The 57,671-nt window shown below is 62.7% G+C and carries 52 protein-coding genes and 1 other RNA gene (1 of these 53 only partly in view); 6 read left to right on the plus strand and 47 right to left on the minus strand.

Going from position 1 to position 57,671, the window contains the following annotated elements; genetic code table 11:
* Window positions 1-532 precede the first annotated feature (532 nt).
* Together rnpB and rsmI are read right to left on the minus strand one after the other, a co-directional pair.
* An RNA gene (gene rnpB, locus ACNKU3_RS11030) (RNase P RNA component class A) lies at window positions 533-887 on the minus strand.
* 31 nt (window positions 888-918) lie between these two features.
* Window positions 919-1,755, minus strand: a complete 837-nt coding sequence (gene rsmI / locus ACNKU3_RS11035) for a 16S rRNA (cytidine(1402)-2'-O)-methyltransferase (RefSeq protein ID WP_418259520.1) — start codon at window positions 1,753-1,755, stop codon at window positions 919-921.
* Between the two features lie 126 nt (window positions 1,756-1,881).
* Between rsmI and ACNKU3_RS11040 the strand changes: the two genes are divergently transcribed.
* Genes ACNKU3_RS11040 through ACNKU3_RS11055 form a run of 4 tightly spaced genes read left to right on the plus strand, consistent with a single transcriptional unit; the run spans window position 1,882 to window position 5,280 of the window.
* On the plus strand, window positions 1,882-3,693 hold the full coding sequence (locus tag ACNKU3_RS11040; RefSeq protein WP_418259521.1) for a penicillin-binding protein activator: 1,812 nt from the start codon (window positions 1,882-1,884) through the stop codon (window positions 3,691-3,693).
* 36 nt (window positions 3,694-3,729) lie between these two features.
* Window positions 3,730-4,086, plus strand: a complete 357-nt coding sequence (locus tag ACNKU3_RS11045; protein ID WP_418259522.1) for a YraN family protein — start codon at window positions 3,730-3,732, stop codon at window positions 4,084-4,086.
* Between the two features lie 15 nt (window positions 4,087-4,101).
* The gene (locus tag ACNKU3_RS11050; protein WP_418259523.1) at window positions 4,102-4,701 is read left to right on the plus strand and encodes a D-sedoheptulose-7-phosphate isomerase; all 600 of its coding nucleotides are present in this window, start codon (window positions 4,102-4,104) and stop codon (window positions 4,699-4,701) included.
* A gap of 6 nt (window positions 4,702-4,707) precedes the next feature.
* On the plus strand, window positions 4,708-5,280 hold the full coding sequence (locus tag ACNKU3_RS11055; RefSeq protein ID WP_418259524.1) for a BON domain-containing protein: 573 nt from the start codon (window positions 4,708-4,710) through the stop codon (window positions 5,278-5,280).
* Between the two features lie 19 nt (window positions 5,281-5,299).
* Here the strand turns inward: ACNKU3_RS11055 and rnhB are convergent, their stop codons facing one another.
* From rnhB to ACNKU3_RS11125, 14 genes are all read right to left on the minus strand, one after another.
* The gene (rnhB, locus tag ACNKU3_RS11060; RefSeq protein ID WP_418259525.1) at window positions 5,300-5,902 is read right to left on the minus strand and encodes a ribonuclease HII; all 603 of its coding nucleotides are present in this window, start codon (window positions 5,900-5,902) and stop codon (window positions 5,300-5,302) included.
* Window positions 5,899-7,038 (minus strand): lipid-A-disaccharide synthase, encoded by a 1,140-nt coding sequence (gene lpxB, locus ACNKU3_RS11065; RefSeq protein WP_418259526.1) that lies wholly within the window; start codon window positions 7,036-7,038, stop codon window positions 5,899-5,901. Before lpxB ends, rnhB begins: the two co-directional genes overlap by 4 nt.
* A gap of 5 nt (window positions 7,039-7,043) precedes the next feature.
* Window positions 7,044-7,814 carry an acyl-ACP--UDP-N-acetylglucosamine O-acyltransferase gene (lpxA, locus tag ACNKU3_RS11070; protein ID WP_418259527.1) on the minus strand — a complete coding sequence of 257 codons (771 nt, stop codon included), beginning with the start codon at window positions 7,812-7,814 and terminating at the stop codon, window positions 7,044-7,046.
* Window positions 7,811-8,242 (minus strand): 3-hydroxyacyl-ACP dehydratase FabZ, encoded by a 432-nt coding sequence (fabZ, locus tag ACNKU3_RS11075; protein WP_418259528.1) that lies wholly within the window; start codon window positions 8,240-8,242, stop codon window positions 7,811-7,813. Before fabZ ends, lpxA begins: the two co-directional genes overlap by 4 nt.
* 30 nt (window positions 8,243-8,272) lie before the next feature.
* Complete coding sequence (lpxD, locus tag ACNKU3_RS11080; RefSeq protein ID WP_418259529.1) at window positions 8,273-9,292, minus strand: UDP-3-O-(3-hydroxymyristoyl)glucosamine N-acyltransferase; 1,020 nt, start codon at window positions 9,290-9,292, stop codon at window positions 8,273-8,275.
* A 7-nt stretch (window positions 9,293-9,299) separates the two neighbouring features.
* Window positions 9,300-9,821: an OmpH family outer membrane protein gene (locus ACNKU3_RS11085; RefSeq protein ID WP_418259530.1), complete on the minus strand. Its 522-nt coding sequence runs from the start codon at window positions 9,819-9,821 to the stop codon at window positions 9,300-9,302.
* Between the two features lie 28 nt (window positions 9,822-9,849).
* Window positions 9,850-12,369 carry an outer membrane protein assembly factor BamA gene (bamA, locus tag ACNKU3_RS11090; protein WP_418259531.1) on the minus strand — a complete coding sequence of 840 codons (2,520 nt, stop codon included), beginning with the start codon at window positions 12,367-12,369 and terminating at the stop codon, window positions 9,850-9,852.
* Between the two features lie 113 nt (window positions 12,370-12,482).
* Window positions 12,483-13,835: an RIP metalloprotease RseP gene (rseP, locus tag ACNKU3_RS11095; protein ID WP_418259532.1), complete on the minus strand. Its 1,353-nt coding sequence runs from the start codon at window positions 13,833-13,835 to the stop codon at window positions 12,483-12,485.
* Between the two features lie 21 nt (window positions 13,836-13,856).
* Window positions 13,857-15,038, minus strand: a complete 1,182-nt coding sequence (ispC, locus tag ACNKU3_RS11100) for a 1-deoxy-D-xylulose-5-phosphate reductoisomerase (protein ID WP_418259533.1) — start codon at window positions 15,036-15,038, stop codon at window positions 13,857-13,859.
* Window positions 15,039-15,040: 2 nt separating this feature from the next.
* Window positions 15,041-15,877 carry a phosphatidate cytidylyltransferase gene (locus ACNKU3_RS11105; protein WP_418259534.1) on the minus strand — a complete coding sequence of 279 codons (837 nt, stop codon included), beginning with the start codon at window positions 15,875-15,877 and terminating at the stop codon, window positions 15,041-15,043.
* Complete coding sequence (gene uppS / locus ACNKU3_RS11110) at window positions 15,870-16,652, minus strand: polyprenyl diphosphate synthase (protein WP_418259535.1); 783 nt, start codon at window positions 16,650-16,652, stop codon at window positions 15,870-15,872. The genes ACNKU3_RS11105 and uppS overlap by 8 nt, the downstream gene beginning before the upstream one ends.
* A 33-nt stretch (window positions 16,653-16,685) precedes the next feature.
* Window positions 16,686-17,243, minus strand: a complete 558-nt coding sequence (frr, locus tag ACNKU3_RS11115) for a ribosome recycling factor (RefSeq protein WP_418259536.1) — start codon at window positions 17,241-17,243, stop codon at window positions 16,686-16,688.
* 27 nt (window positions 17,244-17,270) lie between these two features.
* On the minus strand, window positions 17,271-17,996 hold the full coding sequence (gene pyrH, locus ACNKU3_RS11120; RefSeq protein WP_418259537.1) for a UMP kinase: 726 nt from the start codon (window positions 17,994-17,996) through the stop codon (window positions 17,271-17,273).
* 151 nt (window positions 17,997-18,147) lie between these two features.
* Window positions 18,148-18,768, minus strand: a complete 621-nt coding sequence (locus ACNKU3_RS11125) for a urate hydroxylase PuuD (protein ID WP_418259538.1) — start codon at window positions 18,766-18,768, stop codon at window positions 18,148-18,150.
* 141 nt (window positions 18,769-18,909) lie between these two features.
* Between ACNKU3_RS11125 and ACNKU3_RS11130 the strand changes: the two genes are divergently transcribed.
* A complete protein-coding gene (locus ACNKU3_RS11130; protein WP_418259539.1) occupies window positions 18,910-19,491 on the plus strand; it encodes a Fe-Mn family superoxide dismutase in 582 nt (193 codons plus the stop codon).
* An 880-nt stretch (window positions 19,492-20,371) separates the two neighbouring features.
* On the opposite strand, the gene groL is transcribed toward ACNKU3_RS11130, so the two are convergent.
* From groL to ACNKU3_RS11145, 3 genes are all read right to left on the minus strand, one after another.
* Window positions 20,372-22,012 carry a chaperonin GroEL gene (gene groL / locus ACNKU3_RS11135; RefSeq protein WP_418259540.1) on the minus strand — a complete coding sequence of 547 codons (1,641 nt, stop codon included), beginning with the start codon at window positions 22,010-22,012 and terminating at the stop codon, window positions 20,372-20,374.
* Between the two features lie 43 nt (window positions 22,013-22,055).
* Window positions 22,056-22,346, minus strand: coding sequence for a co-chaperone GroES (locus ACNKU3_RS11140; RefSeq protein ID WP_418259541.1), 291 nt, complete (start codon window positions 22,344-22,346; stop codon window positions 22,056-22,058).
* Window positions 22,347-22,566: 220 nt separating this feature from the next.
* Window positions 22,567-23,001, minus strand: a complete 435-nt coding sequence (locus tag ACNKU3_RS11145) for an FxsA family protein (protein WP_418259542.1) — start codon at window positions 22,999-23,001, stop codon at window positions 22,567-22,569.
* A gap of 102 nt (window positions 23,002-23,103) precedes the next feature.
* Between ACNKU3_RS11145 and ACNKU3_RS11150 the strand changes: the two genes are divergently transcribed.
* Window positions 23,104-23,421, plus strand: coding sequence for an MGMT family protein (locus ACNKU3_RS11150; protein ID WP_418259543.1), 318 nt, complete (start codon window positions 23,104-23,106; stop codon window positions 23,419-23,421).
* 34 nt (window positions 23,422-23,455) lie between these two features.
* Here the strand turns inward: ACNKU3_RS11150 and ACNKU3_RS11155 are convergent, their stop codons facing one another.
* The 28 genes from ACNKU3_RS11155 to aceE form a co-directional block, all read right to left on the minus strand.
* Window positions 23,456-24,514: a hypothetical protein gene (locus ACNKU3_RS11155; protein ID WP_418259544.1), complete on the minus strand. Its 1,059-nt coding sequence runs from the start codon at window positions 24,512-24,514 to the stop codon at window positions 23,456-23,458.
* 148 nt (window positions 24,515-24,662) lie between these two features.
* Window positions 24,663-25,700 carry a hypothetical protein gene (locus tag ACNKU3_RS11160; RefSeq protein ID WP_418259545.1) on the minus strand — a complete coding sequence of 346 codons (1,038 nt, stop codon included), beginning with the start codon at window positions 25,698-25,700 and terminating at the stop codon, window positions 24,663-24,665.
* Between the two features lie 84 nt (window positions 25,701-25,784).
* Window positions 25,785-27,086 carry an AmpG family muropeptide MFS transporter gene (locus ACNKU3_RS11165; RefSeq protein ID WP_418259546.1) on the minus strand — a complete coding sequence of 434 codons (1,302 nt, stop codon included), beginning with the start codon at window positions 27,084-27,086 and terminating at the stop codon, window positions 25,785-25,787.
* Between the two features lie 42 nt (window positions 27,087-27,128).
* Window positions 27,129-29,078 carry a sulfotransferase gene (locus ACNKU3_RS11170; protein ID WP_418259547.1) on the minus strand — a complete coding sequence of 650 codons (1,950 nt, stop codon included), beginning with the start codon at window positions 29,076-29,078 and terminating at the stop codon, window positions 27,129-27,131.
* A 32-nt stretch (window positions 29,079-29,110) separates the two neighbouring features.
* On the minus strand, window positions 29,111-32,623 hold the full coding sequence (locus ACNKU3_RS11175; protein ID WP_418259548.1) for a glycosyltransferase: 3,513 nt from the start codon (window positions 32,621-32,623) through the stop codon (window positions 29,111-29,113).
* Between the two features lie 61 nt (window positions 32,624-32,684).
* Window positions 32,685-33,614: a glycosyltransferase family 2 protein gene (locus ACNKU3_RS11180; protein ID WP_418259549.1), complete on the minus strand. Its 930-nt coding sequence runs from the start codon at window positions 33,612-33,614 to the stop codon at window positions 32,685-32,687.
* A gap of 8 nt (window positions 33,615-33,622) precedes the next feature.
* Window positions 33,623-34,558 (minus strand): peptidylprolyl isomerase, encoded by a 936-nt coding sequence (locus ACNKU3_RS11185; protein WP_418259550.1) that lies wholly within the window; start codon window positions 34,556-34,558, stop codon window positions 33,623-33,625.
* A 91-nt stretch (window positions 34,559-34,649) separates the two neighbouring features.
* Window positions 34,650-36,209 carry a hypothetical protein gene (locus ACNKU3_RS11190; RefSeq protein WP_418259551.1) on the minus strand — a complete coding sequence of 520 codons (1,560 nt, stop codon included), beginning with the start codon at window positions 36,207-36,209 and terminating at the stop codon, window positions 34,650-34,652.
* A 95-nt stretch (window positions 36,210-36,304) separates the two neighbouring features.
* A complete protein-coding gene (locus tag ACNKU3_RS11195) occupies window positions 36,305-36,733 on the minus strand; it encodes a hypothetical protein (protein ID WP_418259552.1) in 429 nt (142 codons plus the stop codon).
* Window positions 36,734-37,020: 287 nt separating this feature from the next.
* Window positions 37,021-39,183, minus strand: a complete 2,163-nt coding sequence (gene gspD / locus ACNKU3_RS11200) for a type II secretion system secretin GspD (protein ID WP_418259553.1) — start codon at window positions 39,181-39,183, stop codon at window positions 37,021-37,023.
* Window positions 39,184-39,268: 85 nt separating this feature from the next.
* A complete protein-coding gene (locus ACNKU3_RS11205; RefSeq protein ID WP_418259554.1) occupies window positions 39,269-39,922 on the minus strand; it encodes a hypothetical protein in 654 nt (217 codons plus the stop codon).
* Complete coding sequence (gene gspM / locus ACNKU3_RS11210) at window positions 39,919-40,488, minus strand: type II secretion system protein GspM (RefSeq protein ID WP_418259555.1); 570 nt, start codon at window positions 40,486-40,488, stop codon at window positions 39,919-39,921. The genes ACNKU3_RS11205 and gspM overlap by 4 nt, the downstream gene beginning before the upstream one ends.
* The gene (locus ACNKU3_RS11215) at window positions 40,481-41,494 is read right to left on the minus strand and encodes a PilN domain-containing protein (RefSeq protein WP_418259556.1); all 1,014 of its coding nucleotides are present in this window, start codon (window positions 41,492-41,494) and stop codon (window positions 40,481-40,483) included. Before ACNKU3_RS11215 ends, gspM begins: the two co-directional genes overlap by 8 nt.
* A gap of 14 nt (window positions 41,495-41,508) precedes the next feature.
* On the minus strand, window positions 41,509-42,345 hold the full coding sequence (locus ACNKU3_RS11220; RefSeq protein ID WP_418259557.1) for a hypothetical protein: 837 nt from the start codon (window positions 42,343-42,345) through the stop codon (window positions 41,509-41,511).
* Window positions 42,342-42,941, minus strand: a complete 600-nt coding sequence (locus ACNKU3_RS11225; RefSeq protein WP_418259558.1) for a prepilin-type N-terminal cleavage/methylation domain-containing protein — start codon at window positions 42,939-42,941, stop codon at window positions 42,342-42,344. The genes ACNKU3_RS11220 and ACNKU3_RS11225 overlap by 4 nt, the downstream gene beginning before the upstream one ends.
* Window positions 42,931-43,347, minus strand: coding sequence for a type II secretion system protein (locus ACNKU3_RS11230; RefSeq protein ID WP_418259559.1), 417 nt, complete (start codon window positions 43,345-43,347; stop codon window positions 42,931-42,933). Before ACNKU3_RS11230 ends, ACNKU3_RS11225 begins: the two co-directional genes overlap by 11 nt.
* The gene (locus ACNKU3_RS11235; RefSeq protein ID WP_418259560.1) at window positions 43,340-43,894 is read right to left on the minus strand and encodes a pilus assembly FimT family protein; all 555 of its coding nucleotides are present in this window, start codon (window positions 43,892-43,894) and stop codon (window positions 43,340-43,342) included. The genes ACNKU3_RS11230 and ACNKU3_RS11235 overlap by 8 nt, the downstream gene beginning before the upstream one ends.
* A complete protein-coding gene (gene gspG / locus ACNKU3_RS11240) occupies window positions 43,830-44,267 on the minus strand; it encodes a type II secretion system major pseudopilin GspG (RefSeq protein ID WP_418259561.1) in 438 nt (145 codons plus the stop codon). Before gspG ends, ACNKU3_RS11235 begins: the two co-directional genes overlap by 65 nt.
* A 62-nt stretch (window positions 44,268-44,329) precedes the next feature.
* Window positions 44,330-45,535: a type II secretion system F family protein gene (locus ACNKU3_RS11245; RefSeq protein ID WP_418259562.1), complete on the minus strand. Its 1,206-nt coding sequence runs from the start codon at window positions 45,533-45,535 to the stop codon at window positions 44,330-44,332.
* A 3-nt stretch (window positions 45,536-45,538) separates the two neighbouring features.
* On the minus strand, window positions 45,539-47,281 hold the full coding sequence (locus ACNKU3_RS11250) for a GspE/PulE family protein (protein ID WP_418259563.1): 1,743 nt from the start codon (window positions 47,279-47,281) through the stop codon (window positions 45,539-45,541).
* A gap of 88 nt (window positions 47,282-47,369) precedes the next feature.
* A complete protein-coding gene (locus tag ACNKU3_RS11255; RefSeq protein ID WP_418259564.1) occupies window positions 47,370-48,224 on the minus strand; it encodes an MBL fold metallo-hydrolase in 855 nt (284 codons plus the stop codon).
* Window positions 48,225-48,227: 3 nt separating this feature from the next.
* The gene (fabV, locus tag ACNKU3_RS11260; protein WP_418259565.1) at window positions 48,228-49,418 is read right to left on the minus strand and encodes an enoyl-ACP reductase FabV; all 1,191 of its coding nucleotides are present in this window, start codon (window positions 49,416-49,418) and stop codon (window positions 48,228-48,230) included.
* A 99-nt stretch (window positions 49,419-49,517) separates the two neighbouring features.
* A complete protein-coding gene (locus ACNKU3_RS11265) occupies window positions 49,518-51,299 on the minus strand; it encodes a sugar phosphorylase (RefSeq protein WP_418259566.1) in 1,782 nt (593 codons plus the stop codon).
* Window positions 51,283-52,536, minus strand: a complete 1,254-nt coding sequence (locus tag ACNKU3_RS11270; RefSeq protein WP_418259567.1) for a glycosyl transferase — start codon at window positions 52,534-52,536, stop codon at window positions 51,283-51,285. Before ACNKU3_RS11270 ends, ACNKU3_RS11265 begins: the two co-directional genes overlap by 17 nt.
* Window positions 52,537-52,548: 12 nt before the next feature.
* Window positions 52,549-53,397 (minus strand): HAD-IIB family hydrolase, encoded by an 849-nt coding sequence (locus tag ACNKU3_RS11275; protein WP_418259568.1) that lies wholly within the window; start codon window positions 53,395-53,397, stop codon window positions 52,549-52,551.
* Window positions 53,394-54,290 carry a hypothetical protein gene (locus ACNKU3_RS11280; protein ID WP_418259569.1) on the minus strand — a complete coding sequence of 299 codons (897 nt, stop codon included), beginning with the start codon at window positions 54,288-54,290 and terminating at the stop codon, window positions 53,394-53,396. Before ACNKU3_RS11280 ends, ACNKU3_RS11275 begins: the two co-directional genes overlap by 4 nt.
* A 79-nt stretch (window positions 54,291-54,369) precedes the next feature.
* Window positions 54,370-56,043 (minus strand): dihydrolipoyllysine-residue acetyltransferase, encoded by a 1,674-nt coding sequence (gene aceF / locus ACNKU3_RS11285; protein ID WP_418259570.1) that lies wholly within the window; start codon window positions 56,041-56,043, stop codon window positions 54,370-54,372.
* Window positions 56,044-56,059: 16 nt separating this feature from the next.
* A protein-coding gene (aceE, locus tag ACNKU3_RS11290) for a pyruvate dehydrogenase (acetyl-transferring), homodimeric type (RefSeq protein ID WP_418259571.1) crosses the window boundary here: on the minus strand, window positions 56,060-57,671 show its 3' portion. It continues 1,037 nt past the right edge of the window; only the last 1,612 of its 2,649 coding nucleotides appear in the window; its start codon lies off the right edge, out of view; it ends in the stop codon at window positions 56,060-56,062.

Consider the following 57,671-nt stretch of genomic DNA (forward strand, 5'->3'; position numbering starts at 1 on the left):
CGTTACGGGCATTTTTGGGGATATTTTTGAGGGTTTTTGCCAGTAAAAGACGCAGTAAAACAGCCCCCTATACTCGACACTTGAGGATTTACTTTAAGTTACAGGTTATTTTTTCATGTAGCGGTGGGGGGGTAAGTGCTTTTCGGTATATACCGTGGCGGTATCGGGGTCGTTTTCGGTTACACGGCGTCTGCGGAACTCCATAAACCAGCTTTCCAGCCTTTTTGGGGGCCAAAGTATTCCCCGGTGTCACTGGATATCCCGGGGGTCTCGGGCCTTGATCCGGGGAGCGCTTTAGCCCGGCCCGGAGAGCGCACCAGGCCGCGCCGGGACCGCCAAAAAGCGCACATCCCTGTGCAGGCGCGGCCTGGTGCGCTCTCCGGACCTGGTTCAGTGGACGCGTCAGTTGCAGCGGTCGCCAGGCCGCCACTTTCCGCCGCACTGCAAGTCACGCCGTAAAAACCTGCCAAAACAGCAGCACTGATGCCAAACACGAAAAAGCCCCCCGGTGTCACCACCGGAGGGCCTGTATCAAATGAGCCGGTCGATAAGCCGGGTTCTGTCGTGGACGATCATTCATCTGCGACAACTGTCACCAGTTGCCTGTAGCGACCTACCCGAACCCACCGCGGGCCACGGCATGCGGATTCCTATTTGGTCTTGCTCCAGGTGGGGTTTACCATCGCCGCCACTGTTGCCAGTGACGCGGTGCGCTCTTACCGCACCATTTCACCCTTACCCGGCGAACCGGGCGGTATACTTTCTGTTGCACTTTCCGTAGGCTCGCGCCCCCCAGGCGTTACCTGGCACCCTGCCCTGTGGAGCCCGGACTTTCCTCCCCCGGCAGCTCCTTGCGGAACACCGGAAGCGATCGCCTGACCAGCTCGGGCGCAAGGGTAGCAGCAGTACCCGGCGTTCTCAACGCTCTTTTTCGGCGACCAGGAATTCGTACAGGGCTTTCTTGCGCAGGCCCGACCAGTCCGCGACCACCGCGGCGGCCCGCTTTGCCGGGAGCTCCTGCGCCAGTCGGCGCAACAGGCTCGCGGTGCTTTCGTCCAGTTCCGCCTCCCGCTGGCTGGCACCAGCCACCAGCAGGACGATCTCGCCCCGCTGCTGGTTGGGATCCGCCGCGATCCACGACTGCAACGCGCCCAGCGGCGCCCGGTGGATGGTCTCGAAGGCCTTGGTGAGTTCCCGCGCCAGCACCGCTTCGCGGTCCTCGCCGAAGACTTCTGCCATCGCCACCACCGTCTCGAGAACCCGGTGGGGCGCTTCGTAGAACACCAGGGTGTGCGGTTGGGCCGCCAGTTCCTGCAGGCGCTTTTCCCGCGCCACCGCCCTTGCCGGCAGGAAGCCCTCGAACAGGAAGCGATCGGTGGCCAGTCCACCGGCGGAGAGAGCCGCTATCGCGGCACAGGCGCCGGGTACCGGAATGACCGCTACGCCCTGCTCCTGGGCCGCGCGGATCAGCGGGTAACCGGGGTCGGAGATCAGCGGTGTCCCGGCATCGGATACCAGCGCGACACTACCGCCCCCGGACAGAGTCTCCAGCAATCGCGCCTGGGCGCCGGCGTCGCTGTGCTCGTGGTAGGCGACCAGCCTGCCCTCAATACCCAGGTGTTGCAGCAGGCGACGGCTGTGGCGGGTGTCCTCGGCGGCAATCAGGTCCGCGCCGGACAGCACCTCCACCGCCCGCCCGGTAATATCACCGAGATTGCCGATGGGCGTTGCAACAATGTAAAGACCCGAATCCACGATTACCCCTTATACTAGTCGCGGCCTGGCCGGCGAATGCCAACCCGTCACGCTGGCAGTGACGCGCCAATTCAGGCAACGTAGTAGCGACTGCTACTGAATCCCGATTAACCCGCGCAGGATAGCATGACAGCCCTCCCATCCCCGCCCTTTCGTCGTATCCGTTGGTTCCTTTGCACAGCAGCGCTGGCCCTGCTGGGCGCCTGCGCCGGGGGCCCGCGCCCCGTGGACGAGACACCCACCGTAGCGGTATCGACAGTCACCCGGCCGCAGGCCTGGCGGGTGGAGCCGGAGCCGGTGGCAACGGACAGCGACTGGGAACCGGAATTCGCCGCCGCCGAGGAGGCACTGCAGCGGCTCAACTGGATGGACGCCGAGACCGCCCTGCGCCCGCTCGAGAGCAGCCCGCTGAATGCCTACGATGGCCAGCAGCTGGCATTTTTCCGCGCCCGTATTGCCCACGTTCGCGGCAAGGAGGCGGACGCGCTGGAGCAGCTCGCCTGGCTGGAGCAGGCCAACCTGCCGCCGGAACTGGACTACAAGGTCTACGCCTTCCACCAGCGCCTCCTGCACCTGACCGGGGACTACCTCGAAGCCGCCCGCCAGGGCCTGACCGCGCTGCAGTTTTCCGGCAGCGGCGACAAGGTTGAATTGAAACAGGCTGTCTGGCGCGACCTGCAGCGCAGCCGCAACAGCGAACTGCAAAGCGCGCTGGCGCACGCCAGTGATCCCGAGTGGCAGGGCTGGCTGGAACTGGCTCTGCTGGCGCGGCAGCCCGAGCGCGACCTCGGTCGCGCCCTGCAGCAGTGGGAGGCGGCACACCCCGCGCACAGCGCGGCCCATCCGCTGCCCGGCGGTTTGGAGGAACTGGCGCAGAACCGGCAGAGAATCGATCACGTGGCGCTGATCCTGCCACTCAGTGGGCGCCTGGCGGCCGCCGGGCAGGCGGTCCGCGACGGCTACCTCGCCGGGTACTTCCAGGCGCGCGAGCTCGGCTCGGCCCCGTCTCACCTCACCGTTATCGACAGCGAGACCTATCCCGGCGCCATCGAGGCCTACCAGTACGCGGTAGCCAGCGGCGCGCAACTGGTCATCGGCCCGCTGCGCAAGGAGTCGGTCGCCGAACTGGATGCCCTGATCGACCGGCCGGTGCCGATCATTGCACTGAACCGGGTGGACGGCTTCCCCCGGACTGAATCGGCCAGCCTGTTCCAGCTGGCCCTCGCCCCCGAGGACGAGGTGCGCTGCCTCGCGGACCGCGCATTCGGTGAAGGTATCCGCCGTATCCTCGTACTGCGCCCCGCCGGCGAATGGGGCGACAAGGCCGAAAGTACCCTGCAGGACCGCTGGGCCTCCCTCGGCGGCAGCATCGCCGACCGGGTCACCTACAGCGGCACTGAGGAGTATTCGGAATCCGTCAAGGCGGGTCTGGGTATCGCCGCCAGTGAAGCGCGCCGCACCCGGCTGCGGGAAATGCTGGCGACCAACATCGAGTTCACCCCGCGCCGTCGCCAGGACATCGACGCCGTCATCCTGCTGAGCCCCGGACCGGCGGACGCCCGCGCGCTCAAGCCCCTGCTGGCTTTCTACTATGCCGGCAGCCTGCCGGTCTACGCCCCCTCCGGCGTCTACAGCGGCCATCCGGACAACCGGGACCGCGACCTCACCGGGGTGCGCGTGGTGGAAATTCCCTGGCTGCTCGACAGCGACCCCTCCCTGCGCGGGCAGCTGACCCAGGCAGGGCTCGAGGACTACCCGCGGCTCAATGCCCTGGGGGCCGATGCCTACCTGCTGCAATCCCGGCTCAGCCAGCTGGATGCCGGGCCCGCTGCGCTGCTGCGCGGCAACACCGGCCTGCTCAGCCTCAATACCAGCAACCAGGTCGAGCGCGACCTGCCGCTGGCGGAATTTGATGGCGGTCGCCTCAAGCCGCGCTAGCTACAATGGTCCCCTGTGCAGTGACAGGGGGCCGCCGTGTCTTCAGGAGACTACTACGAAGTGCGCGCGGCGCAGTGGCTGCAGGCCCGGGGGCTGCACATCCTGGCCCGCAACTTCCGCTGCCGCTGTGGAGAAATCGACCTGATCGCCCGCGACCGGCAGCACCTGGTGTTTGTCGAGGTACGCGCCCGCAGCAATCCCCGCTTCGTATCCGCCGCCGCCTCGGTCGACCAGCGCAAACAGCGGCGCCTGCTGCGCAGCGCCCAGTTGTTCCTGCAGCAGCACCCGCAACTGGCCCGGATGCCCTGCCGATTTGACGTCATCGCCTTCGACCCGCGACAATCCGTTCCGGACGCGCAGCCACACTGGATACGCGCCGCCTTCACCAGCTGACCCGCCGGGGCGAAAGTGGACTACTACGAGATCATCGCCGAGCGCTTTCAGGGCACCATCGAACACATCGCCATGAGCGTGGACCAGATTGCCGGCCCACTGACCCGTGGCAGTGACCTGGTGTGCCAGTCCCTGCTCGAGGACAGGAAACTGCTCTGCTGCGGCGCCGGTGCCGGCGCCGCCCTCGGCCAGCTGTTCGTGGCCGGCATGCTCTCCCGCCTCGACCAGGAGCGCCCGCCGCTGCCGGCCATCTGCCTCAACGCGGACAGCGCCGCCCTCTGTGCGATCACCGGCGACAGCGGCCCCGGCCACGCCTATGGCCGCCAGATCCACGCGCTGGCCCAGGAAGGCGACGTGCTGCTGGTGATCAGCAGCGGCGGCAACAATCCCAGCCTGGAGCAGGCGGTCGCCGCGGCGCGGGAGCGGAACATGCGGCTGGTTGCCTTGTCGAATGACGCGGACAGCGCCCTGCCGGAACTGCTCGGCCCGGGGGACGTGTTGATCGAAGTGGACGGGCACAGCCGCTCGCGCATCATCGAATTACAGGTGATGTGCCTGAACCTGCTGAGCCAGTTGATCGAGTATGGAATTTTCGGAAGTTACAGCCAGGACTGACATTCAATGAAAAACCTGTTTTTCACCCTTATCACCCTTTCACTGCTCACCCTGACAGGCTGCGGCAACATGCTCGCCAGCGTGAACAAGGACACCATCCCGGAGGACGAGGGAGAACGTACGCTCGGGCGCTGGGTAGAGGACGAAAATATCGAGACCAAGGCGCTGGTCAATATCAACGCCGCCAGTGAGCAATTCGACAGCGCCCACCTGATTGCAGTCAGCTATAACGGCTATGTGCTGCTGGCCGGCCAGGTGCAGAGCCAGGAGCTGAAAAACCAGGCGACGGAAATCGTGCGCCAGATCCGCGGCGTAAGGCGGATCTACAACGAACTGGAAATCGCCGCACCCAGCTCGGCGATGACCCGGACCTCCGATACCTGGATCACCACCAAGGTGAAATCCTACCTGCTCGCCAACCCCAATACCCAGGGCTACCGGGTGAAGGTGGTGACTGAAAACGGCGTCGTCTACCTGATGGGCCTGGCGACCAGCGCCGAGGTTGACCGCGTCGCCGAACAGGCCGCCCAGCTCTCCGGCGTGCAGCGCGTCGTCAAGCTGTTCGAACTGATCGACTGATCCCGCGTTGCGGGCGGGCTCAGTCCTGCCCTGAAAGAAGCGCCCGCACCGGGGCAAAACTGCGCCGGTGCGCCGGGGTCACGCCCAGTTCGCGCAGGGCGGCCAGGTGGACCGCGGTGGGATAGCCCTTGTGGGCGGCGAAACCATAGCCGGGGTAAAGCGCTTCCAGCTCGACCAGCTCCGCGTCGCGCTGGACCTTCGCCAGGATGGATGCCGCGGCGATCGCCGGCACCCGGTCGTCGCCTTTGACCACGGGTTCCGCCCGGTAGGGCCAGCGCGGCAGTCGGTTGCCGTCCACCAGCACGAAACCCGGCTGCGGCACCAGGCCCTCGACCGCCCGGTGCATGGCCAGCAGGGAGGCCTGCAGGATGTTCAGCTCATCGATTTCCGCCACCGAGGCGCGGGCCACACACCAGCCCAGGGCACGGGCGCGAATCTCCTCGGCCAGCGTCTCGCGGCGCGCGGCTGTCAGCTTCTTCGAATCCCGCAGTCCGGCTATCGGCCGTGCCGGGTCGAGGATCACCGCGGCGGCCACCACGTCCCCGGCCAGCGGGCCGCGCCCGACCTCGTCGACCCCGGCGATGTCGGCGCCCTCCCAGCTCGGTTCGAACAGGTCCTTCACCGCGGGTGCGCCTGCAGCAGCTGCCTTACCGCGGCCGCGCTGGTGGCGGCAAAATCGCAGCGCAAGCGCTGGTGAATCGCGTCAAAGCCCGCCACCTGTCGCTCGCGGACCGCAGCCTGCGACAACACTTCCCACACACTCTGCACCAGGTTCTCCGGGGTCGCCTGGTCCTGGATCAGTTCGGGCACCAGCCGCGTTCCCGCAAGCACATTGGGCAGCGCCGCGAACTCGGTCCTGACCAGACGCGATACCAGCGCCCAGGTCAGGGGCGACAGGCGATAGGCGACGACCATCGGCCGCTTCAGCAGGCAGGCCTCCAGGGTCGCCGTGCCGGAGGCGAGCAATACCGCGTCAGCCGCCGCCATCACCTCGCGGGAACGACCATCCACGAGCGTCACCGGCAGCTCCGGGAAAAGCTGCAGTTGTGCGCGAACCTGTGCAGCCCGCGCATTGCTGGCGGTGGGGATGACAAAGGAGAGCGCCGGGTCGCGCTGCAGCAACAGGCTGGCCGCCTGGAGAAACAGGGGTGTCAACAGCTGGACCTCCCCTCCACGGCTGCCGGGCAGTAACGCCAGCAAGCGCCCCCTGGGCTGCAGGCCCAACGTTTCCCGGGCCTCCGCCTGGTTCACCCGGTCCGGAATTTCGTCCGCCAGCGGATGGCCGACAAAACTCACGGGAATGTCGTTGTCGCGATAGATCCCGGTCTCGAAGGGAAACAGGCAGAGCATGTGATCCACCGAGCGCTTGATACCCCTGATCCGCCCCTGGCGCCAGGCCCATACCGAGGGACTGACCAGGTGGGCCGTACGCACCCCGGATGCGCGCAGCTTGCGCTCCAGGCGCAGGTTGAAATCGGGGGAGTCGATGCCGATGAACAGGTCCGGAGGGGCATCGCGGAAATGGCGGTAGACGGCGCCGCGAATCCGCAGCAGTTCCGGCAGGCGCTTGAGCGGCTCGGTGAAGCCCATGACCGAGAGGCGGTCCATCGGGAACATGCTCTGCAGCCCCTGCTCGGCCATCAGGGGACCGCCGATACCTTCTACAGTGAGTTGCGGGTAGTGCTGCCGCAGCGCCGCGAGCAGGCGGGCGCCGAGGATATCACCGGAGGCTTCGCCCGCGAGTACGCCGATACGCACCGGGACTAGCGGACGATACCGCGCTCCGAGGCGCGTATGGAGTCGATCAGGATTCTCACTTCCGGCGTCTCGCGCAGCATGGTCTCCAGTCGCTGCATGGCCACGTCCAGGGTGAGCCCCTGGCGGTAGACAATCTTGAAGGCCCGGCGCAGCTGGCTGATGGTCTCGTTGGAAAAGCCGCGCCGCCGCAAGCCCTCGACATTGATGGTCTTGGCTTCCGCCGGTTGGCCGCTGACCGTCACGAACGCAGGTACGTCCTTGCCGATTCCCGTCGCCATGCCGCTGAAACTGTGCGGCCCGATCTTGCAGAACTGGTGAACCAGGGTGTAGCCGGAGAGGATGGCCCAGTCACCGACCTGCACATGCCCCGCCAGTGCGACGTTATTCACCAGGATCGTGTGGTTGCCCACCACGCTGTCATGGCCGATATGCACGTAAGCCATGATCAGGTTGTTGTTGCCAATGGTGGTTTCGCTGCGATCCTGCACCGTGCCGCGGTGAATGGTCACGTTCTCGCGGATGATGTTGTTGTCGCCGATCACCAGGCGGGTGGGCTCGTTGTGGTACTTCAGGTCCGGTGTGGCTTCGCCGATACTGGAAAACTGGTAGATGTGGTTGTTGGCCCCGATGGTCGTCGGACCCCGGACAATCACGTGTGGTTCGATAATGGTGCCCGGACCGATTTCCACGCCCGACCCCACCAACGACCACGGCCCGACCTGGACGTCCGCCGCGAGGCGGGCACCCGGGTCGATGATAGCGGTTTCGTGGATCATCTATCGGCGCAAAGAATCGTAGCCGAAGCCGCCAGTTCGCCGTCCACGTCGGAACTGACGTCAAATTTCCAGATACCGCGGCGCTCGGACACGATAGAGGCGCGCAGCATGATCCGGTCTCCCGGGATGCAGGGGCGCTTGAAGCGCAGGTTGTCCGCGCCGACGAAATAGTACATGGAGCCGTCCGCAGGGGTTTTGCCTACCGACTTGAAACCGAGGATGCCGGCCGCCTGGGCCATGGCTTCGACCAGCAGCACGCCGGGAAATACGGCTTTCTCCGGGAAGTGGCCGTTGAAAAACTCCTCGTTGATGGTGAGGTTCTTGTAGGCGACGATGGATTCGCCCAGGTTAAGCTCCACTACGCGGTCCACCAGCAGGAAAGGATAGCGGTGGGGAAGGTAGGTGCGAATCTCATTGGTTTCCATCATGGGGAGCGTGATTCCTTTTACCGGAGCGGGTTAACGGTTTTTTTCGCCGGGCTTCTCGACCGCGGCGAGACGCTGGTGGATGCGATCGAGCTGCGCAAAGCGGACGGCGTTTCTGCGCCACTGCCGCGTTGTGTCCATCGGGGTGCCCGAAGAATAGGACCCGGGTTCAGTGATCGAGCGCGTCACCATGGTCATCCCTGTGACGTGTACACCATCGCAGATTTCTACATGGCCGACCACACCGACACCACCGGCAAGCGTACAGTTCGCACCTATAATCGTGCTTCCCGCCAAACCGACGCAACCGGCTATCGCGGTATTTTTTCCGATGCGACAGTTGTGTGCAATCATCACCTGGTTATCGATGATGACACCGTCACTGATGACCGTGTGGTCCAGCGCGCCGCGATCGATAGTGGTACAGGCGCCGATCTCCACGTCATCGCCGATCCGCACCCCGCCCAACTGGTGAATCTTTACCCAGCCGTCGGGACCGGCCGCAAACCCGAAGCCATCTGCGCCCAGTACCGTCTGCCCATGGACAGTACAGCGCTCTCCCAGCCAGACGTCATGGTAGAGCAGCACACCGGGGTATAAACGGCTGCCGCCGCCGACACGGCTGCCGGCGCCGACGAAACACTGGGCTCCGATCACCGCATCGCGGCCGATCCTGGCACCCGCTTCGATCACCGCGTGCGGTCCGATACTGACGCCCGGCGCGAGCTCCGCATCGGCGGCCACGACGGCACTGGGGTGGATGCCGGCAAGTGGCCGGGGTGTGCGATCGAACAGCTCGGTCAAGCGAGCGAATACCAGGTAGGGGTTGGCGGTGGCAAGGCTGTCCACCGGGCACTCGGCGACAAATTCCGGCTGCAGGATGACTGCGGCAGCCCGGGTATCCGCCAGGTCCGCAAGATACTTGCGGTTGGAGAGGAAAGAAACCTGACCGGCGCCGGCCTCCGCCAGCGTGGCGAGGCCGGAGACCTGGCGCGTCGCGTCACCTTTCAGCTGCAGGCTGAAACGACTGGCCAGTTCCCCGAGCGTGATCACGGGGAGATTACTTCCCGGCGGTGAGCTGGTTCAGTTTGTCGGTCACCTTGGCCGTGATGCTGTAGCCGGCATCGGCGTGGATCACCGCTTCCTGGCGCATCAGCAGGCCGATACCTTCAGAGGCGATCAGGTCGCGCAGCACGTCCTGGACTTTCGGTGACATTTCCTGCAGCAGCGCCTGTCCGGCGGCTGCTTCGGCCTGCTTGAGCTTGCCGGCAACGTGCTCCAGGTCGCTCTGCTTGCTGGCCAGTTTCTGGCGCATGCCGGCCTGCTGGTCCTGGCTCATGACCGCGGAGTCCTTCTGGAACTTCTTCACCAGGTCGTCGAGCTCTTTCTTCAACTGGTCGAATTCAGCCTTGTCTGCCTTGAAATCGTCCTGGTTGTAGACCTCCTCCAGGCGCTTCTGCGCCAGGTCGGTCTGCAGGATGGCCTCCTGCAAGTTGACCACGGCGATCCTGCCCTGGGCCATGGCCATGACGGGCATGGTCAGCGCAAGGGTGGTCACAAGGGCTTTCAATAGTTTGGACACAATAATCTCCAGGTTCAGGTTATGTTGTTCAGAAGCCGCGGCCCAGGGTGAACTGGAACACCTCTTCCTGATCGTATTCCGCCGAATTGATCGGCTTGGCCAGGCTGAAGGTCATGGGACCAAAGCCGGTAATCCAGGTCACGCCCACACCCACCGAGTAGCGCAGTTCGTTCAGGTCGACGTCAAAGCAGTTGATCTGGCTCGCCGAGCAGCCGGTGGAAAACACGTTGCCCGCGTCGAGGAAGAAGGCGGAACGCAGCTGGTTCTGGTCCTCGATAAAGGGCAGCGGGAACAGGATTTCCGCGGCGCCCTCGATCAGCACGTTGCCACCGAAGGGGTCGGCGCTGCCGCCCGCGGTGTTGTAGACCAGCTTGCCGTCGGAGGCGACATAGCCCCCGGTGGTGCCGGACAGGACCGGGTTGCCCTCGTCGTCGATTTCGACAATGGGCACGCCGTAGCGGTAGAGCTCCGCCTTGGTTGAGCGCGGGCCCAGGGTATTGCTTTGGAAGCCGCGAACCGAGCCGAAGCCGCCGGCGAAGAAGTTCTCGTAGAACGGCAGGTCGGTGGTATCCCCGTAGCCGTCGGCATAGCCCAGCTCGCTGCGCAGGCGCAGGGTCCAGGCCCCGTGGATGGGGAAGTAGATCTCACCGCGGTAGTTCAGCTTGTAGAACTGCAGGTCGGAGAACGGCACCGACACCTCCAGCGAGATGGAGTTCGCCGTGCCCCGGGTGGCCAGGCGGCCGCGGTTCAGGGTGGACTGGCTCCAGCTCGAGGTAAAGGTGTAGTTGAGGAACTCATCGCCGTTCTGGTCGAGGAAACCGGGCTCGGTGGGTAGCGTCAGGTAGCTGTCCGGCAGGGTTTCGATCGGCTGCAGGACTTCCGGCGCGGCGTAGGTACCGTCGGCCAGCAGCTGGCTGTCGTACCAGTAGTCCACGTTCTTCTGCAGGCGCGGGCTGGCCTTGATCTCCTGTACGGCGTAGGCGCCCGCGGTGATCTTGGTGTTCGATACGCCGAAGCTGAAGCCCAGGCGCTGGGTTTCACTGATCGGGTAACCGAAGTTGAGCGCCGCCCCCAGGGTGTCGGTGGTATAGCTCGCCACGTTGACCTCGGAGAGGTCGGTGGAACGGTAGAACAGGTTGAAACCGCGGCTCACACCGTCCTCGGTGAAGTAGGGATTGGTGTAGCTGAAGCTGTAGACATCCTGGTACTTGGAGGAGTTCAGGTTGATGCCGACCCGCTTGCCGGTACCGAGGAAGTTGTCCTGCTGCAGGTTCAGGCCGAGAATCAGGCCGGCGTCCTGGGCGTAGCCGAAGCTCGCGCCGATACTGCCGGAGGACTGCTCCTCCACCGCGAAATCGAGGTCGATCAGGTCATCGTGGCCGGGCACCGCGGGAGTGTCGACGGTGGCCTTGCTGAAGTAACCCAGGCGCTCCAGGCGCACCCGCGATTGCTCGATGCTGGATGACGAGGCCGGGGCGCTCTCCATCTGGCGCATTTCCCGGCGCAGCACCGCGTCGGCGGTTTTCTGGTTACCCTTGAAGCTGATCCGGCGCACGTAGGTGCGCTTGCCCGGGTCGATGAAGAACTTCATGTCGACCACGTTGGTGCCCTCTTCCACCTCGGGAATACCGGTCACCTTGGCGAAGTTGTAGCCCTCGTTACCGAGGCGGCGGGTCATGAACTCCTCGGTGGAGGTCACCAGTTGCTGGGAGAAGGTCTGGCCTTCGGACACCAGCAGGAAGCGCCGCAGGTCGTCCTCCGGCAACACCAGGTCACCGGAGAGGTCGACCGTGCCGATGGTAAATTTCTCGCCCTCGGTGACGTTGGCGGTGATGAACACCTCTTCCTTGTCCGGGGATACCGACACCTGGGTGGAGTCGATGCGGAACTGCAGGTAGCCGCGGTCCATGTAATAGGAGGTCAGGGCTTCCAGGTCGCCCTGCAGTTTCTCCCGCGAGTACTTGTCGTCGTTGGTGAAGAAGGAGAGCCAGCCGGTGGTCTTGAGCTTGAACACGTTCTCGAGGTCGTCGTCGCTGAACACCTCGTTGCCCACCACGTTGATGTGCTTGATCGCGGCTACGGTGCCCTCGTCCACGTCGATGTTGATCGAAACCCGGTTGCGCGGCTCGGCTACCACCTCGGCCTCGATATTGGCATCGTAGCGACCCTGCTGCACGTACTGGCGCTGCAATTCCATCTGCATGCCCTCGAGCGTGGAGCGCTGGAAGACCTGGCCAACCGCAAGACCCGCCCCCTTGAGGCCGTCGAGCAGGGCGTCGGTCTCGATCGCCTTGTTACCCTCGATATTGATCTCGCTGATACTGGGCCGCTCGGCGACCACGACCACCAGCACGTTGTCGTCGCGCCCCAGCCGGATATCGTCGAAGTTGCCGGTGGCAAACAGGCTGCGTGCCGCGGCGCGCAGGGAGGCGTCGTCGACGAGGTCGCCGACACCGATAGGCATGGCGGCAAACACGCTGCCGGCGGAAATCCGCTGCAGACCCTCCACGCGAATATCCGAGATGATGAATGTGTCAGCTGCGACCACTGGGGCCCACAGGCAAAACACCAGGGCCACGATTTTGGATAGTCTTGTCGTCAAGGTAAGCTCAGTCTGCAGGTCAGGCCCGTGGGTATTGTTTTTGCAACTCGGCGCAGCGGCTACAGCCGCGTGAAGTCGTTATACAGGGCCAGCATCATCATGCCCAGAACCAGAAAGAGGCCCACCTGATAGCCCAGCGACTGTATTTTCTCAGGTACCGGGCGTCCCGCCAATAGCTCTATGCTGTAAAACAGCAAGTGCCCGCCGTCCAGAACCGGTATGGGCAGCAGGTTCAAAACACCCAGACTGACGCTGAGCAGGGCCAGGAAACCGATGTAGGACTCCAGGCCCGACTTTGCCGAGGCGGTGGCCACTTTAGCAATGGTAATGGGACCACTCAAGTTTTTCGGCGAAATGAGCCCCATAACCATTTTCTTGATGGACTCGAAAGTAAAGCCGACCAGTTCCCCGGTGCGGGTCAGCGCCGCGCCCGCCGCCTCCAGCGGCCCGCGCTCGAATTTGCGCACCAGCTCCGGCGGCATCTCGGGGATCGCCACGCTGATACCGACCCGGCCGATGGTTTCGCCATTGTCTTCCGCTGCCTCGGGCGTAATCCGCCGGTCGATCATCCGCCCGTCGCGGTCCACTTGCAGGGCAATGGGGGTATCGGGCCGGGCGCGCACGTAATCCACCCAGTCCATCCAGCGAGCCATGGCGATGCCATCGGCGCTGAGTATCCGGTCGCCGGTCTGCAGGCCGGCGCGCTGTGCGGGGCTGTCATCGACGACTTCATCGACCACCGGCGGCACATCGGGGGTGTACATCACCAGCCCCAGGCCGCCGTAGAGGTCGGGCTCTTCCTGGTCCGAGAGCCAGCGCTCGATATGCGCCTCGGATTCATAGACCAGGTCCGAACCGGGGTATCTGGTGGCGAAGGTTATGGTGCCGGTGTCGCCGATACGCTCCAGCAGGGCGAAGCTCAGGGCCTGCCAGGTGGGGGTTTCCTTGCCGTCGACGGCGACGATTTCCTGCCCTGCCTCCAGCCCGGCCACATCCGCGATAGAACCGGACTTGACCTCGCCCAGCAGGGGCGCGTAGCCGGTTTCTCCGCCCATGAACAGGAACCAGTAGGCGACCACGGCGAGAATCAGGTTGGCCAGGGGGCCCGCAGCCACCACCGCGATACGCTGCAGTACCGGTTTGCGGTTGAATGCCTTGTCGAGATCGTCCTCGGCTACTTCCCCTTCGCGCTCATCGAGCATCTTGACGTAGCCGCCCAGGGGGATCGCCGCCACGCTGTACTCGGTGCCCAGCTTGTCGCGCCAGCTGGCCAGCGGCTTGCCGAAGCCAATGCAGAACCGCAGCACCTTCACGCCACAGCGCCGGGCGACCCAGAAGTGCCCGAATTCATGGACGGCGACCAGCACCGCGAGGGTGCCGAGGGTAATCAATATGGTTTGCAGAAGTTCCATCAGACCAGGCGGTTTCCCGCGTCAACTTGCCAGCATTTCGGCCGCCAACAGGCGCGCCTCCGAATCCGCAGTTTCGACCACCTCAAGGGAGCTGGGTTCAACCACTTTTACCCGCTCCAGCACATTCTCGATCAATTGCGGGATGGCGGTAAAGCCGAGCTTACCATCCAGAAACGCCGCGACGGCGACCTCGTTGGCGGCGTTACACACCGCCATCGCGGTGCCGCCGGTGGCGACCGACTCGCGCGCCAGGCGCAGGCAGGGGAAGCGCGCCTCGTCCGGGGCCTCGAAATCGAGCCGCGAAATCGCCACCAGGTCCAGCGGCGCCACGCCGGCGGCAATTCGCTGCGGCCAGCCCAGTCCATAGGCTATCGGCGTGCGCATGTCCGGATTGCCCAACTGCGCCAGCGTCGAGCCATCGGTGTACTGTACCATGGAGTGGATAATACTTTGCGGGTGCACTACCACCTCGACCCGCTCCGGCGTCAGGTCGAACAGCCAGCAGGCCTCGATGAATTCCAGCCCCTTGTTCATCAGGGAGGCGGAATCCACCGAAATCTTGCGCCCCATCGACCAGTTTGGATGGGCGCAGGCCTGTTCCGGGGTCGCATCCCGCATGCGCTCGTAACTCCACTCGCGGAAGGGACCACCGGAAGCCGTGAGCAGGACCTTGCTGACGCCATCGAGCCCGGGGCGCCCCTGGCGGTCTGCGGGCATGCACTGGAAGATGGCATTGTGTTCGCTGTCGATTGGCAGCAGGGTGGCACCGCTCTCGCGTACCGCCTGCATCAGCAGGTGCCCCCCCATCACCAGGGACTCCTTGTTGGCCAGCAGTATGGTCTTGCCAGCCTGTGCTGCCGCCAGGGTGGAGGGCAATCCGGCGGCGCCGACAATGGCGGCCATCACCGCATCCACCGCCTCGGCGGTCACGATTTCCCGCAGGCCCTCTTCACCCTGCAGGACCCGGGTGCCTGAATCCGGCCCCAGCAGTGCCTGCAGGCGTTCCGCGGCATCCGCATCCATCATGACGGCCACTTCCGGGCGATGCGCCAGGCACTGCTGGTAGAGGCTGTCCACGGAGGTATTGGCCGCGAGGCCGTACACCGCATAGGCGTCGGGATGGCGGGCAATTACGTCGAGGGTACTGACCCCGATGGAGCCCGTTGAGCCCAGGACGCTGACCTGGCGTCGCCTGGCAGTCATCGTCACCAGCCCGCCAGCAGCACACCGAGGGCGAATACCGGCGCGGCGCCGCAGAGGCTGTCGAGCCGGTCGAGCAGGCCCCCGTGGCCGGGCAGCAGGTTGCCGCTGTCCTTGCAGCCACACTCGCGCTTGACCATGCTCACGGAAAGATCGCCAACCACCGACGCCATGCTGGTGCTGAGCACCACGGCGAACACCGCCAGCAGGGAGATATGATCGCCGCGCGCCGGCAGCAGGTACCAGAGCAGCACACCGGCCACCAGCACGCTGGCGACGCCTCCCCAGAAACCCTCCCAGGTCTTGGCCGGGCTGACGGCCGGCGCCATCTTGTGCCTGCCGAGGGTCTTGCCGGTGAAGTAGGCGCCGATATCCGCCACCGCGACAATCAGCACCATGACCACCAGCAGCAAGCTGCCCTGGGGGAAACTGAGCAGGTAGACCGCCGCCGCCCAGGCCGGCGCCAGCACCAGCAGCCCGATCAGGCTGCACATGAAGCGGTTATTCCAGAGGGTTGCGCTGGCGGGGTAACTTTTTACCCAGAGCAATGCGAAGGACCACCACAGGCAGGCCAGGCCGAGAACCGGCTGGATATGCTCGCGCGGCGGCTCGGAAGCGAGGCTGCAATACACGTAAAGCACAGCCATTACGGTCATCAGCACCAGCAGGAACAGGCCCCGGCTGACGGGGCTGCGCCAGCCGGCCAGGCGCGACCACTCCCAGCCGCCGAGGACCACCAGCAGCGCAAACACTGCAGCCAGCGCGGGCTGGGGGAGATAAAATACGCCGGCCAGAAACAGCCCGGCCATGATCAGGGCAGTCAGGATGCGCTGTTTAAGCATCGGACCCCACACCGGCAGCCAGGCCGTCAGGTTCCCGCAGACCGAAGCGGCGCTCGCGACGGCTGTATTCGGCCAGCGCCCGGGCAAACTCCAGCTCGCCGAAATCCGGCCACAGGGTGTTGGTGAAGTAGAGCTCGCTGTAGGCGAAGTGCCAGAGCATAAAGTTACTGATGCGGGCATCGCCGCCGGTGCGAATACACAGGTCCGGGCGCGGCAGATCGCTGATCGAGATCTGTGCGTCGAGCAGGTCGGCGTCGATATCCTTTGGATCGAGCGTACCCGCCTTTACCTGCTCAGCGAGGGCTCGCGCTGCCTGGGCGATATCCCACTGGCCGCCGTAATCCACGGCTATCACCACCGTCGCCTTGTCGTTGGCCTGGGTGAGCAATTCACTTTGCTGCATCAGGCGCTGCAGTCGCTGGGAGAAGCGGTCGCGGCGACCGATGAACCGCAGGCAAATACCATCCTTGTGCAATTCGCGTACTTCGCTGCGCAGGTAGCGCGAAAACAGTGCCAGCAGGGCACGCACTTCCGGCAGGGGCCGGCCCCAGTTCTCGCTGCTGAAGGCAAACAGGGTGAGTACGCCGACGCCGTGGTCACGGCAGGCTCGGATAACGTCGCGCACGGCTTCCACGCCGGCGCGATGCCCCGCGGGACCGGACACATTCTGCCTGCGCGCCCAGCGGTTGTTGCCATCCATGATGATGGCGACGTGTCGGGGCACCAGGTTGTGGCCGGCTTTGGATTCGCCGCTGTGATTATTATTGCCTGGCATGGTGACGGGAAAACCGGTGTCTGTAACCAGACCCTAGATTTCCATCAGGTCGGCTTCTTTGTCCGCCAGCATCTTTTCGACACGGGCGATGAAGCCGTCGGTAAGTTTCTGGACTTCCTCGGCACCGCGGCGCTCATCGTCCTCGCTGATTTCCTTTTCCTTCTGCATTTCCTTGAGCAGCGCCATGGCATCGCGACGCGCGTTGCGAATGGACACCCGCGCTGACTCGGCCTCGGCGCGCGCCTGCTTGATGTAACCCTTGCGGGTTTCCTCGGTCAACATGGGCATGGGAATACGGATCACTTCGCCCGCCGTCGAGGGGTTGAGGCCGAGATCGGACTTCATGATGGCTTTTTCAATAGCGGGCACGGACGACCTGTCCCACGCGGAAACGCTCAGGGTCCGGGCGTCTTCCACGTTGATGTTCGCGAGCTGGTTGATGGGCGTATCCGCGCCGTAATACTCGACGCGCAAGCCGTCCAGCAGGCTGGGGTGGGCGCGCCCGGTACGGATCTTGTTGAAGTTGTGACCCAGCGCCTCGAGACTCTTGTCCATGCGCTCGCTGGCGTCACTCTTGATATCGTTTATCACGTTGCTACTTCCTCCAGGAGCCCGGGCTTATTCGATCAGGGTACCAACATCGCCACCGCGGACGATATTGAGCAGGGCGCCGTGCTTTTCCATTTCAAAAACCCGCACCGGCATGTTGTGATCGCGGCACAGGCAGATCGCGGTAAGATCCATGACTTCCAGCTTCTTGTCGAGGACCTCATCATAACTGAGCCGCTCGTAGCGGACCGCGTCGGGGAACTTCATCGGGTCGGCGGAGTAGACCCCATCGACCTTGGTGGCTTTCAGGACCAGTTCGGCGTCGATCTCGATGCCCCGCAGGCATGCGGCCGAGTCAGTGGTGAAGAACGGATTGCCGGTACCTGCACAGAAAATCACCACATCGCCATTGCCCAGCGCGCGAATCGCCTTGCGCCGGTCATAGTGATCGACGACACCGCTCATCGGGATGGATGACATCACCTGGGTGGCGATATTCGAACGCTCCAGGGCGTCGCGCAGCGCCAGTCCGTTCATGACCGTCGCCAGCATTCCCATGTGGTCGCCGGTTACCCGGTCGAGCCCCGCGGCCTGCAGCGCAGAGCCGCGGAACAGGTTGCCGCCACCGACGACGAGCCCGACTTGCACCCCGATTCCCACCAGTTGACCGATTTCCAGGGCCATCTGGTCAAGCACCCGGGGGTCGATGCCGAAACTCTCCTTGCCGGTCAATGCCTCGCCGCTCAATTTGAGCAGGATGCGCTTGTACTTCTTGTCTGCAGACGTTTTTACCATACCCGGCCTCATCTTCCCGGCGACATTGATCGCAGGCCTAAACCGGGCAGTATCTTACAGGACAACGCTGTCCTAGCCCAAAAGAATTCATCCGTTCAGTGGAAACGAGCGGGGAAAAGCCGGGACAGGCCCGGCTTGAACTGTCGTTACGTCAGAGGTAGGAGAGCAGCGCCCAGATTACCACTGCCAGAGCGATGCTGCAGTGGATCACCCCTTTGACCGTTGTGAGGGGGCCAGTCTTGCCGAACAGTGCGTTGGCTTCCAGCACCAGGATCAGCGCAACACTCAAGCCGAAGCCCAGTGTCGATGGGTCCAGCGGCAGGTGCTTTGATGCGAGCATGCCGAACAGCATCGGACCCGAGAACAGGGTATTGGTGCGCGAAGCCAGCCCGGCCTTGGCCCCGGCAGCGGCGCCGTCGCCCTCTTTCAGGCCAATGACGATTTTCTGGTTCGGCCAGATAATCAGCCATACGTTGAGGAACATGAAAATACCCGCCAGGGCTCCGACCCAGATGGCGGACATGCCGAGGAAGCTCCCGGTCGCACCTATCGCGTGCAGCAGGTAAAGGCCCGTGAGGAAGGTGAACATCGCCCCCCAGCGGAACCACCACAGCGCGCGAGGCGCCAGTTTCTTGACCGCGTCGGCCTTGGCGCTTGCCTCGGCTTCCTTGAAATACTCGGTTTGGACGAAATTGAAATAGTAGAGCAGGCCGATCCAGGTGATACCGAACAGGACGTGCGCCCAGCGAAACACGAATTCCAGAAGGTACATGCGATTTCTCCCCGTTATTTTGTTGTAACCGCCGCCCTATTATACACTGTAGGCCGCGGTGCGAAATGCCGCTTTCTTCTGGCGCCCGCTGTCAGGCGCGCCCCATTTTTCGCATGAACATTTCCATAGTGAGGATTAGTCATGGCCTTTGAATTGCCCCCCCTTCCCTACGCCCAGGATGCGCTGGAGCCTCACATCTCCGCTGAAACCCTGGAATACCACTACGGCAAGCACCACAAGACCTACGTCGACAAACTGAACGGCCTGGCCGAGGGCACGGAACTCGCCGGCAAATCCCTGGAAGACATCATCAAGACCTCCGAGGGCGGCGTGTTCAACAACGCAGCACAGATCTGGAACCACACCTTCTACTGGCACTGCCTGAGCCCCAATGGCGGGGGCGCTGCAACCGGCGCCATCGCCGAGGCGATCACCGCGGCCTTCGGCTCCTTTGACGCCTTCAAGGAGGAATTCAACACCAGCGCAGCGAACAACTTCGGCTCTGGCTGGACCTGGCTGGTAAAGAAAGCCGACGGTTCCGTGGCGATCTTGAACACTTCCAACGCGGCCACCCCGCTGACCGACAGCAGCATCACCCCGCTGCTGACCGTCGACGTCTGGGAACACGCCTACTACATCGACTACCGCAACTCCCGCCCCAACTACCTGGCGGCCTTCTGGGAGCTGGTGAACTGGGAATTCGTCAACGCAAACTTTGCCTGATAATTTCTTCGGTTCAAAAAACCCGGCCTGGCGCCGGGTTTTTTTTGCCTGCCGAATGGTTCTGCTGCCCCGCACCGCACCGGATCGGGCCAGGTGGCGGCCTTGGGGCCGCTGCATTGGCGCCGGCTGGTGCATGTCTTTTGCTTCATTGCGGGCGCTTGCGGCGCGTTGGCTTTTGGGTGCCCGGAATTGTCGCAGGGCTGCCGTGTTATGAATAAGTCGTGAGATTACATGCTACTGCAGTCCACGGTAGCCAGTGGGGTGGGCTGGCGCATCGCGTTGGTTTGGAGGTTCCGCACTTGGGTCGAGTTCGCACCGACGCCCTCCAAGTCCGCAAAAGACATGCACCACCCGACCCCAATGCGGGAGCCAAACGGCAGCTAACGGAACCTTGGCCTGGCTTGCTTATCGGCGATGATAAAGTGCAGGGACTGAAACCACGATTCAGCAATCCGGAAACCGGAAACCGGAAACCGGAAGCGAGACCAGCGCGCTAATGCCCTGGTTCACACCCGCGTTGCCAGTGGGTGGGAAGGCTCTTTTACGGACTTGGAGGGCGTCGGTGCGAACTCGATCCCCAAGCGGAACCACCTCACCACGGCGATGCGCCAACCCACCACACCAGCTACCGTGGACTTCCGTAGCATGTAATCTCAAGCCTCGTTCAAAACCCCGCCAGCCACGCGGCAATTCCGGGCACCCAAAAGCCAACGCGCCGCAAGCGCCCGGAATGGAGTAAAAGAGCCTTCCCGCCCACAGGCCACGCAGCGGCCGCCAGGCCGCCCAACGCAGCGACGGCCAGACGGCCAAAGCAAAACACGCGGACACAAAAAAGCCCGGCACAATGGCCGGGCTTTTCCGATAGGCCTGGAGGCCGGACTTACATCATGCCGCCCATGCCGCCCATGCCGCCCATATCGGGCATGCCGCCTGCAGCCTTGTCTTCCGGCTTGTCGGCAACCATCACCTCAGTGGTGATCATCAGGCCGGCGACGGAGCCAGCGGCCTGCAGCGCGGTACGGGTCACTTTGGCCGGATCCAGGATACCCATTTCCAGCATGTCGCCGTAGACGCCGGTGGCAGCGTTGTAGCCGAAGTTGCCTTCGCCCTGGCGAATCTTGTCCAGGACCACGGAAGCTTCGTCACCAGCGTTGGCAACGATCTGGCGCAGCGGACCTTCCATGGCGCGCAGCGCAGCCGCGATGCCGTGGTTCTGGTCTTCGTTGTCGCCTTTCAGGCCGCCGATCAGGGCAACCGCGCGCACCAGCGCAACACCACCGCCAGCTACCACGCCTTCTTCAACCGCTGCGCGGGTCGCGTGCAGGGCGTCTTCAACGCGGGCTTTCTTCTCTTTCATCTCGATCTCGGTGGCGGCGCCAACCTTGATGACCGCAACACCGCCAGCCAGCTTGGCCACGCGCTCTTGCAGCTTCTCACGATCGTAGTCGGAAGAGGTGTTCTCGATCTGGACGCGGATTTCGTTGACGCGGGACTTGATCGCCTCTGCGTCGCCAGCACCGTCGATGATGGTGGTGTTGTCCTTGTCCATGGTCACGCGCTTGGCGGTGCCCAGGTGCTCCAGGGTAGCGGATTCCAGGTCCAGGCCTACTTCCTCGGAGATCACGGTGCCGCCGGTCAGGATGGCGATGTCCTGCAGCATGGCCTTGCGACGGTCGCCGAAGCCGGGTGCTTTACAGGCCGCAACTTTGACGATGCCGCGCATGTTGTTCACCACCAGGGTTGCCAGCGCTTCACCTTCCACGTCTTCACCGATGATGACCAGCGGCTTGGAGGACTTGGCGACCTGCTCCAGCAGGGGCAGCAGTTCGCGGATGTTGGAGACTTTCTTGTCAACCAGCAGGATGAACGCGTCGTCTTGCTCAACGCTCATGTTGTCCTGGTTGTTGATGAAGTAGGGAGACAGGTAGCCGCGATCGAACTGCATGCCTTCAACCACGTCCAGCTCGTTCTCGAGGCCGGAACCTTCTTCAACAGTAATAACGCCTTCTTTACCCACTTTTTCCATCGCCTCGGCGATGATGTCGCCGACGGAGGTGTCGGAGTTGGCGGAGATGGTGCCAACCTGGGCGATGGCCTTGCTGTCTTCACAGGGAGTGGACATCTTCTCGATTTCGGCAACAGCTGCCTGAACTGCCTTGTCGATACCGCGCTTCAGGTCCATCGGGTTCATGCCCGCAGCAACGGACTTCAGGCCTTCGTTCAGGATGGACTGCGCCAGTACAGTTGCAGTGGTGGTGCCGTCGCCGGCCTGGTCAGACGCCTGGGAGGCGACTTCCTTGACCATTTGCGCACCCATGTTCTCGAACTTGTCTTTCAGCTCGATTTCCTTGGCCACGGATACACCATCCTTGGTCACGGTGGGCGCGCCGAAGGATTTGTCCAGGATTACGTTGCGGCCCTTGGGACCCAGGGTTGCTTTTACTGCGTCGGCCAGGGTGTTAACACCAGCCAGCATGCGGGAGCGAGCGTCGTCGCCAAAAAATACGTCTTTAGCTGCCATGTCTAAAATTCCTCAATCTCTAACAATTGGTTTCCCGGAAGCCTTACTCGACAACCGCAAAGATTTCGCTTTCACCCATGATGATGAGTTCTTCGCCATCGACTTCGATGGTGTTGCTGCCGGCGTACTGGCCGAAAACAACGATGTCACCAACCTTGACGGAGAGGGCGCGCAGGTCACCGTTGTCCAGCGGCTTGCCCGCACCAACAGCGACGACTTCACCCTGGTTGGGCTTTTCCTTGGCGGAACCCGGCAGCACGATGCCGCCAGCAGTGGTTTCTTCCTCAGCCTTGCGACGAACGACCACGCGGTCGTACAGCGGACGGATACTCATGTGTGTATATCTCCTGGTTACAGTGTTATGAGTGACCCTTTGGAAAGGGATGGTCGCTTTATGGGGGCAGCCCGGCCCATTTCAAGGGTCGATTAGCACTCTTTTTATGAGAGTGCTAAAGGGTGGGCTAATTCTAGTGGGGATTTGGCGCCAGTCAAGCACTACAGGCCGCAGTGCCGCAGCCCAACGCAAAAAAAACTTATTCTTTAAAATCAGTATGTTACCTGAAACGAGTATCATCAACGCGGGTAAAATCACCCTCGATGGTGACATGCTCATGCACCTGGGTGGAATGCCCCCCCGCAGGGCTTGATGGCTCAGGACCGACCCCCAGCCTGGCGGCAATACGCCGCCTGAGGGGCCCGATCATGACAATCAGGGCGGCGAAATCGGAAATCATGCCGGGAAACATCAGCAGCACCCCGGCCAGCCCCATGGCCATGTCATCGACCAGCAATTGCGTGCCGGACACCCGTCCCAACTGCACATCCCGCATCCGCTCGACCATCTTCGCCCCCTGCCGCCGGAGCACGAACATGCCGAGCACAAAGGTCGCGAACACGTAGAAAAGGGCTGTCAGGGCGCTGGTCTCGATGCCCAGCTGAATCAGGGTAAACAGCTCCAGCCAGGGCAGGAGCATGAAAAAAAATCGCATAATTGTCTCCGTACAACAGCAGTATGGGGGCTTGAGACAGCATTACAAGCGTGTCTATCCTTGCCGACCGGAAAATTTCATTCGCCACTGCGGAGGCCGCACGTGCGACACACGGACAACGACGAGCGGATCTGGCAGGTAGTCGCCCTGATTCCGGAGGGCAAGGTGGCGACCTATGGGGATGTCGCCGCCCAGGCGGGCCTGCCGGGAGCGGCGAGGCGCGTGGGCGCCGCCCTGAAGAAACTGCCGGAGGGCACAAAAATTCCCTGGCACCGGGTGATCAACGCGGGCGGGCGCATTTCCCTGCCCCCGGGATCAGACAGCTACCGGCGCCAGCTGGAGTTGTTGCGGGCTGAAGGCATTACCCTGCGCGAGAGTGGCGCCATCGACCTCAGGCGCCATCGAATGCTACCCGCCTAGCTCACACCCGGCGGCCCGCTCCCGGCGCCGGAATTCATCCCCGCAACCAACTGCGCAGCCGCGCACCCAGGCCCTCTTCCGCGCCCGCCAATGTTCGTAACAACCGGGCCACCCGTTTCAGGTCTCCGGGCGCAGGAGCAGGACTACCACGAACTCGCGACTGCTCTTCCAGCCAGCTGACAGCGGCTGCCGAGAGCGCCAGCAAGCCTGAATCGTCCCGGATCGCCCCCTCGCGACCGCCCTGCTCCGCTTCCGGTTTGATTCCCACTCGCGACTCCAGCCAGGCGCGACTCGCCGGGTTTACCCGCACGACCTCGGCGAGGAGGTCCGGGTGCATCCTGAATCGCTCCCCCGGAACCTCGAAGAGGCGCTGCACCAGGGCCTTGTCCGCTACATGGTAATCCGGATAAAACTGGCGGTAGACATACAGGAGCTGGATTGCGGGAAGGCTCAGGGAACTGTTGACACTCTTGCGCGGCAGTTCGTCGTAGGCAACACCCACAGCGCCAAGGAAATCCGCCACCACGGAGCCACCGGGAAACCCGCCGGGCGAGAATGGCCTGAACATCACGTTCTCCCGGCCGAATACCGCATCAAAGGAATTACCCATTGATACGAAATTGGAGGGGACTGGCTCGGTCAGCAGCGCGAGGCCGTGTTTCAACCGCTCCTGGAAGACACTTTCGGCCCGGTTGTGCGGCGCGCGGATATAGATAATGACTTCAAAGTGGCTGAAATGCTCTCTGGCGAAACGTTTCAGATCCCTCAGTTCCGGCAGGCTGAAGGACGAAATCACCTCGGCAGACAGTATGGTGGTCGGCTTGTCACAGCGGTCGGCCACTCGCGAAAACTGTTCCCTGGCCCTTGTACGGGTCGCTTCCACTTGTTCCGGGCCCATGGCTGCACTGCGGAACTGCGGCATCTTCTCAAAATTATGCTTGAACGCATGGGTAACCATGAGAGACGCGTTGGGCATTCCAGTGGAGAAAAAACCCACGCGGGGATCGTCGAGTTCGCTGAACAGGTAATCCTGGATGGCGCTCGATCCCGTCTTGCGCATCCCGGCGTGGATAATCAGCTTGCGCTTGTTCATGCGCCTCCAATACCCGCCAGCAGGTCCCGGCACGCTGCCGCAGCCCTTGCGGGCAAGACGGCATGGGCAACGCGTTTCCCGGACAGCCCGCTGAACATGGATATCGAGACAACTCGCCAACCCGGGGTGGTCTGCCAGTGAGCCCGGTTCACCGCTCTTTCTCTATCAGGCGTTCGATACGCAGGGCGAGCTGGTTGACCAGGTCGACAAAGTAATCGAGGGGAATATCCGAGGGCAGGGGCACCCGGGTGGGCTGTTCGCTTGCAACCACCGGGTGGAAACGGTCCTCCGGTCGCAGATAGCTGTTGACCAGTTCAATCTGGCTGTTGATGTGCTCGGCTTCCTCACGACTGAAGCGCACAGCGAATTTCAGCGGCTGGGTCGGGACCTCGCGCATGGCGGAATACAGTTCGTGCAGGTGTCCGACCAGGCCGCGCCGGGGATTGGCTTTGCCGTCTATATAAAGCGGATAACGCGCGTTGTAGGCCTGCAGGAAGGCCGCGCCTTCGCGGCCCAGGGACACGTTGGCGGGGGTGTCCACCAAGGGCAGATCGATGTGTTGCAGGCCGGCGAAATGCAGGAAATCCGACTGCAACGTACCGCCCAGGAAGCGCTCTGTATCGAAAGGCCGGACAACAATCCTGTCCTTGCCCAGCACCTCGCTCCAGCGATTGAGGAAGCGGAAGTTATAGCTGCGAACCGTCTGTTCCAGGAGCTCCTGCCCGCTGACATCCGCCTCCATCACCTTGACGAACTCCTCCCACTGGCTCCTCAGCACGGTTTCGGGATGACGGACATAGGCGATCGCCACCACCTCATCGAAATACGGTCGCACGAAATCCACGACGGCCTGGATTTCAGCAACCGACATGGCGGGCAGGTTTTCCGCGGAAATAATCCATACTCCGCTGTTGGCTGAGTCGAAGAACCTGGACCAGCGCCTCGTGAGTCGCGCCTTTTCTGCATCCCATTCCGCCTCGTCGGCCGGCGCAAACTGCCGGTAGTAAAAGGTGGCGCGAGGGTCTTCCTTGAATAGAACGGTGAACTGGAAGGAGTGATTGTAGGGCTTGAAGGAGGGATACATCACACCCTGGTCCCGCAGGGATTCACTTGCGGCGCCGAAAGCTTCCTGCAGCGTACTGCTGCCGGTTTTCGCCCTCCCGAGATGTAATATCAGTTTTTTCATGGCTTGCCTCTATCCCTGGGACGTCTCGCCTTGCCATGTACGGCCGGGAAACCAACCCCCCGGAGCCGCGGCTGGCCGCTCGCACTACTGCCCGCTTTCCGCGGCGGACAATCCCGCATTATTTTCTGCCTGTTCGCTGTCTGCGGCCCTGCCATTCCAGGGCGCCACCCACAACAGCATCAACATACCCGGCAGCGCAAAAACCGCGCAGAGCAGGAAAAATGTATACCACCCGGACTGCTCGACAATAAATCCGGTGCTTGCGTTGGCAAAGGTGCGCGGGACAGCAGCCAGCGCGGTAAACATCGCGAACTGACTGGCCGCGTAAAGGCGGCTGGTCTCCCGGGCGATGAACGCGGTGAATGCGGCGGTTCCCAGCCCCACGCCCAGGTATTCGAAGGCGATCACAGCGGCGAGCAACCACAGGGAGGCGCCCACCCCTTCCGCTGCGAGCACCGCGAAACCGAGGATGCTGACCACCTGGACGACGCCGAAGACCCAGAGTGCGCGATTGATCCCGAGCCGGATCATCAACAGGCCTCCCAGCAAGCCGCCGATGACCGATGGCCACAGGGCCGCATGTTTGGCCACAGCGCCAATTTCGGTCTTGGTAAAACCCATATCGAGATAGAAAGGCGTCGACAGGGCCGTCGCCATGTTGTCGCCCAGCTTGTACAGGAACATGAAAGCGAGGACCAGCAGCAGGCTCAGCAGGCCCTTGCGCTGCAGGTATTCCCGGAACGGCGCAGCAACTGTCTCCCGGAAGCCCCCGGTAATACGCGAGGGGGCCTCCGGTTCGGACACCAGCAGGGTCATGGCAATACCGACCAGCATGAATCCCCCGGTGATCCAGAACACACTGGCCCAGGGCAGGTGGTCGGCCAGGATCAGGGAAAGCGAGCCGGGAATCAGGCTGGACAGGCGATAAGCCTGCACATGGATCGAATTGCCGAGGCCGAGCTCCTCGTCGGGGAGGATCTCGCGGCGAAAGGCGTCAATCGCGATGTCCTGGGAGGCACTGAACAGGGCCACCAGGAATGCCAGTGCGGCTATCACCCCGGTATCGACGTCCGTGGAGAACATACCCAGGGCACCGATGGCCACCAGCAATGCCAGTTGAAACGGCAGCATCCAGCCGCGACGGCGGCCCAGCGGCGGGGTAAAGCGGTCCATGAAGGGCGCCCAGAGAAACTTCCAGGTATAGGGAAGCCCGACCAGGGCAAAAAGGCCGATCTCCGACAGCGATACCCCGCCCTCACGGAGCCAGGCAGGTACCAGCTGGATCAGGACATACAGCGGCAGGCCGGAGACAAAACCCGTAAATACACAGGTCAGCATGCGGCGGTTGAATACCGCGTCCTGCCACTGCGCGAAGCGCTCCTTCACAGCCCCCTCCGACAATCAGTCGCGTCCCGACCTCTGTTCATGTCATTCAATGTCGAACCCCATGTCGCGTACAAACGCGATATCCGCCCTGTCGAACCGTGACAGGTCATGCTGGCGAAAGCGCCCGCTGCTGCCGGGAACGCGCACCGTGGCGGCGAGTTCAGCCACCTCTTTGCGGCTGATCTGGATTCCCGCGAATTCGCGCAGCAATTCCAGCTCAGCTTCCGGCTCCCGGCACAAACGATCGAAATTGAGGAAGTGCAGGCGCCCGCCCATGCGCTCCTGGAAACCCTGCATGCGCCGATGCGCGGCGATCCAGTACTTGAGCGAGCGCTCGGGACCTGGCGCAGACGGGTCCTCCAGCAGGAGGTCACCCCACAGGTAGCGGACCTGGTTCTGGTTTTCACTGAAAGCCATGTCGAGCCCGTTGCGCACCACATAGACATACTTCATCTGTGGGAAACACCTGTCCAGCTGCGGCAGGACGATGTGGGAATTCGGCTCCTTCCAGCCCCAGTGTGGATGCTTCCTGTCACCCGATGCTGTTCTCAACAGCGAGTCCGCCGCCTGCGCCAGCAGTTCCGGCGGCAATACCGGACTGCGATCGCAGTTGCGGGCGGCTTCCAGCAACTCCATTTGTTCGGCGCTCACCTCGATGCCGTGCCGCATCGCGTTGGCGAATAGCCACGCCAGGCGGTCAAATTCGCTTTCGGACTTCAACAGGATGGATCGCCGCACGAACAGGAGACTGAACCAGAGGTTGTCCAGCGAACCGTTGAGCTCTCCGCCGAGGAAAACACCCATGCGCCGCAGCAAAGAGGCGACCAGCCGGGTGCCACTGCCCCCCAGCCCACCGATGACCACCGGCGCGCCATCCTCCGGACCGACCTTGTAGATGGCCCGCGGAGGAAGGGAGGGGGCGACACTGGGGCTGAGGCAGCGGGCCGAGTGGCGCACCTGGTAGGCCAGGTGATCGATCTTCGCCTCGACCTGCCGTTCGAGCCAACGCACGAGGGCGGGATCCTGCTCGCGCAGGAATTCGGTAATCGTGTCGATCTCCTTGCGGGAGAGATCGATACCAGCCCACGGTGTGGCGGGATCGGGCTCGGGTTCGACAAACAGCCGACCGTTGTCCCGGCCGAGGAACAGGCGGGCAATGGTCTCGCTGGCGTCGCGGCTCGCCGCCAGTATTTCACCGCGCTGCCGGGGGGAGAGGACCGAACGGGCCACCGAACCGCCCTCTCCCTGCACTTGACGATCCTCCGGGTAGCGCATCAACAATTCGTTGAAGCGATCATTGTGCGTTGCGTCGTCCGCCAGGTTATTGACCATGCGCTTGTACTCACCGCAGGCAGGCGAAAGCCGCGGGTTTGGATTTTCCTGCCGCAGCGTGAATCGGTCGTCAACTTCCTGGCCGAATACGGCGTGGAGGAAATCCCGGCGCACATCCCCCCGGTAAAACTGCTCGTTCTCGTAGGGCCTGACTGTGATCTTTTGCGCTCCAAGCGCGTCTATCCAGGGTTGCAGGATACGGAGGTAGTCAAAGCGTTCGATCTGCTGCCGGTAGGTCAGGTCTATCCGCCGTTTCTGCGGACCGGCCTTGATCTGCTGGTTGTAGCTGGCCATGATGATATTGTCCTGCCGGCGCAGATAGATCACGACATTGACATCGAACCAGGCGACAGCCCCGGCGCAATAATTCCGGACTTCCTCCTCGGTACCCCAGGCCATCAGCTCGGACGACAACAAAATATTGTCCTGCGCCACCTGCGCCAGGCGCGGGGCCCACTGGTCCACGGATTTGAAATCCCATACACCTTCCAGGAAGCGGGGAATATGGGGTGACAGCAGGTGATGGGCATTCGACTGAATACCGAACTCCGGGTAGCAGATATCGGACGTCGCCAACTGCGTGCGATTATCCCAGAAAAAATCCTGCAGCGCGGTCGTGCCGGTTTTTCCCATTCCGATATGCAGGTAGAGCTTTTTCATTATTTCCCAGTTTCTGTGCGGAAAAACATTATCTATGCCAGTGCGCTGTCCTGCGCCAGTACCGAACGATAGACCTCGTCGTGCCTGCGCGCGAGAACAGCCGGATCGAACTTCGCGGTCGCGTCGGGAACCGCCTGCGACACCTCCCGGTAGGCGGGGCCGTCGACGGCGAAATGCACGATGCTGGCCACCAGCGCGTCGAGGTCGATTTCGTCGCCAACGAGCGGCACCACGGCGCCGGCCATGCTCCGGTCGCCCTCCAGCATTCGGCGAATCTCCCCGAGATCACTGGCGAGGAAGGGCCTGCCGGTTTGCAGGCACTCGATAATCACCAGGGGGAAGCTCTCTCCGCGGAACTTCGAGGGCAGCAGGCCCATGTCGGCCAGCGCGAAGTAGCCGCGTACATTTTCCTGGAAACCCTCCAGGTGGATGCAATCAGGAACCCCGTCGGTCGACAGGCGCTCGTACTCCGGCCCGTCGCCCACGAGGACGAGGTGGATATTCCGGCCACTCTCCTGCCGCGCCCTGAGCACCGCTTCGACGGCCTCCTGCCAGCCCTTGTCGACCAGGCCGCGACTCACCAGGGTCAGCACAAAGGCATCGTCCCCTATACCCAGCTCACTGCGTGCGAGCGGGGTAAATTCCGTCGGTTCGAGGGCGTTGTCAATCCGCTCGACATTGGCCGCGTCCAGCAGGCCGTGACTGCGAATGGCATTCAGGTTCTTGTCCGCGACATAGATAATCGCCGCCGACCTGCGCACCAGCCGCGGCAGGATGTGGCGCAGGTCATACTCGTTGATGGTCTCGTACATGCCGTGCGAAGTCACCACAATCCGGCTGCGGATGTCCTCGGGCAGCACTTCAAAAATCGTACTGTCCACCCAGGCGTGGTGGGAGTGGACAATATCGATCTCGAAGTCGTTGACGATCCGCTCCAGCTGCGAATAGTCGGAAACTATCGGGATATCCGGCCGCAGGCGGCGGCGCACGCCCTCCATCCGCGGTTCCCGGGCACAGTCCAGGTAGGTCACGTTGTAACCGTGGGACTTCATGATGTTGGCGAGGCTGACCGGGAAAGTCTCGCCGCCACCGGCGCAGAAGGCATAGGAAGCGATCAACAGGTTGGGCGCTCGCTGTCCCGCCTCACGCTGAATCCGCTCGACGCTGAAACAGTGCTCGAGTGCCTCGTCGGTAAAATTCCCGCGCGTTTCCCGCCAGTGAACTTCCAGGTTGTCACGCAGGCGCTGCAGTGCAGCGAGCGGGACGTCGTACAGGGCACACAGGGTTTTCGCCACGGCTTCGTGTTCGCGGTAGAACTGGTCCTCCACGTGGGACGAGGTCGAGGTATTCCTGCCGTGTTGCCGGTAGTAGTTACAGGCTTCCGGGGAATAGGCCAGCATCCCGCCGCGCAACAGGTGCAGGTAAAGCACCCAGTCGCCGCAAACCCGCATGGCGCGCCATTCAGGATCACTGAGAATGTCCAGTTGCTGCGGCGAGCGGAACAGGGCCGAGCTGACGTTGGGAATAATATTCTTGACGGCAAAAGCATCGCGCACAATCCCGGGGGCCGTCGCGACGAAACTGTGGTTCCAGCGCTGCGGATCGATATCGTGCAGGTATTCCTGGATCGACCAGGTCTGTCGCTCCCCCTCCCCGTCCATAAAGACGGTCTGCGAGTAGGCTACCTGGACTGCTTCGTTCTCAAAGAAGGGCACCAGCTTCTGCAGGAAATTCTCGGTGCACCAGTCGTCGCTCTCCGCTATCCAGATGATGTCACCGCGGGCGAGACCGAGCCCCTTGTCCCACTGGTGAAATACCCCGCCGGAGTTGCTCTCGTTGACGACCAGGGTAGTCCTGTCGGCATGGCGTTGCTGGAACTCTCGCAGGATTGCCGCACTATTATCACTGGAAGCGTCATCCAGCAGGATGACTTCGAAATTGCGGTAAGTCTGCGAGTAGATCGATTCCAGGCGCAGCCGCAGATAGGCCTCGTGGTTGTAGTTGGGGACGATCACGCTGACCAGCGGGGCGAAACCTGCGGCTTTTTCCGTCTGCTGGTAGAGCATCGGGGAGAGCAGGCCACTCGCGGCGAGGCGCACCTGGTTGCGGTTGCCACCGCCGACCACCAGGTTCAGCAGGCGGAACAGCGGGCTGACCAGGCGCCGCAGGCCATAGGCGAGCGCCGGATGCGTCAGGCTCATGCGGTGGTAGGTCTGAATCGCGTTCAGGCGCACCTGCGACCACTGCCGGACCCGCCACTCCCCCAGGGCGTGCCGCCTGGCGTTGAATGCGCGCAGGGGACGTGTCAGCTTCCACGACGTCGACGCCTCCATCTGCGCGATGACTTCGGACTGGTAGCGGATATCCTCTTCCAGCACGCCCTTCTGGTGCAGCAGCTGGTTGATGGTATCGCGACTTTCTTCGCTCACCCGCCGCAGTTCCGCAGCCTGGTCCGCAAGCTGGGACTGCAACCCGGCGTTTCCCGCCTCCAGCTGAACCAGCTGCTCGCGCAGCGGTTCCAGGACTTCCCGGTGCTCGCGCCGGACCCGGTCGGTATTCTGCTCGAGCTCACGCACCTGGCGGGTAAAGTCTTCAATCTCCTCCCGGGAGCGCTGCAAGGCCAGGCTTTCGAGGCGTGAGCGGGCACTAAGGCGCGACAATGCCGGCGCAGCAATGCGGACGAGGCGCTGCTGGCACGCCTCCTGCCGGAAGATCGCCACTGCCTCTGCGGCGACGCTGGTATCGAAACCCTCCAGCAGGGAAAGGAGGCGCGTATACATCTCCTCCGCCTGCGGCAGCATGGCCGCGGTCTCTGCCCGCGCCTCGTCGGGCGCGACGCTGCGGTACAGCCCCGGATCGACAAACTCACTGGCGAAGGTAGCCACCGACCTGCGCTCTGCATCGAGGTTCAGGAAGTCTGCCAGGCGCGGCATCAGCTCATCGGCATTCGCCTGCAATCCGGCGTAACCCAGGCACAGCTGCTGCAGGCCCCGGGATTGTTCCAGGGACTGGGCCGTCAGGGAGGCCCATAGTGCAGCCCCCTCGGCAAGGTTCCTGCCGTACTCGTAAAAAAGCGGGTTGTCCTGTGCCCGCTTGCGCTGGGACACCGCAACCTCTGCCGGGTCGCGCAAGGTGTGCACGACAAAAATCTGGCCGTCGCTGAAACCCGAGCGATTGAAAACCTCACGCCAGAAACTGAACAGCTGGCAGATGCGCGGATCCTTGATAACCGGTCGTTGCGCGGCGCCGTAGATCTGCGAGAACAGGGCCACAGCCCGCTCGACCCAGGGCTCTATCCCGGCACCGGCCAGTATTTGCCCGCCCTCGAACAGGGGGTTATCCCAACTGCCACCGCAGTGCTCCAGCAGGCTGTCGTTGAATTCGACAATCTCCGGGTGTTCAAAAAAACCCTTGCGGTTTTCCTCGTTGGCGTAGTGCTCCCCCAGGCAGGTCTCTGCGCCCAGCGCCTCTACGGCGGCCGCACAGAGCGAGGTACCCGAACGATGGGCACCGAGAACAACGATCAATTGCTTGGGGTCGGTCATGGAAATGATGAATGGGGCTTCAGTGCAGAATCGAGGAAATTCCGCATTATACGTGTGCTGGTCAGATTTTCTTTAACAATGTGGCGGTATAGAGACCCAGCTGCCCGATTGCCGTCTGCGCATACACCCCGCTGTGGGTCAACGCGCGAACCCGGTTGATCAAATTTGCTTCCCGCGCCTGTTCGAAGGCTTCCAGGATAGAGCAGTTTTCCGGCGTCAACAGGCTCATGTTCTGCTTCAGCGCGGTGATGTTGCGGGTATACCAGTCGCGGTTGCGACCGTGGAGAAAGCGCTTGTAACGGCGCAGCCGCGAACCGGTCCCGAGGCTGTCACCGATGACATTGCCCTCGTGCTGCCGGTAGCTGAGGCAGGGCTCAGCATCGTACATCACGCGGCCACCCGCGCCAGCGACCAGCAGGTAGGTCCACCAGTCGTGGCTGACCACGTCCACCGAGCCCGCGGTCGCCAGTAGCTGCCGGGCAGCGGCGTTCATCACCATGGTATTGCCGCCGGCGATGTTCTGCAGCAGGGCATTGCTAAAGGAGGGCGGACGGGAGAACAGCGGTGACTTGCCGGTCGCCTTGCCACGGGCCGAGATCGAACGGGTGCGGGCACAGTACAGGGCGGGAATCCCAGCGGGGACCCGCTCCAGCGCCGTCAACGCGCGCTCGAGCTTATCGCTGTCCCAGATATCGTCCTGGTCGGAATAGGCGTAGTAGTCGGCGGAAATTTCCGGCGCGGCAACCAGGGAGAGAAAGTTGGCCGCGTGCCCTTTACCAGGACCACAACGCCGGGAGACCAGCGCCGCGCTGCAGGTTCCCTTCCACTCATTCAGAACTGCGGAGGTGGCATCGGTAGAGCCGTCATCCGACGCGTGGACCTCGAGCCGGATTGAGCGCCCGGTAAAATCCTGGGCGCCAATCGACGCTAGCTGTTCGGTGAGGAAACTGCCCCCGTTATAGGTACACAGTAATACCGCAACGGAGGCCAAGGTGGTATTTACTCCGCAGTAGTGGTTTCGTCAGCCTCAGCTTCAGCAGCATCGGCGTAGGGAGCGAGAATCGCTTTCACCGCATCGTCGTCAACCACAACGTTGTCACTCATGTTGAACTGTACAAGGTAGTCTTTCAACGCAAGGCGACGGTACTCACCTTTCAGCTCCTTGATGATACCGTCCTTCGCCTCATCAAAGGTCTTGTAGGATTTTTCCTGGATCCCGTCAAGCCTGATGACATGTACGCCAAATTGCGACTGGGTAACCTCGGCAAAATCGCCGACTTTTTCCACGGAGAATACGGCCTCGCTAAAAGGAGGAGAAACGCGCTTGTCGCCGTAGGTCATCCAGTAATCGAACAGGCCCTTTTTTTGCGCAGCGTTGGGTTCGTCCGAGTAGGCAGCCACCATCTCCTCCCAGTCCGCGCCCGCGCGAAGCTGGTCGAGGATTTCCTGGGCTTTGGCCAGTTTCTCCTCTCTCGGCTCCCCGGGGCCCGATTCCAGCAAAATGTGGGAGGCCAGCCGGCGCTCCGGAATCAGCGCGTACTTGTCTTTCTCCACATCGTAGCGCTCGCGCGCCAGCCTGGAGAAATCCGGGTACTTGATATTCTGTTCGAATTGCTTGAGGACGAAATTGCGTTTGAATGCCCTCAGGTCGGTTTGATAGGACTGGCGCAGCGCAACGTCGTCGGCGACTATTTTTTCGGCCTGGTTGGCGATCTTGATTCCCGCGAGTTCAAGGTTCAGCAGTTCCAGACGATCCCCATCATCCAGAATGGCTGCCGAACGCATCTGGGCAGTCCAGTTTGTCACCATATAGGTAAGTTGTTCTTGCGATATCGTCGCATTGCCATCCTGGACGATGATCTCGTCCGCCACAGCCAGGTGGGAAAATGCGAGTGCGCCTATGACGATAGTCAGGCAATTTCTGATTCTAGGCATCAAGGTTAAATCCAGCGAGTTTCTATCAGAGGGGGAATAAAAAAGCCGACACCCGAAGGTGTCGGCTTGGGTACTACATCAGCGCGGCATCTTAGCTAGAAGATTGGACGCGGCTGTGCTCTACGATACGACCGTAGTTAGCTGCGGGCAGGGCATCGAAGTTACGCTGCCAAGCCACGAAGCCAATCATCGGCGCCGGAGAGTCGGTCGGGGTACAGGTCATGGTCAGCGGGATAGTCGCCGGCTGATCGTACTCGCAGATCTGCTGAGTCTTGGCAGTAGTAGCTACCGCTGCCAGGTTTACCCAACCAAAAGTAGCACCTTCGGGCACTTGCAGGTCGTCGATAGAGCCCAGGGTGTTGCTGGTGGTGAAGATTTCAGGCGCTTCCAGAACCGGAGCCGCACCCCACTCGATCACGTTAACCTCGTTGGGCAGCGCGTCGATGGAGATTTCGGGCGGCGGTGCAGGAGAAACCACCAGATCACCCTCCTCGATCAGGATGCCACGCTCTTCACGGTCGTAGACGGTGAAGGTTGCGGTCATCGGGATGTCCCGGTTGTCGCAAGGGGTGGTGAGACATACGTCGTTGACGCCAACCAGGTCAGTCGCCGGAGGCACAGCCAGTGTTCCAGCCAGGTCACGCAGGTAGTCAGGCAGGTCCAGCATCACGTACTGGCCGGGGATGGTCACAACCCAGTCGGTATCGACTGAGAACGGACCAGCGTCGTTGGCTGACCAGTCGTTGATCAGGGCATCAGCGCCCAGAGTCCAACGCAGCGGCGCGTACAGGCCGTAGGTAGCAGCACCGGAAATACCGGTAGAAGCCGGAGCACCACCGTTCAGGTCGGGGTGGTCGAAGCCCTGCAGGTCGCCGGAGAACACGCCTTTTTCCTGGTTGGTGATGGAGGCACCGTCCATGAACTCAGCAATGTGTACAGCGTTGTTGCCGAATTCAACACCAGAGTCGTCAGACTTGATGAAGTAGGACACTTTCAGTGAGTCAGGAGACGCTTCCCAGGTGTTCTGGACCAGTTTGGCCAGATCGTTGAACTGCCAGGATTCGACAGAGCTCACAACACCCTTGGCAGTGCCGGCTACGCCGTCTGCGAAGAAGTTGTCGCGAACCTGGTCACAGTTGTACGGCACACCAGTGGCATCGTGCTTGGCAGAAACCGCTACAGGCATCGTTTCAGCGGTGGGAGAGCCCATGCTGATGATTTCGATGTAACCGGTGTCAGCGTCGGTACGGTAGATGCTGGGCATCTCGAAGTACGGAGTGGCGCTGGTATCGGTGTAGCCGGGAGCAGTACAGCTGTTGTCGTTGGAGTAGAAACGGATGTCATCGCCAGCAGCGGCGATGTAACCGGTGTACATGTCGTAGGGAGACAGTACAACGTTAAAGTCCAGCGCGTCCATGGAGTCAGGTGCGCGACGGAAGCGAACCTTGACAGCCTGGGTCTTGTCAGACGTGTTGATGATGTTTACGCCAGTGGCGTAACCACCCAGAGTGGTGTAGTAGGGTACCAGCGCCAGGTCGCCCAGCTGGGTGTTACCCGCCAGAGACGCTTGCGCGTTTACCACACCCGCGTAGCCTGCGGTTGCAGTCGCAACTGCCGCAGCAAGGCCAAGAGGCTTAAAGCTTGAGTTCATAAGGAGACTCCTAATGTCTAGTCTTGTTCACAACCGTAAAACAGATTGCTAGCGCTATTATTGCTAGCTGCAACCAGCTGTCAACTTCGCAACAGCTACTGGCCAGCGCTAAACCACCACTCCCCGTCGACAAGTATCCACTTCTCGTGCAGTTCGCGTTGCATAGCACCTATGGCCCTAGCCGCTGCGGAAGTTTGTTTGGTAGGCCTGGACATGACCCTGACCACCACACTCGCCACAGCCGCCTCAGGATCATATTCAATGACTTCCAAACCTGTCAACTCCCAGTTCGCTGTATATGAAAACTTTTTGACATACAGCTGTTTAGGAAAAACTTCTCGAAACGCTGGAGACTCGTATTCCCAGGCTTTGCCCCAATCGTGTGCAATTCTGGCGCGCCAGCGCTCCTCCGCCCGCTGCTCCAGCTTTTCGCGGGAGGCATCCCCGCTTCCGACCATCGAGTCGGGGGATTTGCCACAGGCACTGACCAGCAATACCAGGGACAACAACATAATTCGCAACATACTGTTTTGCTTACCTATTTAGGCCCGAAAGGCGGCGATTATACGCGACCCGCCGGGCAATTCCTATGCGTTGGCAAACCGGGAGAATCCGCATTGAAAGTACCCGGCCCCGGTGACCGTGACTGCGCCTCGCGCGCAAGCGGCGCAAATCGGTCTCAGCTGGCGGTCAATTGCCTCAACCGCATGCCCGAAACAGCGAAGCTCCTGTGACCCCTCACCCGCACAATGGGTTTGCGGGCTGTGAAAATTACCGAAGATAACTGCAGTTGCAGGTCATTCTGCGCGGGTTATTCCGCCCCGCCTGCCGGGGGCGCCGCAGCGGGGACGCTCGCTGCAGGCAGGGGCACCGAGATCAGGTCAAGGTTGCGCACCCTGGAGCGCATTTCCTTGCTCACATCGCGCAGCTCCTGGGCATTGTAGAGGGCCCGCGGGGTGATGATCACCAGCAACTCCGTACGCCGGGAAGTGCTGTTATCCACGCCGAACAGCGACCCCAGGACGGGAATGTCATGCAACCAGGGCAGGCCCTGGGAGCCCTCGGTGGTGTTTTCCTGGATCAGGCCGCCGAGTACCACCGATTCGCCCGAGCGCACTGCCACCTTGCTCTGGATATTGCGCTCGAGGAAATTGCGCTGCCCGGTGGCATCATCAATGGTGCCGACGTCAGTCACCGACTGCTTGACCTCCATGGTCACCAGCCCGCCGGCATTGACCGAGGGTGTCACTTCCAGCTTGACGCCGGTGTCCTTGTAGGTGATCGACTGGGTCACCCGGTTGAAATTGTCGTTGCTGCCACTGGAGATCGAATCGAGCGTGCCGGTCTGGGAGTCGATAATCGGCACCTGCGATCCCACGTGAATGTATGCAGACTGGTTATCCAGCACCATCACCGAGGGGCTGGAAATAATATTGAGCAAGCTATCTGAAGCCAGGGCATTCAGTATCGCGTTGACGTTGCCACTGCCACTGGATATAACGTAGGAGAAACCCGGAAACACGGAGGACGGCCCGGATGCGTCACCCTGGTTTACCAGAGTTCCAATCCCCTCGTAGCCATTCCCAAGGGCGCCATTGAAAGTCCATTCCAGCCCGTAGCGGAGCTGGTCCGTCAACGACACTTCCATGATGCTGGCTTCGATCAGTATCTGGGTAGCCTCGACATCCAGCTGCTTCAGCGCACTTTCAATAATCCGGTACTGCATCGGCGAGGCGTAGATCATCAGGGCATTGTTTTCGTCATCCGCCACCACGCGGACATCGGCAACCGCTTCGCGACCGCCCTGGTCCATCTGGAAATTCGCCGAGGAACTGCCCGCGCTGCTGCTGGCGCCGGAAGTGCCCGACTTGCTGCCGAGACTTTCGGCGCTCATGCCGGGTGCCACCCCACCGGCATCGCCCACCCCGCTGCCGCTGGTGCGGGTCGAACCGCTGCCGCCGGCATAAATGCTGTTCAGGAGTTCAGCGAGGCGCTTTGCTGTGGTGTTCTGCACCGGGTAGACATAGAGGCGCGAGTCGTATTCCGAGTGGTGGGCGTCATCGAGACGGGTGATCCACTGCTGGACGCTGTCGAGGTAGTGCGCCCGCGGTGTGACGATAAGAATGCTGTTGAGGCGCTCCACCGGCACCACGCGGATCAGGTTGCGCATGCCGGCCCCTTCCTCCGTGGCGCCCATCATTGCATCGAGGGCCGCAGTCACCTCTTCCACACTGCTGTTCTCCAGCGGGAACAGGCCCACGGACATACCCTTGAGCTGGTCGACATCGAAGGTGCCAACCATATCCAGCCAGCCATCGATCTGCTCCCGGGTACCTGCCAGCATCAGCAGGTTGCGGGCGTTGTCGATGCGCACGAAGGCGCTCTCCTCCGCCACCGGGCGAAGAATTTCCGCCATGGCACCGGCGCTGATGTACTGCAGCGGCACGATGACCGTTGAATAACCTGCGCCCTGGTCACCCGGATTCGACAGGCTGGGGGCGAGCTTCGAACCCTGGTTGTCACCGGTCACCAGATAGCGGCCATCGGCGCGCCGCACTATGATCGTGTTGTTGGACTTGAGCAGGGACTCCAGCACTTCCAGAATCTGGTCGCGGGGAATGGGCGTGCGGGTGCGCAGTGTTACCTTGCCCTGGATCGGGTGGTCGACCACATAGTCCAGCTTGAGGATATCCCCCAGTACCGCGTGGGTGACCTCACTGAGCGGCGCCTGTTCAAAATTGAGGCTGACATCGTCACCGACGAATTTCACCGGCTCCTGCTTCGCCGGCAGATTGACCATGCGATCGCTTCCCCGGTAGAGCACCGTTTCACGGCCCTCCGACTGTGCAGCCTTTTGCCGGGCCAGCTCCTCCGCAGAGGTGGCAAGCGCAGGTGCAGTCGACTCCTGCTCTGCCTGCTTGCCCACCGGCAGCGCGCCAGTGGTGTTCTGCTCTACCGAGGCGCAGCTGCTCAATATCGCGATACCTAGCGCGCTAAATGCTAGTCGAAGAGTTTTCATTCCTGTTGGCCTGTTACCCAATTTTTTCGGTCCCACATTGCTAGCGCCGCCCGCCAAGAGTCAGGGTTCGCTCCTTTTCTGGTTCGGCTTTACTGCTTTCACCTGTCGCCGCACCCGTTTTACCGGAGTCGGACGGCGCAGTTTCCACAAACTCGATAGTGCCCTGCTTCAGGTCCAGCTCCGCGGTGTTGCCATTGCCCTGGAAGACTGCGCGGGTGGGTTCGACGGTATCGAGCGTCCACCCGTTGACCGACTCGCCGACCATGATCCGCCGCTCCTTGCCCTTGGCAAGGTAAATGATACCAGCCGACTTTCCGCTGCCAAAAACACCGGTCAAGGTAACATCCCTGATCTTGCCCAGTCTGACTTCCGCCGGTTTGTCCTCGACCACCTGAACCGGCTCGGGTTCCGCCTCGGTTACAAGCGACCGGCGGCTTTCCCAGAACAGCGGGCGGCTACGGATTTCGGCGCGCTGTTCGGCACCAGGCAATTCCGCCGCAGTGGCCGCCACCACCCGCATGGCGTCCGCGGTGGGTTCCACGGCCCCGGGCATTGCGGGAAACAGCAGTCGCGCCGCCGACCACAGCAATTGGGCCAGCAACAGGACGACCAGCGCCACTACCAGCAGTTCGACACCGCGCTCGGTGCGCAGTGGGTCCGATTGATCGCGATAGCGCTTCAGCAGATTGTTCATATCACTGACCTCAGTGACAGCAAGCGCAGGGTGGCAGTCGCGTCCTGCGCCTCGGGATCACTGTTGCGACGCCCCTGCCGGGCGGGCCAGACTTCCAGCGACTCCACCATCACCAGCGGCTTGAACTGGGCCAGCTGCGCCAGCGCCTGGTCCAGGCTGGCTATGTCGCCGGACACCGTAAGGCGGATGCCAATGTAATCGAATCGTTCCTCTTCACGCACCGGCAGCACCTGGCTATCCGCCACAGTGAGGCCCGCATCGCCCATCAGTTTACGCAGTTCGGATTGCAGCGACGCCGCTACCCCGGCCCGGTCCGTGGTCGCGGGATACACCAGGCGCGCGCGCTGTTGTCGCGCATCCCGGGCCAGCGACTGCAGTTGCTCCTGCACTTCCAGCACGCCCCGCATCCGGGCGAGTCGCGGCTCGATATTGTCGATGCTGTCACTGTACTGGGCGCGCCAGCCCCAGGCTGTACTCAGTAGCTTGAGGTACAACAGTAATGGCACCAGCAGGGCGATACCACAAATAGCCGCGCTGCGACGGTGGGTTTTGACCCAGTCAATCACTGGCCAACCCCCGCTGGATTTTCAGGTGAAACTGCTCCCGGTTGCTGTTGGGCAGTTTGCGGATCGGGCTTCCCGCGGTCACTCCAGACCAGGCGTCCTGCTTGGTGAGCAGCTCCATCATCTGCGCCGCGTTCACTGCCTTGCCCTGGATATCCATCTCGCGCCCCTCTATCGACAGGCGATCGATATAGGCGGAGTCTTCCAGCAGATGGGTCAGTCGCGCCAGTTCCATGTGCGGGTTGGGGTACTGCGAGGAAATTTCGTTGACCGCCGCTATCAGTTCATTGGAGTCACCCACCACCGAACGCAGGCGCATCGCCTCGGCGGCTTCCTGCCGGGTGGTCTGCTCCAGCGCGCTCAGTCGCTCCAGCTCCCACTTCTTGCTCCCCGCTCCCGCCAGGACGAGCACGAACAACAGCGCCGCGGCGACCCCGATCATCGAAACCACCCGGAGCAGCCGCTGCCGGTACAGGCGTTCCCTCACCGCTTCGCCAAAGCCCCGCACCACCACCAGGCGTTCACCTGCAAGCACCCAGACCTCCTGGGCATGGGCGTCGTGACTGCCGTAGTGATGGCTGATATAGGTCATGGCGGCACTCAGCGAGACAATGACCAGTTGCACGTAGAGATACTGCTCGTCGCGCGACGCCACCTGCCAACCAACGCCGGTATCTGCAGAGGCAAAGGGGCTGCTGGCGGCGGCTTCAAGGGCCACCGCACCTTCGAGTTCCGCCTCAACGGCCAATGGAAAACGCAGTTGACGGGTCAGCGCGAGATCTTCCGGCAGCAGGACGGCCTTGCACTGGGAAGGCGCTGCTTCACAGGCCTTTCCCGCATGGTAATGCTGTTCGCGATCTCCATCGCGCAGGCACACAACCTCGTCGAGCCGCTCACGCAGGGGAGAGTCATAGGACCAGATAAACTCCCGGAAAGCCGCAGTGATTTGCCGCCCCAGGTTTCGGGTATCGTAGCCGAACAGTTCCCAGTTCTGCCCCGACTCAAGCATTGATTATCCCCATTTTATATTGCCCCGCTTACTACCCGGGGCGCTTCGTTGCGCAATATCACCCAGGGCAGCGACGAATCCCGGCTTGACCCCAGCCGCATCCAGCGCCGGCGCAACCAGGTACGTCCGCCATATTCAACCAGCGCATCGACACGGTAAGTAGAGCTCCCGCCGACCTCAAAGCCGCCCTGCTTCCCCCCGCCACTCGACAGGACCTCACGACGACGCTGCGCCTTTTCAGCCAATTCAGGACTGACACTCTGCAGTAGCGCAAACAATTCCTGCGGCGCTGCGCTCCAGTCTACTCCGCCGCGCACCCAGTCGCCGGGGATAACAAAATCCCGAATGCCGTCGACCAGCGTCCGCGTCACCCCATCCACCCGCAACAGGTCTTCAAGCGAGTAGAAACGCTGCGGTTCATCAACCGACCTGCGCTGTGATCTAAGATCGCGCCACTGTACCACATTGTTTGCCAGTTCCTGCTCATTGGCGGGCGGTAGTTTGGCAGCATACTGGAACAGGGCGGCAAGAATTTCAGCCGGGGCCGAATTGAGGTCGACAAAGCCCTCACTCGGGTAAATACGCACCCGGACATCGAGGTCGCCGACGCGCTGCAGCGACTCCGAGACCAGCGGCGCATCGGCACTGGACTGAAACCCTCCGGATCGATCCAGCATCGCCAGAACCATCGCGCCATCACCCGCCGCGACTGCCTTGGCCCGGGCGAGATGCAGCTGGGCTCCTCCAGTTTCAATACGCGCATGGGCAACGATTCCCGCCACCAACAGCGCCATGGCCGCCAGAAACCAGACCACAATCGCCAGCGCTACACCCCGCTGCTGCGCTTTCATCGCGGCACCGCCGCGATCAGTTCGGGCCAGAACCGATCCTTCGCCTTGATATTCAGCCTCACCAGCGCCGGGGAGAGACTGGTTTCCTCCCAGTCAGATATCCAGTCGCTGTCGAATTCCTTGCGCACATCCACGGAGAATTCTTCCACCCCGGATACCAGGGTGCGTGAGGGCGCTTTCTCCCACTGCACATCGGTGGCGAGCACCTGCAGCGGCCCCAGCCAGCGCAACATCAGTTGATCGTCTTCACGGGCCAGGCGTACAACGTAACTGCCGCCGAAGGATTCGCCGAAAAGTATCCGCGTCTTCCATTCCAGATAACCATCTCCAGCGCGAAAATAGGTGGAATCCTGTACGCCCCCACCGAGCGTCAACCCGCCGGTGTTACTGCCCACCACCGCCGAGTCGAGCAGATCCCGCAGGAAACTGCTGACGGTGCGCATCTCATCCACCCTGTCGGTGACCCGCTGCAGGGAGGCCTGGGTATTCCCCAGGGTGCGCATTCCGGTCACGGCACCGAGCAATACCAGCGATAGCACCACGAGGGCGACCATCACTTCCACCAGGGTAAAACCGCGAGCGCTTTCAGCGGCCATCGGACCTCGCCTCCACCACGGAGTTGAGCACAACCTCCTTGCGCTTGCTGCCGTCAAACCAGGCGACACCGATCTCGATATCGTGCAAGTGGAAATTGCCCAGCTGGCCGCGCTGCAGCGGGTGCGGCACCGACTGGACCCGCCACTCGAAGCCACCCGCGGTCTTGCCCGCGTCGCTGACCCCGCCAGCGGGCACCAACTGGTTCTGCGCGAGCAGCGAGCGCGCCAGCTCGACACCATAGGCGTAGCGTTCGGAAGTCCGGACATTGCGTGTTGCGCCGCCGGCGGCCTGGTACAGCGCCCCGAGCGTCAGGCCGAGGATGGCGATGGCGACCACCATTTCCAGCAGGGAGAATCCACGCTGGCGTGTCCCGGCTGCGCTTGTGGCGACAAAGGAATTACCCATCAGTACTCTGCCTGACACTGCCCATGAGCCAGTCAACGGTCAGGCGCGTGGTCTGCCCCGAGGGTGCAGTGATTTCCACATCCCCCCCTGTCGAACCGCCCTCGGGATAGAAGCGGATAACCGCTATTCCCTGGCGCATCAATTCCCCGGCCGCGGTCACCCCGAGGGAGAAACCTTCGGGCAATTGCTGGCGATGCTGGTTGAGGCTGATGCTGCGGCTGGCCGGTTCAATTTCCACGTCCTGCGCCCTGCCGCTGTCGAGGGCCTCGCGCCGCGCTTCGGTGAAAATCGCCAGCGCGTCGCGCAGCGACTCGCGGTACTGCATGGACTGGTACATGCGCTGGGTGCCGGGAATCGAAACGGCCAGCAACAGGGCGACGACCGCAATAGCCACCATTATTTCGAGGAGCGTGAATCCCCGCTCCCGGATGGCAGGGGAGTTGTGCAGAACAATGCGGCTCCCGGGACAGCGGCCGGCCGGCTCAGCGATCCCAGTTACCCACATCCCGATCTTCACCATCACCACCCGGCGCCCCGTTCTGGCCATAGGTGAATACGTCCAGCTCCCCGTGCTCGCCGGGATACTTGTAGTGGTACTCACGGCTCCAGGGGTCCAGCGGTACACCGGATTTCAGGTAGGGACCATTCCAGCCAGAAGCATCGGCGGGCTTTTCCACCAGGGACTGCAGGCCCTGGGCAGTGGAGGGGTAGCGACCGACATCCAGCTTGTACATCTCGAGGGCCTGTTCGAGGTCGCGAATCTGGATACCCGCGGTCTTGGTCTTGGCCCCGCCCAGGGTGTTGAGCACCTGGGGACCCACCAGCCCGGCCAGCAAGCCGAGGATCGCGAGTACCACCAGCAGCTCCATCAGGGTAAAACCGGAATTGCGTCGTGCCGCGGGCGCTCTTTTCTGCTTCAAATACATTTGCCGTTCCTTGCGCCGGCGCATCACCCTGCACCGGCTGAGTAAAAAATAGCTGGCTACATCGCCAGATTGTTGACCGAGAGTATCCCCGTCAGGATCGCGATCATGATTATCGCTATTATCAGGCCCATGGATAAAATCAGTACCGGTTCCAACAGGGCCAGTCCGCGTTTTATTCCGGACTGCACATGCTGGTCGAATACGTCGGCCAGTTCCAGCATCATCTTGTCCAAACTGCCGGATTCTTCACCGACCCGCACCATCTGCACGACCATCGGCGTAAACATGCCGGTTTCGTCCAGCGCCACGGACATGCGCTTGCCGGCTTTTACCGCCGGTGGCAATACTTGCAACGACTGCCGCAGTACCCGGTTGTCCACGGTTTCGATGGCAATGGAAATCGCTTTCAACAAAGACACACCATTGCCCAGCAGAGTTCCCGTGGTGCGGGCGAATTTTGCCACTTCGAACTCGAATACGATAGGCCCGGCGAAGGGCAGGCCCAACATCCGCCGGTCCAGCGACAAACGCCCCTGCTCGGTTGATGACCAGTTGCGGAAGGCCAGCACGCCACCAAACAGGAGCAGCGCCAGCAGCCACCACCACGCCTTGATGACCTCGGACACATCGAGAACCATGCGGGTCAGCACTGGCAGGGCATCGCCCATGTCCTCGAACAGGCTCTCGAACTGGGGAACCACAAAACCCAGCATGAGGGCGATCGCCAGCGAGGCGACCACCGCGAGAATACTCGGGTAAATCAGCGCCGACATCACGCTGTCGCGGTTGGCGCGGGCATTCTCCAGGTATTCAACCAGGCGATCGAGCACCGCCGACAACTGGCCACTGGCCTCGCCGGAGCGCACCATGTTGATATAGAAGCCGCCAAACACCCGCTCGTGCTGGGCCAGCGCATCCGACAGCGGCTTGCCACCCTTGACGGCGGCCAGCAGGTCATTGAGCAGGTTATGCAGGGAGGGCTCGGCGGCCATGTCGATCAGCACCTTGAGCGCCCGATCCAGCGGCAGGCCAGCGCGCAGCAACACCGCCAGCTCGGAGGTCATGGACAACACCGCCTGCCGACCGGGCGGCTTGCCGGCATCCCTGCCGCTGGCGGCGGCACTCCCGCCCTGTTCCAGTTTCAGCAGGGTCAGGCCCTGGGCGCGCAACTGGCGCGACGCGAGCTCCTGGCCCTCCGCTTCGATGACGCCCTCGACGGCCTTGCCGTCGCGCCTGACTGCCCGGTAACTGAACGCAGCCATGGATCAGGCGGACACCTGTTGGTCGAAAGCGGCCTCGACGCCCACCGGCGACGACGGCTGCTCCTCGCTCTGGTCCTGGGTAACCCGCAGCACTTCCTCCAGTGAGGTCTGCCCGGCGGCGACCTTGCGCAGGCCGTCCTCGAACAGCGTGATCATGCCCTGCCGGCGCGCAGCGCCGTGCAGGACGCCGGCGTCCGCGCCTCCCATCACCACCCGCTGCATGGTTTCGTCCAGGGCGAACAGCTCGTGGATCGAGGTGCGCCCGCGGTAACCGGTGTGCATACAGTGCTCGCAGCCCTCGGCCCGGTAGACGGTGCTGCGGCCCGCGGGCATGAAGGGCGCGATACCGATCCGCTGCATCGCCTCGGGTGCAAGCTCCACCGGTTGCTTGCACTCCGCGCACAGGGTGCGCACCAGGCGCTGGGCGAGCACGCCATTTACCGAGGAGGTAATCAGGTAGCGTTCGATACCCATGTCCTCGAGGCGGGTGATCGCACCGGCGGCGGTATTGGTGTGCAGGGTGGAGAGCACCAGGTGGCCGGTGAGCGCCGACTGCACGCCGATCTGCGCGGTTTCGGTGTCGCGCATCTCGCCGATCATGATGATGTCGGGGTCCTGGCGCAGGATGGAGCGCAGGGCGCGGGCAAAGGTGAGGTCGATCTGCGACTGCACCTGGATCTGGTTCACCCCCTGCAGCTGGTATTCCACCGGGTCTTCCACGGTAATGATCTTGAGCCGGTCCGAATCGAGGGACGCCAGCGAGGCATACAGCGTGGTGGTCTTGCCGGAACCGGTGGGACCGGTCACCAGCAATACGCCGTGCGGCCGGGCCAGCAGCTCCTGGTACTTGCGCAGGGTGTCGTCACTGAAGCCCATGTCAGGCAGGCTGAGGCGGATGCTCTCCCGGTCCAGCACCCGCATGACGATGCTCTCACCGTGCACCGTGGGGATGGTGGATACCCGCAGGTCCAGCTCGTGCCCCTTGACCCGGGTCATGATACGGCCGTCCTGGGGCAGCCGCGACTCGGCGATATTCATGTGCGAAAGCAGCTTGATCCGCGAGGCGATGGCCGCGCGCAGGCTGGCGGCGGGTGCGTCCGGGTATTCCTGCAGCACACCGTCCACCCGGTAGCGCAGGTGCAGGCCGTCCTCGAAGGGTTCGATATGGATATCCGAGGCGGAGAGGTCCAGCGCCCGGTGAATGATCTGGTTGACCAGGCGGATGACCGGCGCCTCGCTGGCGAGGTCGCGCAGGTGCTCGATGAACTCGTCGTCGGACTGGCCGGCGAACTGGTCCAGCAGTTCGTCTTCGCCACCCTCTTCAGCGCCGCCGGCGTAGGCCTGCAGGGCGCGATTGATATCGCTTTCCAGGCCGAGCAATACCGACACCGGGCGGTCCAGCGCCATGCGCAGCGCTTTGCTGAGGAAAGGATCCTGGGGCACGGTCGCGGCGAAGGCGACGCCGCTGTCGTCGGCGCGGATCGGCACCAGCGCATTGCTGAACATGAAGTCCAGGGCCAGGCCTTCCAGTTGCAGCGCCTCTTCGGGGTAGTCACCCTGCGCGCAGAGCGGGATATCCAGCTGCGCGCTCAGGGCCTGGGCGAAATCCAGCTCGGATACCAGGCCCAGCTTGACCAGGACCTGGCCAAACATCTCGCCCATCTCGCCCTGGGCGAGTAGGGTGCGTTCCAGATCGCGTTCTGAAATCTTGCCCTGCTCGACCAGCAATTCGCCGATTTTCTTCATGCCCCACCCGAAAGGTCAGGAAAATTACGGGCGTGCATTTCTGCCCCGAACGCCCGAACCGGCGCCATTGTAGCACAGGGTTCCGCGCTTATCGGGAGCCCGGCCCACCCTCCGTGGTGATTTCCCAGTGTTCTTCCACCGAGCATAAAACCACCCGTCCCTCCTGCCGCAACTTGATCAGGTGGGCAGTCAGGGACAGCACGGCAATCTTGTGCAGGCTGCTGTCGACGTCGTCGTACACCACCTGCACCAGTTCGTTGACATGACAGCGACCGGTGGTGTGCAGGCCGGCGAGCACCTTGTCCTCGCGTTTCAGGCGGTGGGCCACCAGGCCCTCGATCTCCGCCTGCGCATCACGGATGAGATCTCCGTGCCCGGGCGCGATGCTGCGCAGCGGGTACTGCAGCAGGCGCTGCAGGGAGGCGATGTAGGCCTGCATGTCGCCGCTCGGCGGAATGATCACCACCGTGGAGCCATTCATGACGTGGTCACCAGCAAACAGCATGCCCTCCTCTTCCAGCAGGAAGCAGAAATGGTTGCTGACGTGACCGGGCGTGTGTACCGCGCGCAGGCGGAATTCCCCGGTCTGGAACAGGTCGTCCTGGCGCAGTTCGAGGTCGGGGCGGAACGTCTCGTCCTGGGCGATGCGATCTTCAGGCAGGGCGCCCAGCACCTGCGCTCCGCTGGCCTCGGCCAGTGGCAGCGCCGCGGGCGAGTGGTCGCGGTGAGTGTGGGTACAGAATATCCAGCGCAACCTGCCGCCGGCGGCAGCGAGGATCGCGTCGATGTGGGAGGCGATGGCGGGACCGGGGTCGATCACCGCCACCTCGTCGTCTCCCACCAGGTAGGTGTTGGTTCCCGGCCCGGTCATCACGCCCGGATTGGGCGCGACGATACGCCGTACCCGCGGTGACAACTGCAAGGGCACGCCGTGTTCCAGCACGGCTTACACCATGTGCGTGATCGGCACTACCGGGTCGACGTCGGCTTCGTAATCCACACCTTCCACCTCGAAACCGAACAGCTGCAGGAATTCGCGGCGGTAGCCCTCGAAGTCCGACAGTTGTTTCAGGGTGTCGGTATTGATGTCCTGCCACAGGTCGGCCACGGCGGCCTGCACTTCCGGGTCCAGTTCCTTGCGGTCGGCGCGCAGGCGCCCCTCGTCGTCGAGGTAGGGGTTGGCGTTGTAGAGGGATTCCCGGAACAGGCCGTCGACCTGCTCGATGCAGCCCTCGTGCACACCCCGTTCCTTCATGACCTTGAACAGCAGGGCGAGGTAGATCGGCATGGCGGGAATGGCCGCGCTGGCCTGGGTCACAACCGCCTTGAGCACGGAGACCCGGGCATCACCGCCCTTCGCCGCCAGTCGCTCGCGAATCGCCACGACCCGCTTGTCGAGGTCCTTCTTGGCCGCGCCGATCGTGCCGTGCCAGTAGATATCCCAGGTCAGTTTTTCACCAATATAGGTATAGGCGACTGTCTTGGCGCCGTCGGCCAGTACGCCGGCATCGTCCAGCGCCTCGATCCACATCTGCCAGTCCTCGCCGCCCATGACCGCGACGGTGTTGTCGATTTCCTCCTGGCTGGCGGCCTCGAGATGGAAGTCCTGGACCTCTTCCTTGTCGGTGTTGACGCCTTTTTGCACCGCGTCCTTGCCGATCGGCTTCAGGGTCGAATTGTGGATCACGCCGGTAACCGGGTGCTGGCGGCGCGGCGCCGCAAGGCTGTAGACCACCAGGTCGACCTGGCCGAGGTCGGCCTTGATGGTGTCGATGGTCTTCTGCTTGATCTCGTCGGAGAAGGCGTCGCCGTTGATGCTTTTGGCGTACAGGCCCTTCTCATCGGCAAACTTGTGGAAGGCCGCCGAGTTATACCAGCCGGCAGTACCGGGCTTTTTCTCGGTGCCCTCTTTCTCGAAGAAGATACCGAGGGTGGCCGCGCCCGCAGCGAAAGCCGCGCTGATCCGCGAGGCCAGGCCATAACCGGTAGACGCGCCGATCACCAGCACGCGCCTGGGGCCGTCGGATATCGGCCCCTGGGCCTCGACGTAGTCGATCTGTTTCCTGACGTTGGCTTCGCAGCCAGCCGGGTGGGTGGTAGTACAGAGAAAACCGCGAACGCGGGGATTGATGATCATAGTATGCAACTTCCTTGCGATGATTCTGTAGCGCGGTCGCAGCCGGCTATCGAGCCGACCCGCTGCGAGCGCAGTTTAACACAGCCCGGCCCGCCCGGATCAGGGCCCCGGCTTGCCGGCGTGATCCTCCGCGTTGGTAATCCAGAGGGTCTGGTAGGGCTGCATCTCCAGAACCTCGTCGCGTGACTGGAAGTGGGTGCCCGCGATCAGGTCGACCCAGTCGTCGGTGCCGATCAGGTTGATGTCGGACAGCGCCAGCGGCAGGACTTCTGCGCTGACGTTACTGATACAGAAGATGCTCTGGCGCCGGTCCATGCTCTGCCGCCAGAAGCCGCAGATCTTTTCCCCCAGGTGCAGGGTGAACTGGGTGGCGTTGGGGTGGAATGCCGCCTGCCGCTGGCGGATCGCCAGCAGGTCCTTGAGCCGCCGGAATACCCTGGCGTGGGTGGTGTCTTCCCGCGCCAGCAGGGCCTCCAGTTCGGCGAAATTCCACTGGTGGCGGTTGATGCTGCGGTACTGGCCGGTATTCTCCACCCGCGGGTAATCGTTGCGGGTGCCGAGCAGGCTGTGCAGGTAGATGCCCGGCACCCCCTCCAGGCCCAGCATGATGGCGTGGGCGCAGACAAACCGGTCGATGCCCCAGGTATCCGGCCCGGCCACCGTGCCCTGCAGGGCATCGAACAGCGAAATATTGATTTCGTAGGGCCGGCTCTCGCCATTCTCCAGCGCCCGGAAGGACACGTGCCCGCCGAAGTGCTGCATGGTCTCCACCAGTACGCTCAACTCCTCATCCGACAACAACCCCTCGGCGGGGCGCAACCCGATGCCGTCGTGGGAGGCGATGAAGTTGAAATAGAACGTGCCGTTCTGGGCCGGCGGCATGCTCATCAGCCAGGTCTTGAAGTGGCTGTTGTTGCCGGTCACCAGGGTGTTGACCAGCAGCGGCGGCAGCGAGAAATTGTAGATGGCGTGGGCTTCGTTGGCGTTGCCGAAATAGGAGAGGTTCTCCCGATTGGGGATGTTGGTCTCGGTGATCAGCAGCGTGCCGGGCTGCGCATACTCGACCAGGGTGCGCAGCAGGCGCACCACCTCGTGGGTTTCCTCCAGATTGAGGCAGTTGGTGCCGGGGATTTTCCAGAGGAAGGCCACCGCGTCGAGGCGGAACACCCGCACGCCGTTGTCCAGATAGAGGCGCACGATGGAGACAAACTGCTTGAGCACCTCGGGGTTGCGGAAATCCAGGTCCACCTGGTCATGGCTGAAGGTACACCAGACGTACTTGATGCCCTCCGCGGTATCCACCTCCCGCAACAGCGGGGAGGTGCGCGGCCGGACGACGTCGCGCAGGTCGGCATCGGGTTCGACCGTGTAGAAGTAATCCCGCCCGGGATCCATGCCGCGGATGAAATTCTCGAACCACAGGCTGCGGCTGGAACAGTGGTTGATCACCAGGTCCGCCATCAGGTCGTAGTCCGCGGCGATTGCCTGGATGTCATTCCAGTCGCCGAGGAACTCGTTGACCGAGGAGTAATCCAGCACCGCGAAGCCGTCGTCGGAACTCCAGGGATAGAAGGGCAGTATATGCACACCGGTTACCACCCCCTCGCCGTGGGCGTCGAGGAAGGACTTCAGGGTAACCAGCGGTTTTTCATCCTCGCTCAGCAGGCTGTCGCCATAGCTGATCACAATGGCGTCACGCTGGCTCCAGTAATTGACATGCGGCTCAGGCGTGGACTCGCAGTCCTCGAGGCGCATGACCTGCAGGATCTCCTGCGCCAGTTCCGCCATGGACTGGCCCAGGGGCGTTGCGTGGTAAATCGTTTCCAGGTGCAGTTGCACCCGGTCCAACAGTTGCGTGGCAGTGTCAGTTGGCTGCGACATTGCGTCTCCTGGATTGCTGACCGAATTCCTCGTGATCCGCCTCCACCGCTTCACGCAATTGCTGCAGCACATCGGGGATGGCGCTGATAACCCGGCTCCAACTGGGAATGAAAGGGCGCTCCATCGGCCGGTCGAGGAACGCTTCTCCCGCTTTCATGATGTTTTCCGCAAACAGTTCGACCGCCTGTTCCTCGGCGTGGATATCCAGCGACAGGCCGTTCATCACGGCATCGTTATGGTAGGTCTCGACGAAATCCAGGGCAATCCGGTAATAGGTCGCCTTGAGTGAGCGGAACATCTCGGTATTGAAGGTCACTCCGCGGGTCGCCAGCTTGCGGAACAGCGCCTTGGAGATATCGATAGACATCTTTGACAGACCGCCCTGGTCGTTGCCCGCAGACAGGTCCTGGTGCTTGTGGTCATAGACATCGGCGATATCGGCCTGACAGAGCCGGTTATTGGCGAAGTTGCGATACATCTCCGACAACACCCCCACTTCGAGCCCCCAGTCGCTCGGAATCCGGATGTCGTTGAGCACATCGCGGCGGAAGGAGAACTCGCCGGCCAGGGGGTAGCGGAAACTGTCCATGTAGTCGATGTATTCCATCTCCCCGAGAATTTTCTTCAGCGCCCGCAGCAGCGGTGTAACCAGCAGGCGGCTGACCCGGCCGTTGATTTTGCCGTCGGCGACGCGGGCGTAGTAACCCTTGCAGAATTCGTAATTGAAACGCGGGTGGGCAACCGGGTATATCAGACGCGCCAGCAATGAACGCTTGTAGGTGGTGATGTCGCAGTCGTGCAGGGCGATGGATTCGGCCCGGCCGGACGCCAGCGAGTAGCCCATGCAGTACCAGACGTTGCGCCCCTTGCCCATCTCCCTGGGCGCGAGGTCCTGCTCGCGCAACTGGGCATCCAGGGCCTTCAGTCGCGGCCCGTCATTCCACAGCACCCGGTGATGCTGGGGCAACTGGTCAAAAAACTGCAGTGCACTGCGGTACTGCGCCTCATCGGCCCGATCCAGGCCGATCACGATTTGCGAGAGATAGGACGCCGGGGCCAGTTCCCTGAGCATCGCCGGCAGCGCATCACCTTCAAGTTCGGAGTAGAGCGAGGGCAGGATCAGGCCCAGCGGGCGCTCGCGGGAGAATTCGGTCAGCTCCCGTTCGAGGTCGTCCAGGGGTCGCTGGGAGAGATTGTGCAGGGTCGTGATTATGCCGTTCTGGTAGAAATCGCCCATGGTTATTGTTCCTCAGTTAGGTACACCACAATGCCCCAGGTCCTCCAACCAGCGGGCTACGCCTTCGGCCCAACCTGAGGGGCCGCACTCTGTGCTGTATAGGGTTTTGTCCCCGCGCTCCAGTTGCGGGAAATCGTGAACCGGAGAGCGCACCACCAGTGCGGTCTCCGCCGTTTCAAGCATTGCGATGTCATTGCCGCTATCGCCAATTGCAATGTCATGTACAGGTTCAGCATAGCCCGCGCTGAGGTAGGCTGCGCGCAGCCAGCGCAGAGCCCTGCCCTTGTCGCAGTCACCGGCCAGGGTCAGGAAACGCCCCCCCTGCAACGGGTTGGCGCCGCGCTCGCGCAGGGCTTCGACAAATGCCTCGCGGCGCGGCGCGTCTCCCAGCCAGGAAACCGGCTCGCTGTACTCGCGCAGGTTGGCCTGTGCTGCTGAGCTCTCGGGCAGGCCGGTCAGCGCCATCACACCGGCGGTACCGGCGCGTTGAAAGGAGGTGAACTCACCCGGGTATTCGCCTTCCAACTCAGCCAGCACATCGAGCCAGCGCTGCCGCGGGGCCGACAGTTCGCGAACCCAGAAATCACCGGCGGTGCGGGTTTCGGCGGGCTGTTGCGCGAAATACCCTATCGGGATGAACACGGCCGCGCCGTTCTCCACGATGAAGGGATGGGCGTTGTGCAGGTTGCGACGCAGGGACTCGAGTTCGGCGCGGGTCTTGCTGGTGTTGGGAATCACCGGCACCCCGGCGGTCTCCAGCCAACGCAACAGCGGCTGCGCCGGCCGGAAACTGTAGTCGTGGTGATCGAGCAGGGAACCGTCCATGTCAGTGAATACCAACATACTCCCTGCATCGCTCATACCCGCACTCCCTCTGTGTAGGTATAGGATTGTATGGCACGCTGGCCATCCAGTTCGAAGAGGTGGTTGACCTTTGCCGGCAGGCGGGCCAGGCAGTGTTCGGTGAGGCGCTGGTAGAACTGGATAAAGCGGGTGATTTCCTCGGCGCTCATCAATCCGGCGCCGGAGGATTTCAGCGCCAGTTTCTGCTCCTGCTCCAGGCGCCAGCCGTACACGCAATCGAACGATGGAGCCCGCAGCATGGCCCAGCAGTCGACCAGCTGGTAAATCGGGGGGAAATCCCGGGCCAGGACCGCATTGACGTGATCGCGCCAGCGACCCTCGGAATCCTCATCCGCCTCCAGCGCGTTCACCGGTCGTGCCAGTTCGGCAATCGGCTGGGCAGTGGCACCCAGGCACCAGCCCTCGAGCAGGACGATATCGACGCCCGCTGCCACACTGTCCCAGCCGGACTCTGGCCGCCGGTCATCCCGGGCCTTGTCGAAGCGCGGGATGCGCACCGGTTCACCGGCGAGCAGCCCCTCGAGGGTTGCCTTGAGCAGGCCGGTATCGTGGGTGCCCGGCACTCCCCGGGTGCGGAACAGCGGATGGACATCGCTGGCCAGCTGCCTGCGCTCGTCGGCCGTGAGGTAAAAATCGTCGAGGGAGAGTACTGCGCAGCGCAGGCCGTAGCCGGCCTGGAACAACGCGCAGAGGTAGTCGGAGAGCGTCGACTTACCGGAGCCCTGGCTGCCGTTGAGCGCCACCAGCCAGGGGCGGGAAGCACCATTCTGGTGCTCCGCTATAACACGGGCCATCGGGTCGAACCACTTTTGTGCACTGGCCAGATAGTCCGGCGCCAGCCCGTGGGCCTCGATAAATTCCTGACACCAGCCAGGCAGCCGCTCAACCATGCCGCGCCCATTTATTTCTGCCACTGTCCGCAGACAGTAGCAGAAACCATGCCAAGAGCACCAAAATGGTGAGCGAGGGCTAGAGAATGGCGCCGCGAATATCCCCGAGCAGTTCCACTACCTGGGTGAGGAAGCGACCGGCATCCGCGCCGTTCACCACCCTGTGGTCGTAGGACAGGGACAGGGGCAGCATCTGCCGCGGCACGAAGGCCTGGCCGTCCCAGACCGGCGCCGTGCGAGTCCGCGAAACCCCGAGGATACCCACCTCCGGCGTATTGATGATCGGCGAAAATCCGGTGCCGCCAATCGCCCCGAGACTGGAAATGGTGAAGCAGCCCCCCTGCATCTGGGCCGCGGTCAGCTTGCGCTCGCGGGCCTTCGCGGCCATCTCGAGCACCTCCTCGGAGAGCTCCCAGATACCCTTCTTGTCCACGTCGCGTATCACCGGCACCAGCAGGCCCGCCGGGGTATCCACCGCGATACCAATGTGGATGTACTTCTTGTACACCAGCGAATCGCCGCCGTCGGCCAGCGAACTGCAGAACTTGGGGTTGTCCTTGAGCGCCACGGCACAGGCCTTGAGCAGGAAGGGCAGCGGGGTTACCCGGGTTCCGCGCTTTTCCGCCTGTGACTTCAGCGATGCCCGGAATTCCTCCAGTTCGGTGACATCGGCGTCGTCGTACTGGGTGACGTGGGGCACGTTAAGCCAGCTGCGCTGCATGTTGTCGGAGGTCAGTTTGTCCAGCTTGCTGCGCTGGGTGACTTCCACCTCGCCGAACTTCGCGAAATCCACTTCCGGGACTGCGGGAATGCCCGCAGTGCTCGCAGCACCGGCGGGCGCGCTGAGGCGCTCGCGGGAAAAGGCGTGCAGGTCCTCCTTGAGGATGCGGCCGCGGGGGCCACTCGCCTTCACCTGTGACAGATCGATGCCAAACTCCCGCGCCAGCATCCGCACCGCGGGCCCGGCGTAGACATCGGCTCCCGCCGCGACGCCGGCGGATACCCCAGCCTTCTGCACGGGTGCGGCCGGCGCCGGAGGCGGTGCCGCCGGGCGGTCTGCCTGCGGCGGAGGCGCCGGCGGCTTTTCCGCTGCCGGCGCACCGGGCACTGCCGCTGCCGCGCTGCCGCCAGCACTGCGCAGCACCAGCAGTTCGGTGCCCTGGCTGACTTTCTGGCCTTCCTTGACACGAATTTCCAGCACCTCGCCCGCAGCCGGGGAAGGCACTTCCATCGATGCCTTGTCCGACTCCAGGACGACCAGCGAGTCCCCCTCGGCTACACTGTCGCCAACCGCGACACTGATTTCAACGAGGTCCACCTCGCCGTCGGTGCCGATATCCGGCACCGGGACGACCTGTTCTTCGCCGGCGCCACCAGCGGTTCCCACGGCAGCGCCGTCTGCCAGAGTCGACGGTCGCGATTCGGCTTGTGCCGCCGCGGGCGCATCCGCTGCCACAGCGGCCTCGTCGGCTGCCTCCTGCGCCGCCACCCCTGCCGGAGTGTCCTCCCCGCCCGCGGCATCGGTCTCCACCACCAGGATGGGCGCACCCTCCGCCAGTTGCTGCCCCTCGGATACCAGCACCTCGAGGACCTTGCCGGCCGCCGTCGAGGGGATTTCCATGGAAGCCTTGTCGGACTCCAGCACCACCAGGCCCTGCTCCAGGCCGACCTCGTCGCCGACCCGCACCAGCACCTCGATAACTTCCGCTTCGCCGCCGCCGATATCCGGGACTGTTACTTGCTCTTTCGCCATTGCAACTCCCCCTTTATCAAACGGTTAACGGATCGACCTTGTCGGCCGGAATATTCAGGTCCTGCATGGCAGCGGTCACCTTGGCCGCCTCGATACTGCCCTCGTCGGCCAGCGACTTGAGCGCCGCCAGCACGATGAAGTCCCGGCTCACCTCGAAGAAGTTACGCAGTTTCGCCCGGGTGTCCGAGCGGCCGTAACCGTCGGTACCCAGCACGATATAGCGGCCGGGGATGAATTCACGCAACTGGTCCGCATAGGCCTTCAGGTAATCGGTTGCGGCGATAAACGGCCCCGGTTCGTCCTGCAGCAGTTGCGTGACATAGGGCACCCGCGGCGTTTCCTCGGGGTGCAGCATGTTCCAGCGCTGTACCGCCTTGCCATCGCGCTGCAGTTCGTTCACCGAGGTAATGCTCCAGATATCCGCCGCGACCTTGTACCTAGCCTCGAGGATTTCCGCCGCCGCTTCAACCTCCCGCAGGATGCTGCCCGAACCCATCAGCTGCACGCGCAGCTTGTGCCGCGCGGGGCTGCGATGCAGGCGGTACATGCCTTTGATGATGCCTTCCTCAGCACCTTCGGGCATGTCCGGGTGGTAGTAGTTCTCGTTCATCGTGGTGATGTAGTAGAACTTGTTCTCTCCCTCCGCGTACATCCGGCGCAGGCCGTCCTGGATGATAACGGTCAACTCGTAGCTGTAGGTGGGGTCGTAGCTGACACAGTTGGGGATGGTGCTCGCCATCAGGTGGCTGTGACCGTCCTGGTGCTGCAGGCCCTCCCCATTGAGGGTGGTCCGACCCGAGGTCGCGCCGATCAGGAAGCCGCGGGCCTGGCAGTCACCCGCCGCCCAGGCGAGGTCGCCGATACGCTGGAAACCGAACATGGAGTAGAAAATATAGAACGGCACCATCGGGTAGTTGGAGGTGCTGTATGCGGTCGCGGCGGCCAGCCAGGCGGAGAACGCACCGGCCTCGTTGATCCCCTCCTCGAGAATCTGGCCTTTCTTGTCCTCCTTGTAGAACATGATCTGGCCGGCGTCCTGCGGGGTGTAGCGCTGCCCCACGGAGGAGTAGATGCCGAGCTGGCGGAACATACCCTCCATGCCGAAGGTGCGCGCCTCGTCCGGCACGATCGGCACGATGCGCTCGCCGATGGCCTTGTCCTTGACCAGGCCGGAGAGAATCCGGACAAAGGCCATGGTGGTGGAGATTTCCCGCTTGCCGCTGCTCTCCAGTTGCTTGGAAAACGCCGCGAGCGGCGGTGTTTTCAGGGTTTCCATCCGGCTGCGCCGCACCGGAATCATGCCGCCGAGTTCGCCCCGCACTTCGCGCATATAGCGCATTTCGGGGCTCTCCGGATCGGGGCGGTAATAGGGCACCTCTGCCAGTTCGGAGTCCTTCAGGGGGATGCCGAAGCGGTCGCGGAAGGCCTTCAGGCTGTCCATATCGAGTTTTTTCAGCGAGTGGGTTTCGTTGTTGGCCTCACCCGCCTCACCCATGCCATAGCCTTTCACGGTCATGGCCAGAATCACGGTGGGACGCTCGCTCTCCTCGACGGCTTCCGCGTAGGCGGCATAGACCTTGTAGGGGTCGTGGCCACCACGGTTGAGGTACATGATGTCCTCGTCGGAA

Origin of the sequence: Haliea sp. E17 (assembly GCF_048323675.1) — a bacterium.
Lineage (GTDB): Bacteria > Pseudomonadota > Gammaproteobacteria > Pseudomonadales > Halieaceae > Mangrovimicrobium.

Bases quoted from the DNA above. Each gene is read 5' to 3' on its own strand.
- pyrH (WP_418259537.1), bottom strand. From the start codon at position 17,996: ATGGTAAAAACGTCTGCAGACAAGAAGTACAAGCGCATCCTGCTCAAA.
- ACNKU3_RS11040 (WP_418259521.1), top strand. From the start codon at position 1,882: ATGACAGCCCTCCCATCCCCGCCCTTTCGTCGTATCCGTTGGTTCCTT.
- ACNKU3_RS11245 (WP_418259562.1), bottom strand. From the start codon at position 45,535: ATGGCTGCGTTCAGTTACCGGGCAGTCAGGCGCGACGGCAAGGCCGTC.
- ACNKU3_RS11155 (WP_418259544.1), bottom strand. From the start codon at position 24,514: ATGAACAAGCGCAAGCTGATTATCCACGCCGGGATGCGCAAGACGGGA.
- ACNKU3_RS11140 (WP_418259541.1), bottom strand. From the start codon at position 22,346: ATGAGTATCCGTCCGCTGTACGACCGCGTGGTCGTTCGTCGCAAGGCT.
- aceF (WP_418259570.1), bottom strand. From the start codon at position 56,043: ATGGCGAAAGAGCAAGTAACAGTCCCGGATATCGGCGGCGGCGAAGCG.
- ACNKU3_RS11185 (WP_418259550.1), bottom strand. From the start codon at position 34,558: ATGCCTAGAATCAGAAATTGCCTGACTATCGTCATAGGCGCACTCGCA.
- ACNKU3_RS11250 (WP_418259563.1), bottom strand. From the start codon at position 47,281: ATGAAGAAAATCGGCGAATTGCTGGTCGAGCAGGGCAAGATTTCAGAA.
- fabV (WP_418259565.1), bottom strand. From the start codon at position 49,418: ATGATCATCAATCCCCGCGTTCGCGGTTTTCTCTGTACTACCACCCAC.
- rseP (WP_418259532.1), bottom strand. From the start codon at position 13,835: ATGGAACTTCTGCAAACCATATTGATTACCCTCGGCACCCTCGCGGTG.
- ACNKU3_RS11225 (WP_418259558.1), bottom strand. From the start codon at position 42,941: ATGGCCGCTGAAAGCGCTCGCGGTTTTACCCTGGTGGAAGTGATGGTC.
- fabZ (WP_418259528.1), bottom strand. From the start codon at position 8,242: ATGATGGAAACCAATGAGATTCGCACCTACCTTCCCCACCGCTATCCT.
- lpxA (WP_418259527.1), bottom strand. From the start codon at position 7,814: ATGATCCACGAAACCGCTATCATCGACCCGGGTGCCCGCCTCGCGGCG.
- ACNKU3_RS11175 (WP_418259548.1), bottom strand. From the start codon at position 32,623: ATGACCGACCCCAAGCAATTGATCGTTGTTCTCGGTGCCCATCGTTCG.
- ACNKU3_RS11055 (WP_418259524.1), top strand. From the start codon at position 4,708: ATGAAAAACCTGTTTTTCACCCTTATCACCCTTTCACTGCTCACCCTG.
- ACNKU3_RS11230 (WP_418259559.1), bottom strand. From the start codon at position 43,347: ATGGGTAATTCCTTTGTCGCCACAAGCGCAGCCGGGACACGCCAGCGT.
- ACNKU3_RS11145 (WP_418259542.1), bottom strand. From the start codon at position 23,001: ATGCGATTTTTTTTCATGCTCCTGCCCTGGCTGGAGCTGTTTACCCTG.
- ACNKU3_RS11275 (WP_418259568.1), bottom strand. From the start codon at position 53,397: ATGAGCGATGCAGGGAGTATGTTGGTATTCACTGACATGGACGGTTCC.
- ACNKU3_RS11265 (WP_418259566.1), bottom strand. From the start codon at position 51,299: ATGTCGCAGCCAACTGACACTGCCACGCAACTGTTGGACCGGGTGCAA.
- ACNKU3_RS11170 (WP_418259547.1), bottom strand. From the start codon at position 29,078: ATGAAAAAGCTCTACCTGCATATCGGAATGGGAAAAACCGGCACGACC.
- groL (WP_418259540.1), bottom strand. From the start codon at position 22,012: ATGGCAGCTAAAGACGTATTTTTTGGCGACGACGCTCGCTCCCGCATG.
- ACNKU3_RS11280 (WP_418259569.1), bottom strand. From the start codon at position 54,290: ATGGTTGAGCGGCTGCCTGGCTGGTGTCAGGAATTTATCGAGGCCCAC.
- ACNKU3_RS11215 (WP_418259556.1), bottom strand. From the start codon at position 41,494: ATGCTTGAGTCGGGGCAGAACTGGGAACTGTTCGGCTACGATACCCGA.
- ACNKU3_RS11270 (WP_418259567.1), bottom strand. From the start codon at position 52,536: ATGGGCGATTTCTACCAGAACGGCATAATCACGACCCTGCACAATCTC.
- ACNKU3_RS11190 (WP_418259551.1), bottom strand. From the start codon at position 36,209: ATGAACTCAAGCTTTAAGCCTCTTGGCCTTGCTGCGGCAGTTGCGACT.
- ACNKU3_RS11125 (WP_418259538.1), bottom strand. From the start codon at position 18,768: ATGTACCTTCTGGAATTCGTGTTTCGCTGGGCGCACGTCCTGTTCGGT.
- uppS (WP_418259535.1), bottom strand. From the start codon at position 16,652: ATGCCAGGCAATAATAATCACAGCGGCGAATCCAAAGCCGGCCACAAC.
- ACNKU3_RS11235 (WP_418259560.1), bottom strand. From the start codon at position 43,894: ATGGCCAGAACGGGGCGCCGGGTGGTGATGGTGAAGATCGGGATGTGG.
- ispC (WP_418259533.1), bottom strand. From the start codon at position 15,038: ATGACTGCCAGGCGACGCCAGGTCAGCGTCCTGGGCTCAACGGGCTCC.
- ACNKU3_RS11205 (WP_418259554.1), bottom strand. From the start codon at position 39,922: ATGAACAATCTGCTGAAGCGCTATCGCGATCAATCGGACCCACTGCGC.
- ACNKU3_RS11105 (WP_418259534.1), bottom strand. From the start codon at position 15,877: ATGCTTAAACAGCGCATCCTGACTGCCCTGATCATGGCCGGGCTGTTT.
- ACNKU3_RS11130 (WP_418259539.1), top strand. From the start codon at position 18,910: ATGGCCTTTGAATTGCCCCCCCTTCCCTACGCCCAGGATGCGCTGGAG.
- ACNKU3_RS11220 (WP_418259557.1), bottom strand. From the start codon at position 42,345: ATGAAAGCGCAGCAGCGGGGTGTAGCGCTGGCGATTGTGGTCTGGTTT.
- ACNKU3_RS11195 (WP_418259552.1), bottom strand. From the start codon at position 36,733: ATGTTGCGAATTATGTTGTTGTCCCTGGTATTGCTGGTCAGTGCCTGT.
- ACNKU3_RS11160 (WP_418259545.1), bottom strand. From the start codon at position 25,700: ATGAAAAAACTGATATTACATCTCGGGAGGGCGAAAACCGGCAGCAGT.